The 56550-nt window shown below is 58.6% G+C and carries 41 protein-coding genes (1 of these 41 running past the window's edge); 24 read left to right on the top strand and 17 right to left on the bottom strand.

The genetic code is table 11. From position 1 onward, the window contains the following. The 10 genes from A0251_RS17505 to A0251_RS10665 all read left to right on the top strand — a co-directional run. Nucleotides 1-585, top strand: a 585-nt coding sequence (locus A0251_RS17505; RefSeq protein ID WP_197461904.1) for a hypothetical protein, incomplete at its 5' end; no start/stop codon positions are given. 10 nt (nt 586-595) lie between these two features. After that, the gene (locus tag A0251_RS10705) at nt 596-1390 is read left to right on the top strand and encodes a molecular chaperone (RefSeq protein ID WP_062816828.1); all 795 of its coding nucleotides are present in this window, start codon (nt 596-598) and stop codon (nt 1388-1390) included. A gap of 131 nt (nt 1391-1521) precedes the next feature. After that, nucleotides 1522-3786 carry a fimbria/pilus outer membrane usher protein gene (locus A0251_RS10700; protein ID WP_062816827.1) on the top strand — a complete coding sequence of 755 codons (2265 nt, stop codon included), beginning with the start codon at nt 1522-1524 and terminating at the stop codon, nt 3784-3786. 14 nt (nt 3787-3800) lie between these two features. Continuing rightward, nucleotides 3801-4274 carry a spore coat U domain-containing protein gene (locus tag A0251_RS10695; RefSeq protein ID WP_062816826.1) on the top strand — a complete coding sequence of 158 codons (474 nt, stop codon included), beginning with the start codon at nt 3801-3803 and terminating at the stop codon, nt 4272-4274. 45 nt (nt 4275-4319) lie between these two features. Then, complete coding sequence (locus A0251_RS10690) at nt 4320-5426, top strand: OmpA family protein (RefSeq protein ID WP_062816825.1); 1107 nt, start codon at nt 4320-4322, stop codon at nt 5424-5426. A 91-nt stretch (nt 5427-5517) separates the two neighbouring features. Next, a complete protein-coding gene (locus A0251_RS10685; protein ID WP_062816824.1) occupies nt 5518-6309 on the top strand; it encodes an endo alpha-1,4 polygalactosaminidase in 792 nt (263 codons plus the stop codon). Between the two features lie 101 nt (nt 6310-6410). Beyond that, nucleotides 6411-8363, top strand: a complete 1953-nt coding sequence (locus A0251_RS10680) for a monovalent cation:proton antiporter family protein (protein ID WP_062816823.1) — start codon at nt 6411-6413, stop codon at nt 8361-8363. Between the two features lie 396 nt (nt 8364-8759). Beyond that, a complete protein-coding gene (locus tag A0251_RS10675; RefSeq protein WP_062816822.1) occupies nt 8760-10352 on the top strand; it encodes an AarF/ABC1/UbiB kinase family protein in 1593 nt (530 codons plus the stop codon). Nucleotides 10353-10622: 270 nt separating this feature from the next. Next, on the top strand, nt 10623-13127 hold the full coding sequence (locus A0251_RS10670; RefSeq protein WP_062816821.1) for a membrane dipeptidase: 2505 nt from the start codon (nt 10623-10625) through the stop codon (nt 13125-13127). 32 nt (nt 13128-13159) lie between these two features. Beyond that, nucleotides 13160-16195 carry a parallel beta-helix domain-containing protein gene (locus A0251_RS10665; RefSeq protein ID WP_082810842.1) on the top strand — a complete coding sequence of 1012 codons (3036 nt, stop codon included), beginning with the start codon at nt 13160-13162 and terminating at the stop codon, nt 16193-16195. Between the two features lie 228 nt (nt 16196-16423). Here the strand turns inward: A0251_RS10665 and A0251_RS10660 are convergent, their stop codons facing one another. Continuing rightward, entirely contained in the window at nt 16424-17038 is a 615-nt protein-coding gene (locus A0251_RS10660) for a lysophospholipid acyltransferase family protein (RefSeq protein ID WP_231874212.1), read from the bottom strand. A 99-nt stretch (nt 17039-17137) separates the two neighbouring features. Between A0251_RS10660 and A0251_RS10655 the strand changes: the two genes are divergently transcribed. From A0251_RS10655 to A0251_RS10610, 10 genes are all read left to right on the top strand, one after another. Next, nucleotides 17138-17635, top strand: coding sequence for a M48 family metallopeptidase (locus tag A0251_RS10655; RefSeq protein WP_062816820.1), 498 nt, complete (start codon nt 17138-17140; stop codon nt 17633-17635). 313 nt (nt 17636-17948) lie between these two features. Beyond that, complete coding sequence (acnA, locus tag A0251_RS10650; RefSeq protein WP_062816819.1) at nt 17949-20693, top strand: aconitate hydratase AcnA; 2745 nt, start codon at nt 17949-17951, stop codon at nt 20691-20693. Between the two features lie 464 nt (nt 20694-21157). Beyond that, nucleotides 21158-21436, top strand: coding sequence for a hypothetical protein (locus A0251_RS10645; protein ID WP_062816818.1), 279 nt, complete (start codon nt 21158-21160; stop codon nt 21434-21436). Further along, nucleotides 21433-22029, top strand: a complete 597-nt coding sequence (locus tag A0251_RS10640; protein WP_062816817.1) for a GNAT family N-acetyltransferase — start codon at nt 21433-21435, stop codon at nt 22027-22029. The genes A0251_RS10645 and A0251_RS10640 overlap by 4 nt, the downstream gene beginning before the upstream one ends. Before the next feature lie 335 nt (nt 22030-22364). Further along, nucleotides 22365-23360: an AraC family transcriptional regulator gene (locus tag A0251_RS10635; RefSeq protein ID WP_062816816.1), complete on the top strand. Its 996-nt coding sequence runs from the start codon at nt 22365-22367 to the stop codon at nt 23358-23360. A 600-nt stretch (nt 23361-23960) separates the two neighbouring features. Continuing rightward, the gene (locus tag A0251_RS10630; RefSeq protein WP_062816815.1) at nt 23961-24842 is read left to right on the top strand and encodes a fatty acid desaturase; all 882 of its coding nucleotides are present in this window, start codon (nt 23961-23963) and stop codon (nt 24840-24842) included. A 12-nt stretch (nt 24843-24854) separates the two neighbouring features. Next, nucleotides 24855-25661: an SDR family oxidoreductase gene (locus A0251_RS10625; RefSeq protein ID WP_062816814.1), complete on the top strand. Its 807-nt coding sequence runs from the start codon at nt 24855-24857 to the stop codon at nt 25659-25661. An 86-nt stretch (nt 25662-25747) separates the two neighbouring features. After that, nucleotides 25748-26557, top strand: a complete 810-nt coding sequence (locus A0251_RS10620) for an SDR family oxidoreductase (RefSeq protein ID WP_062816813.1) — start codon at nt 25748-25750, stop codon at nt 26555-26557. Nucleotides 26558-26679: 122 nt separating this feature from the next. After that, complete coding sequence (locus A0251_RS10615; RefSeq protein WP_082810848.1) at nt 26680-27258, top strand: DUF4334 domain-containing protein; 579 nt, start codon at nt 26680-26682, stop codon at nt 27256-27258. Between the two features lie 274 nt (nt 27259-27532). Then, nucleotides 27533-28297, top strand: a complete 765-nt coding sequence (locus A0251_RS10610) for an NYN domain-containing protein (protein WP_062816812.1) — start codon at nt 27533-27535, stop codon at nt 28295-28297. 120 nt (nt 28298-28417) lie between these two features. Here the strand turns inward: A0251_RS10610 and A0251_RS10605 are convergent, their stop codons facing one another. From A0251_RS10605 to A0251_RS10565, 9 genes are all read right to left on the bottom strand, one after another. Continuing rightward, the gene (locus A0251_RS10605) at nt 28418-29707 is read right to left on the bottom strand and encodes a TRAP transporter large permease (protein ID WP_062816811.1); all 1290 of its coding nucleotides are present in this window, start codon (nt 29705-29707) and stop codon (nt 28418-28420) included. Continuing rightward, the gene (locus tag A0251_RS10600; protein WP_231865993.1) at nt 29704-30150 is read right to left on the bottom strand and encodes a TRAP transporter small permease; all 447 of its coding nucleotides are present in this window, start codon (nt 30148-30150) and stop codon (nt 29704-29706) included. The genes A0251_RS10605 and A0251_RS10600 overlap by 4 nt, the downstream gene beginning before the upstream one ends. A 59-nt stretch (nt 30151-30209) precedes the next feature. Beyond that, complete coding sequence (dctP, locus tag A0251_RS10595) at nt 30210-31199, bottom strand: TRAP transporter substrate-binding protein DctP (protein WP_062816809.1); 990 nt, start codon at nt 31197-31199, stop codon at nt 30210-30212. Nucleotides 31200-31207: 8 nt separating this feature from the next. Continuing rightward, complete coding sequence (locus A0251_RS10590; RefSeq protein WP_062816808.1) at nt 31208-32059, bottom strand: TRAP transporter TatT component family protein; 852 nt, start codon at nt 32057-32059, stop codon at nt 31208-31210. A 72-nt stretch (nt 32060-32131) separates the two neighbouring features. Then, nucleotides 32132-32953 (bottom strand): rhomboid family intramembrane serine protease, encoded by an 822-nt coding sequence (locus A0251_RS10585; RefSeq protein WP_062816807.1) that lies wholly within the window; start codon nt 32951-32953, stop codon nt 32132-32134. Further along, a complete protein-coding gene (locus A0251_RS10580; protein WP_062816806.1) occupies nt 32944-33987 on the bottom strand; it encodes an aminopeptidase in 1044 nt (347 codons plus the stop codon). The genes A0251_RS10585 and A0251_RS10580 overlap by 10 nt, the downstream gene beginning before the upstream one ends. A 9-nt stretch (nt 33988-33996) precedes the next feature. Next, the gene (gene yeiP, locus A0251_RS10575) at nt 33997-34563 is read right to left on the bottom strand and encodes an elongation factor P-like protein YeiP (RefSeq protein ID WP_062816805.1); all 567 of its coding nucleotides are present in this window, start codon (nt 34561-34563) and stop codon (nt 33997-33999) included. Nucleotides 34564-34772: 209 nt separating this feature from the next. Next, on the bottom strand, nt 34773-35558 hold the full coding sequence (locus A0251_RS10570) for a 1-acyl-sn-glycerol-3-phosphate acyltransferase (protein ID WP_062816804.1): 786 nt from the start codon (nt 35556-35558) through the stop codon (nt 34773-34775). A 168-nt stretch (nt 35559-35726) separates the two neighbouring features. Next, complete coding sequence (locus A0251_RS10565; RefSeq protein ID WP_062816803.1) at nt 35727-36581, bottom strand: GNAT family N-acetyltransferase; 855 nt, start codon at nt 36579-36581, stop codon at nt 35727-35729. 197 nt (nt 36582-36778) lie between these two features. Between A0251_RS10565 and A0251_RS10560 the strand changes: the two genes are divergently transcribed. Then, the gene (locus A0251_RS10560; protein ID WP_062816802.1) at nt 36779-37030 is read left to right on the top strand and encodes a CDGSH iron-sulfur domain-containing protein; all 252 of its coding nucleotides are present in this window, start codon (nt 36779-36781) and stop codon (nt 37028-37030) included. A 150-nt stretch (nt 37031-37180) separates the two neighbouring features. Here the strand turns inward: A0251_RS10560 and ppc are convergent, their stop codons facing one another. Then, the gene (gene ppc, locus A0251_RS10555; protein ID WP_062816801.1) at nt 37181-39847 is read right to left on the bottom strand and encodes a phosphoenolpyruvate carboxylase; all 2667 of its coding nucleotides are present in this window, start codon (nt 39845-39847) and stop codon (nt 37181-37183) included. Between the two features lie 177 nt (nt 39848-40024). Between ppc and A0251_RS10550 the strand changes: the two genes are divergently transcribed. Together A0251_RS10550 and A0251_RS10545 are read left to right on the top strand one after the other, a co-directional pair. Next, complete coding sequence (locus tag A0251_RS10550; protein WP_062816800.1) at nt 40025-40966, top strand: hypothetical protein; 942 nt, start codon at nt 40025-40027, stop codon at nt 40964-40966. Nucleotides 40967-41067: 101 nt separating this feature from the next. Further along, the gene (locus A0251_RS10545) at nt 41068-42774 is read left to right on the top strand and encodes a serine protease (protein WP_062816799.1); all 1707 of its coding nucleotides are present in this window, start codon (nt 41068-41070) and stop codon (nt 42772-42774) included. Nucleotides 42775-42860: 86 nt separating this feature from the next. Here A0251_RS10545 and A0251_RS10540 read toward each other — a convergent pair whose 3' ends face one another. Then, entirely contained in the window at nt 42861-43865 is a 1005-nt protein-coding gene (locus tag A0251_RS10540; protein ID WP_197461903.1) for an LLM class flavin-dependent oxidoreductase, read from the bottom strand. Between the two features lie 420 nt (nt 43866-44285). Between A0251_RS10540 and A0251_RS10535 the strand changes: the two genes are divergently transcribed. Beyond that, the gene (locus A0251_RS10535; RefSeq protein WP_156478275.1) at nt 44286-45698 is read left to right on the top strand and encodes a hypothetical protein; all 1413 of its coding nucleotides are present in this window, start codon (nt 44286-44288) and stop codon (nt 45696-45698) included. A 518-nt stretch (nt 45699-46216) separates the two neighbouring features. Here A0251_RS10535 and A0251_RS17635 read toward each other — a convergent pair. From A0251_RS17635 to A0251_RS10510, 5 genes are all read right to left on the bottom strand, one after another. Next, nucleotides 46217-46546, bottom strand: coding sequence for a hypothetical protein (locus A0251_RS17635; RefSeq protein WP_231874211.1), 330 nt, complete (start codon nt 46544-46546; stop codon nt 46217-46219). A gap of 380 nt (nt 46547-46926) precedes the next feature. Further along, nucleotides 46927-48210: a hemagglutinin repeat-containing protein gene (locus tag A0251_RS10525; protein WP_062816796.1), complete on the bottom strand. Its 1284-nt coding sequence runs from the start codon at nt 48208-48210 to the stop codon at nt 46927-46929. A gap of 135 nt (nt 48211-48345) precedes the next feature. Then, on the bottom strand, nt 48346-48696 hold the full coding sequence (locus tag A0251_RS10520; RefSeq protein ID WP_062816795.1) for a DUF3630 family protein: 351 nt from the start codon (nt 48694-48696) through the stop codon (nt 48346-48348). After that, nucleotides 48696-55580: a DUF637 domain-containing protein gene (locus A0251_RS10515; RefSeq protein WP_062816794.1), complete on the bottom strand. Its 6885-nt coding sequence runs from the start codon at nt 55578-55580 to the stop codon at nt 48696-48698. The genes A0251_RS10520 and A0251_RS10515 overlap by 1 nt, the downstream gene beginning before the upstream one ends. Before the next feature lie 40 nt (nt 55581-55620). Then, nucleotides 55621-56550, bottom strand: partial view of a ShlB/FhaC/HecB family hemolysin secretion/activation protein gene (locus tag A0251_RS10510; RefSeq protein ID WP_062816793.1) — the 3' portion only. The gene runs 750 nt beyond the window's last position; the window shows 930 of its 1680 coding nt (coding positions 751-1680); its start codon lies beyond the right edge, outside the window — the gene reads right to left on this strand; the stop codon is at nt 55621-55623.

The following is a 56550-nucleotide window of genomic DNA, read 5'->3' as shown; positions in this document are numbered from 1 at the left end:
ATCGGTACTGACTTCGGTGTAGTGTCCGCGCCCATTCCCTCCGGCGGGGTGAACAACGTGATCACTGCAAATACCGCCACCGGTAACGCCATCACCGGTAATGATGCCCACCCGGATGCCGGGGCAGATGGCGGCGCTGGCAATGACGACACCCTGACACTGAATACCCCCATCGGCCCATTGAACACCGCGCTGGCCGCCATTCTGGACCCCCTGACAGCACAGGCTCTCACCGTGCCCGGTGTCTACGTGGCCTGCACGACAATCCCGGCCAGCGTTACCCTGGAAGGTCCCAGGGTGACCGGTGGCTCGGTCAACTTCACCACCACCACCACGGCGGGCGCCCAGGGTCCGATCGTGACCAGCGTCATGGATGGTGTGGGCGGTGGAGCGGTATCCACCACCAACCAGGTCAACTACGAGCTGAGCTTCACGGAAACCGTGGTCAGTCAGGATGTGCTGGGCCTGGTGAGCCTGTTCACCGGTGTCTACACCTCCATCGGCAGTATCCCCGGTGACCAGACTGGCAACACTGTCGTGGCCGGTAACTATACGGACGTCCTGACTGCCACAGTGGAATTCTGAGGAGTCAGCAATGCCCGCAGACAGAGCCAGGTCTCACCTGGAGTTTTGCCCGCGCCTGTTTGTTTTTCTCCTGTCACTACTGCTGGCTTGTCCCGTACAAGCCGGCAGCTTCCGCATTACTCCCCTGCGGGTGCAGTTCGACGATAACAACCAGACCACGCAACTGAGTATTGAGAACAACAGCCTGCGGACCGTGACCCTGCAGACCTCTGTTATGCAGTGGCAACAGGAAGGGAATCAGGACAATCTTGCCCCCAGCAATGACATCTTCGTCTCACCACCGATTCTGATGCTGCCTCCCGGCGGTCGTCAGGTGATCCGCCTGCGCCACATGCAAGACATGCCTGGCCGCGAGAAGGCCTACCGGCTTTATCTGCAGGATACCGCCGCCCGGGCGAAGCAGGCTGGTGGTGCCAATATGGCGGTCCGCATTGGCCTGCCGGTGTTCGTCTCCCCCAATGGCATAAAACCAGAACCTCGCATTAATACCCACTATGACAACGGCACCTGGTCCGTGCGCGTCAATAATGCGGGTAGTGCGAATTTCCGGGTCATCGGCCTGGATGCCTTCCAGGGCAAGGCCGACCGTGAAGACCTGAAAAAAGAGGATTTGCTGGCACAGTCCACCCAGCCCATCGAAGGCTTTCCCTACGTGTTTGCCGACCAGACCCGGGAGTGGCAAATCAATGCTCCGGCCAACGCCCAGCTCCGCTTGCGCACCGATATTTACGGATACCGGCAACAGGGGTTTGATGAAAGAGGGACCGTATGGCTGGGAGAGCCAGAAAACAAAAAAGGCCTCTAAAAGCAACGGGCCCTGCTCTACTTTTTTGCTTCAGCGTCGCGGGGTTCCAGACGGCATTTGCCGACTCCCCTGATCTGCAGACGGATTGCGAGAATCCGCAGCAGACAACGGCTGTCAATGGTGACTCGTCCATGCGATTGCTGAAATGGATGGTCAATGGCCGCGATCTGGGAGAGCATTTTGTTCTGCGTGATCACTGCGGGGCCGTGCTTGCGCCGATCGACGACCTCCGCAAGACAAGACTTTGTGGCCTGGAATCGGCACCGGTAATCACCATTAACCAGCGAGACTACCGACGCCTGGATCAGCAAACCGGTATCGAGCTGCATATTGATGACAGCAATCAGACACTGACCTTGAGCGTCGCCGCCGATAACTTTTGCCCGACGCGCATTGATATGTCGGCGCAAACCCCGCGTGCCCGGCTGGGAGAACCCCAGGCCGGCGGTTTTGTGAATTACAATTTCACTGCCAGCCAGACGGAAAATACCGATACTGCCTATAACGGTTTTCTCGGCCTCGGCGTGTTCGGCGACTGGGGGGTACTGCAAAGCCAGCATTCCGGTTATGTCGTCGGCAATGACACCGTCACTCAACGCATCGCCACCTACTGGAAATTCGACAGCCCGGAAGAGACCACCACTTTTCGCATCGGTGATGCCTTTGCCGGCCGCACGCCCTGGCGCACCGGTACTGCCGTTGCCGGTTTCCAGATCACCCGCAATTACGCCACCCGTCCCGAACTGGTCACGGGCCCGGTGGTGGATTTTCAGGCCATAGTCGATACCCAGGCACAACTCCTGCTCGCACAGCGCGGGCTGGATCAGCCGGAAGTGATTGGCAATGCCTATTTCGGCAGTGGTTACCAGGTACCGCCGGGACCCGTGGATGTGATCAACCAGCCCCTGTTTAGCAATACCATCCAGAGCCTGACCGTACGGGAAGCGGATGGCACCATCAGCACGCTGGAGATTCCCTCCTACTTCACTGTGGGCCAACTGCGACAGGGCTTTGATGATTTCGAGATCTCAGCAGGTCTGCAACGCGAGGGGTACAGCAATGACTATGACCAATTGGTGTCCACTTTCAGTTACCGTCGGGGCATGAACCGCTGGCTGACTCTGGGGGTCGGCGCGGCCGCCGCTTCCGAGCAACACGTCAATGGCGGCATCTTTGCACAAACCACCATCCCCAATGTAGGCGCCTTGCAGACCCATCTTGCCACCTCCCGGGACCTGCCCGGCGCGGACCAACCCTGGGCAGCTGCCGCCACGCTCAGCAATCAGTACCGTGGCTACAGCTATGCCCTCTCCTATGAACAGCAACAAAATGGCTTTACCCCGTCGCTGGACACCACGCCCGAGGATACCGACGGTTTTCAGCAATGGGTCGGCAGTATCGCCGGTCAGCCGTGGCAGGGCGTGGGGCTGCGTTTTGGCTTCCAGTATCAAGACCCGGACAATGCCCCGCTACGCACGGCGTTGACCACCGGCGTCTACTTCCACATCCGGCGGCAGCTGCGTATTCGCCTTTCCCATACTGAACAACTGAAGCCCAACCGTGATGGCCTGACCCTTGCCTCGTTTGAAATGCCGCTCTCCAGCAGACCGAGAACCCGTGGTAGCCTGGAAGCCAGCAAGGCCCGGGACGAAGAGGCGGTGGTGGATGCCCGGCTGAGGGTGCTGGGCAAGGCGGGCTATCCCAGTGTGCAGGTAAGACACCGGTTACAGGGCGGTGACCTGACCGCGGTTTCCGCATCCGTGGAACGGCCCGCCTATGGCGCCTTTGCCTCTGCCGTGGACGCGGCCGGCATTCGCAGTTATCGGGCCGGGGTCGCCGGCGGTGTGGTTATGACAGAGGATTTCATTAAGCCCACCCGTTTTGCCAATGGCGGCTTCGCGCTGATTGATCTTGGTCCCGACCTTGCCGGTGTTCGCGTCAACGCGATTCCCACCGACAAGAAAGGCCGCTCCATGCTGGTCGGTCTGCCCCCTTTCCAGGAGAGCGAGCTGCATATCAACCCCCGTGATCTCCCCTACAACACCACACTGGGCAACGAAAAAGTCTACGCCGCGCCGAAAGATCTATCTCTGGTTCGGGTCACTCCGGATTTTCTGATCTATCGCGATGCCCTGATACCGGTGGTGATGGTGAACCCCAATGGTGTCAGCGAACCGCTATCTGCAGCCGCCACAGTGACAAACGCCAATGCCCCGGATGCGCCTCCTTACCCTGTCGGGTTTGATGGCATCGTCTATGTGAAAACCACGGAAGAAGCCGTCACGCTGTCTGTGAGCGACAGCGGAGGACGTCAATGCGAGATCACCGTGGCGATTCCCCCGACGGGTGAGCGCACCCCGACGCTTTCCCCGGTACACTGCGTGATGGCGCCATGACGAGGAGTTTCCGCATGTTCAGATTACGTCTCCTGCTCGTACTTATCGCCAGTGGTCTACCCTTGCCGCTCTTTGCCGCCTCTTGCAGCTTCATTACTCCCGATGGCAGTACCCTGGTCAACTTCAACACCGTGATGTCCTTGCAGACCAACCCTGCTGATGGACAAGGACAAATCTCGTTCAATTGCTCACCGGACCTGCTATCCCCGGTGACTTACCAAATCAAGGTCGACGAAGGGAATTCCGGTACGTTTACGCCACGCCAGCTCATGCATAGCTCTGGCGCCACCCTCAACTACAATTTATACACCGACTTTCAACGAACCCAGGTTCTGGGGGATGGGACAGTGGGCACCACCACCTTCTCGGGCAGTTGTCTGTTACTTTGCACCCGGCTGCTAACAGTGTATGGAAGAATTCCCACCAACCAGTGGGGGCCGGCAGGACAATACAGCGACACGGTGACCGTCACCCTCGAGTTCAACTAACCACGGCATATCATCGGCATGCTTAGAAATGGCAGTAGCCCCACAATGAAAACCTTTTCCTGCTGCTGGCATCTCGCCTTGGTCTCCCTGATAGCGCCAGCCACCCTGCCGGCGGATATGGGCAACCACGAACAATGGCCTCTCTCCTATTGGTACGTGGGAGGCGAAGTGGGCTATTACATGATCGAGCAGGATGACGAAAGAACCGGCCAACTGCCGGATTTCTGGCGCCCAAGCTTTCAGGTCGGGCGCCGTTTCAACCGCTACCTCTCCAGCCAGTTGCAATTCGGCCAGGCCGACAGGACCCTGCGCGACAGTGAACAGGACGTGGAGCATAGCCAGCTAAGTCTCCAGGCCCGCCTGCATGGCAACGGTATCAACCTGTTCTCCACCCACCCCTACCTGGGGCTGGGCTATGCACGTCACGAACTGACCACCGATTCGCAGGACTCGACCGAGGAGAACATGGTCCTGGTGGAAATCGGCGTACAACGCTTGTTGGGTCAACACCTGATGCTCGATGTGGGATATCGGCATCTGGTCGACACCGGCGACAACTTCACCGACCGACACCCCTATATTGCCCTCAATTACCGTTTGGGCCAGCGCTACCCGGAGCCCCCGGCCCCGGCTCCCAAACCCACACCGCCACCGGCGCCCGAACCCTGGCAGGACAGTGACGGCGATGGCGTAGAAGACCGCAAGGACAAGTGTCCGGATACCCCCCGTGGCGCCAAAGTGGATGCGGAAGGATGCCCCATCATGCTGACCGAATCGGTCAACATCACCCTGGATATCGAGTTCGCCTTCAACAGCACCGAAGTCCCGGCGCGCTACCTGGCCGACATCGGAAAAATCGCCACGGTGATGGTGGAGTACCCGGAAAGCCAGCTTATGCTGGAGGGGCATACGGACAGCATAGGGCGAGCCACCTACAACCAGGCCCTCTCACAGGCTCGAGCCAGCGCGGTCAAGCGCGTGCTGATTGATCGTTTCCGGATTGATGCGTCACGCATCGATAGCATCGGTCTGGGCGAGAGCCAACCGGTTGCCGACAACGCCACCGAGGCAGGCCGTGCCCGAAACCGCCGCGTGGAGGCCATCATCGAGGCCTCCCGCCAGGTCATGGAGCAAAAACAAAGTGCCGACTAGTCGCGTATTTTCTTACAAACCGACGGCATAACGTAACATTCGCCAATCCGGAAAACCGTTAGCATCTGGGCAAATCATTCCGGTAACCGCTATGGACCTTTCCCTGAGTCTGCTATCCGCCCTGCTGCTGCCGTTACCCACCGATGGCGGGAATCTGGCGGCCGAGCGTTATCAGCCCCCTGTGGACGTGCAGTGGCATATCCAGTTACAGGGTGAGGTCAACATCGGTTATGACGTGGATCTCTATGTGGTGGACCTTTTCGATACCGAAGAGAGTGTCATTGATGACCTGCAAGCCGCAGGCAAAAAGGTGATCTGCTATTTTTCCGCCGGCACCTACGAAAACTGGCGCCCGGACCGCTACCGTTTTCTGCCCACCGACAAGGGCCGGCGCCTGGGTAATTGGCCGGGGGAACGCTGGCTGGATATCCGCTCCCTCAATGTGCGCAAGCGCATGGCAGACCGGATTGAACTGGCGGCAGAGAAAGGCTGCGACGGGGTGGACCCGGACAATGTGGATGGCTATACCAATCAAACCGGCTTTCCGCTCAACAGCCGACAACAGCTTTCCTATAACCGCTTCCTGTTCCGTACTGCCCATAAATATGGCATGGCTGTTTCCCTGAAAAACGACCTGCAACAGGTCAACGAGCTGGTGGACTATGCGGACTTCGCTGTGAATGAGTCCTGCCATGAATGGCGCGAATGTCATCTGCTGCAACCCTTTATTGATGCCGGCAAACCGGTGCTGCACATCGACTACCGGTTCAGTCAGGATGCGGCAGGCCGTGGATACCACTGCGAGCACATGAATACACTGGGTTTCCAGTCCCTGACCCTTCCCCTGGCGTTGGACGACAGCTACCGATTCAGCTGCTTCTGAAGCCTTTCCGGCTTCCCTTGATGTCTATCAAGATCCGGCTCTGACCCGCCAGGATCCTGCTGCTACACTGGTAGCCTGGACATTGGGGAATCCATTTTTTTATGCACGACGCTCTGACACTGATTGTGGCCCTGCTCGGTACTGCGGTTGCCGCCGTGGTGCTGTTTCGTCGACTGGGGATGCCCCCCATTCTCGCCTATCTGCTCTGTGGCCTGGCCGCCGGCCCGTTCGGGTTTGGCTGGGTCAATAATACCGACGGCATTCAGCATCTGGCCGAATTCGGCATCGTGTTCTTGCTGTTTACCCTGGGCCTGGAATTTTCCATACCCCGGCTGATGACCCTGCGCCGGATTGTGTTTGGTGCCGGTCCGCTGCAGGTGCTGCTCACCGGTCTTGCCGTCTTTGCCATCATGCAGCTGCTGGGTTTCTCCTACACCCTGTCGCTGATTACGGCCTGCGCCCTGTCGCTCTCCTCCACTGCCATTGTTATCCGCGATCTGATTTCCCGGGGCTCGGTCAATACCGGCTACGGCCGAACCTCCACCGGCATTTTGCTGTTCCAGGATCTGGCCGCGGTGATCATGCTGGTGATGCTGCCGATCCTGACCCAGGAAAATGCCGGCCCGGTATGGTCCCTGGCATCTCTGACACTGGCCAAGTCCCTGCTGCTGTTTGCCGGTATCTATGTGATCGGCCGCTGGGTGCTGCCGCGCATGCTGGAGGAAACCGGTCGGGCCCGCTCTGATGAAGTCTTCGTCATGACCGCCCTGCTGCTGGCATTGCTGGCCGCGTGGGTGACTCACTGGCTGGGGCTGTCCATGGCTCTGGGGGCGTTTCTGGCCGGCATGATGCTGGGCGAGAGCCACTTCCGTCACCAGATCGAAGCCGATCTTCGCCCTTTCCGGGATCTGCTGCTGGGGCTGTTCTTTATCAGTGTCGGCATGCTGGTGGACCCGAACCTGTTTGCCGATCAGTGGCACTGGATCATTATTGCCGCCGCCGCCTTGATGCTGTTCAAGGGTCTGTTGATATTCGCACTGCTGCGCCTGCTGAAAGAACGCAGCGATACCGCAATGCGAAGCGGCCTGATTCTCTCCCAGGCAGGGGAGTTCGGTTTTGTGCTGGTTGCATTGGGGGTCTCCCATCAGCTCCTTACCCCGGACAAGGCGGGGTTGCTGGTCTCCATCGTGGTCCTGACCATGGTGTGCACGCCTGCCTTGCTGAATAACAGTGGTCGCCTGACCCGCCGTCTGCTGCAACGCTGGCAAAAAATCCCGGAGGACATCCCGATCTCCGATGAGACCCGTAACCATGTCATCCTCTGCGGCTATGGCCGGGTGGGCCAGAACCTGATGCGCTACCTGAACCGCTTCCACATGAAGGCCGTGGCAGTGGACCGGGATCTGGTACGACTACAGGAAGCCAGTGCCGCCGGCGAACACATCCTGTTTGGTGATTCCAGCCGCAAGGAAATCCTGGTGAATGCGGGCATTCAGCATGCTCGTCTTCTGGTGGTTACCTTTGACGATCCGCGGCTGGCAGAGCGTATCCTGCACACCGCACGAGAGCTCAACCCCAATATCCGCGTGCTGGTGCGCACCCGGGACGACACCCATCTGGATGCCCTGATCAGCGCCGGCGCGGAGGAAGTGGTACCGGAAGTGCTGGAAGCCTCCCTGATGCTGGTGGCCCACGCACTGATGATGCTGGATGTGCCCTTCGACCGTGTCATTGCCACCCTGCGCAAAACCCGGCGGGAGCGCTATCGTATGCTGCAGGGCTACTACCATGGTGACACCCTGCCCACCACCGACAGCGCCGGTAACCCCTACCGTCTGCTGCATGCGGTCACGCTGTCGGACAAGGCCCGCGGTATCGGCCGGAGCATCGCCGATTGCGCGCTGCGGGACGTGGAAATTCGGGCGGTAAAGCGCCAGGACAAGACGCTGGAACGTCCTGATGAGGAACTGGTTCTGGAACCGGGAGATACGGTGATTCTCTACGGGCCCCTGGAGGCAGTGGAAGCGGCGGAAAACCGGCTGCTGGGCGGGTAACCGCCCCCGACCTTTGTCACGCCGATAAGGGCCTGAGCACTCGCCCCGATCCCGGACAGGGGCGTTCATGCCAATCCCTGAAATCCCCCTACCGCCGGTCTCCGGCGGCGTATTAACGTCTTGATTCAATCAACCCATCGCAATATCGGTTATTCCTAGCAGTCCTCAGCCGTGCCCGGCAAGAGAACCCGCGGATAGCATCCCCCCGGCTTGCCCTGTTTCCCCTCAGCGTGCAAAAACCTTAATATGTGGACATGCGAGCCAATAAAAGCTGCCTGCAGCCCTCTAACAACAACACTCTCGGAACAATTGTGAACACTTGTTTATTTTCTCTTGAAGATTCGCCCCGGGACCGGTATTTTGTGAACACTCATTCACAAAGCGGAGGCGTGCGTCATGAAAAACACGTCATTAACACAACGTCCGACCACCCCGACAGAACCCAACTGGCAGCCGCTCAATGATTTTGCCGAACAGAAGCAAAATGACAGCGGCCTCAAGGCCTGGTTGGCGGTGGTGGAAGGCTGCATCCGGGCCATTGAGAAAACCGCCTGGCAGGGCCGGGAAATCGCCGATCAGACCGTCAAAACCTGGAAGGCGATGGGCCGGGGCGCCAACGCTGTGAACGAGGAAATGCAGATTCTTGCCGACGAGATGCGACGCTGGCCCGCCCGCCTCAAGCGCCTCAGCAAAACCGGCTGGATGCTCACCAAGGTCGTTGCCAGCTACCGCCTGTGGGGTACCCGTTCGGCCTTTCTTCCGAGCAACATGCGCGAGAGCGCACTGGAGAGCCTGCATCAGCGAAATGCCCGTCGTTTCCGTGACACCTCTCTGGAACAGGGCGGCGCTTTTCTGAAGATCGGTCAACTGCTCTCCAGCCGCCCAGACCTGTTGCCCCAGGCCTGGGTGGATGAGCTCGCCGTCCTGCAGGATCAGGCCAACCCGGTGCCCTTTGAGGGCATCGCCAGGGTGCTGGAACATGAATTCGGCCAGCCGCTGGGCAAACTCTTTGCCCATTTCGACCCGGACCCCCTGGCCGCTGCCAGTATCGGCCAGGTACACCGGGCACGCCTGCATGATGGTCGCGACGTGGCGGTCAAGGTACAGCGTCCGGGGCTGGATGAAGTCGTGGAACTGGACATGACCCTGCTCAAGATTTTCATGGGCGCGGTGAAATCTGCCCTGCCCCCCATGGACATCGACACCATCGTCAGTGAAATCCAGCGCACTGTCCGCGAAGAGCTGGACTATGAGCGCGAAGCCCAGGTGATGACACAGATCGGTGAGCAACTGGCCGGCATCCCCGGCATCACCACCCCGGCCCTGGTGGCGGAACACAGCAGCCGGCATGTGCTGACCACCGAATTCGTCCACGGTCGCAAACTCACCACCGTGCTGGATGAACTGCACCACACCGACCCGGAACGCCTGGGTGGGGTGCTGCACCGGCTGCTGGACGCCTGGTTTTCCCAGGTACTGCATGGCGGCCTTTTCCACGCCGACCCGCACCCGGGTAACATCATGCTCACCGACGACGATACCCTGGTGCTGCTGGATTTCGGCTGTGCCCAGCGCCTCAGCGACACCGCCCGGCGTGGATACTTCCGTGTTCTGCAGGCCTGCGTGGTGGACGACAAGCAAGTGATTGCCGACACCCTGGCCACCATGGGCTTTACCACCCGCAGCGGCAACCCGGATACCCTGCTGGCATTCGTGTCCGCCGTTCTGGACCAGGTGCGCAACGCCATCATCTACCCGGACCCGGACAAGGGCTGGCCCAGCCCTGAGGAAATGATGCAGCAGGTAAGCCATTTGCTGGGCCGACTGCAACAGGACCCGGTAGATACCCTCCCCGGCGACTTCATCATGCTGGCACGGGTGTTCGGCACCCTGGGCGGCTTCTTCCTGCACTATCAGCCCAAGCTGGACATCGCGGCTCTGGTGCTGGGCTACCTGACCCGCCCGCTGGATAATCAACAGGCGGCGTAAGCGGCCTTTTCCGTGTTCAGTTGAGCGGTCGTTTGCCATGCCCGGTTGGCTCGACCGCTCTCCCAACTCCCCCACTTCGTAGGGTGCACTGAGCCTAGACCGTCATCTCTCGGCCTCCACGACGCTCCTGTAACAAACCCCTCCCCCTTTTTGACAATAACGCTACAGCCTCCCTCAACCCTTTAGTTGTACAAACGTACCAATAAGAACGAACGTACTATAACAACAACGGGCGTCCCAACATGCGAGGACCGCCATAAGGGGTTAGCCATGCTACAACTGACCCGGGCTTCGGCCCTGACCACTTCTGCGTTGCCGTGCTCACTGCTGCTGGCCGCCAGCCTTCTGGCCGGCTGTGGCGGCGGGAGCTCCTCCTCCAGCACTGCCGCCGAGCAACCACGCCAACCCGGCACCGACAATCCGGCCCCCACACCGGAACCCGGCCCGGACCCGGAGCCTGCGCCTGAGCCGGAACCCCTCAATCGCTACCAATTTGCCAATGGCTGCTACACCCTGAACAGCGATGGCCGTTTCCTGCAGGCCAACACCGCCAACAGCGATTACGGCCTGACAACCGACCCCGCCCAGGCCACCGCCTTTACCCTCAAACCCACCGATCTGGGCCGCTATCTGCTGGTGTCGGATTACCAGCGCACCACTGGCAGCGCCGGACAGAAACAGCTGCTCGGTATCAGCGACCCGGCCGGCGAGTTACTGGATCAGGGCGGCAACTTCGTTGGTGAACTGAGCTATCTGGTAGCCGGCCTGGGCGACACCCTCAATCTGGTACTGGACCCGGTGGCCCCCCTGGGGGGCCTGCTGCGGGAATTGGGGGAAAGCCTGGAAGGCATCGGCAACAATCTGGGCGACACCACCCTGCGTCCATCTCTGGCCATGGTCTCCGATGCCAATGATCTGGCGGTATGGAATCTCTCTCCCAGTGAGGGCGACAGTTTCTCGCTGGCCTCCCAGGTCACCGGTCTGCTGCTGACCGCCGGCGATAATGGGTTGACCCTGACCTCCCCCAGCCTGGAAAACGCCGACACCCGTTTCGTGCTCAACGATGCCGAGGGTTGCAGCGGCTACCCGGAAGCCGAGCTGGGCGCCACCGTGGCCGACAGCGGACCGGCCATTTATCTGAAAGAGGTGGAGCGCTTCCGCGACACTCCCGGCATCGATAACGACGACGTGTTCGGCTACGTGGATGCCCACAGCCATATTTCCGCCTACGAATTCATCGGCGGCCGGGTCAACTACGGCGACCCCTTCCACAAATTCGGTGTCGATCACGCCCTCCGCGACTGTCAGGAAAACCATGGGCCCCAGGGCCTCACTGGCCTGGTGGAACAGGTCACCAGCAGCCCGGGCCCCCACGAGACCCGCGGCTGGCCGGATTTTCCCTTCTGGCCCCGCAACGACTCCCTGCAACACCACCAGAGTTACTACAAGTGGATCGAGCGGGCCCACCTGTCCGGCCTGAAAATTCTGGTCAACCACCTGGTGCATAACGAAATCCTCTGCCAGATCAATCCGCAGAAGCAGAACGATTGCGACACCGTGGCCGCCATCGAGCAGCAGGCGGAACTGATGCATCGCATGGAAGACTACATCGACGCCCAGCAGGGCGGCCCCGGCGAGGGCTGGTTCCGCATCGTGACCAGCGCCAGCGAAGCTCGCCAGGTGATCGGCGACGGCAAGATGGCCGTGATCCTCGGCGTGGAAGCGTCCAAAGCCCTCAACTGCGGGGAGTTCCTGGGCGTGGCCGAATGCAGCCGCGAGGAAATTGTGGAGCGGCTGGACCGCCTCTATGCCATGGATGTGCGCAGCCTGTTCCCGGTACACAAATTCGATAACGCCTTCGGCGGCCACCTGCCGGATCTGTCCGATGGCATCGGCATTGGTGCTGTCCTGTACGGCGGCAACCTGCTGGAAACCGGCCACCTGGTGGAATTCGAAGAATGTCCGGATCACAACCATGATCATGACCACGCAGTGAACGACAGCCCCCTCGCCGACCCGCTACAACCCTACGGCATCTTTGAGCAATTGCTGTTCCAGCTGGATTACCTGGGTGAACGCTTTCCGGCCAGCCCGGAAGAGGTGGCAGAGCTGGACCCACGTCGTGGCACCGACCATCTGTGTAATACCCGCGGCCTTACCGACCTGGGTTTCTTCCTGATCGAAGAACTGGCCAAGCGCGGCATGATGATCGAAACCGACCACATCAGCCGCAAGGCCGCCACCCAGATTCTCGACCTGACCGCGCCGCGCGGCTACCCGGTAATCAACAGCCATGGCAGCTGGGGCGGCACCGAAACCCTGCGTGACCGGGTCGCTGCCCAGGGGGGCATCAGCGCCTCCTTCGGCAGTGTTCGCGACGACTGGGTGGACCAGCTAACCCGCGACGGGAATCGCCCGCGCCCGGACAGCTACAAGGTAGGCCCCTTCGGCGGCGCCCCCTTTGCTTCTGACGTGAACGGTATCGCCGCCCTGGCCGGCAACCCGGGCACCCCGGATCAGGAAGACAGCCTGTACCCGTTCACCTCTGTGGATGGTCGCGTGGTGTTCGACAAGCAAGTCACCGGTGACCACGCCTTCAGCCTCTATGAGGGGCGCGGCGTCGCACACTACGGCCTCTACCCGGACCAGATCGCCGACATGGTCGCTCATAGCGACCGGCCGCCGGAACAGATCGACGATGCCATCAACCAGTTATTTACCTCGGCGGAAGCCTACCTGCGCATGTGGGAACGGCTTGAACAGGCGGCACGGTAACGCCGCCACATAACAAGACTTTGGGGAATACCATGAAAACGCTAACAGCCCGCTCTCTCTTTCTGCTGTTACTGGCCACCACCGTCATCTCTGGCTGCGGTGGCGGCAGCAGCGACCCGGTCAACACCCCCACCGCCAACACCGGTAATGACAACGGTGGCGATGGGGACAGTGACGCTGATAATGGCGATGACAACGACAATGATGACGGGGACACCGGCACGCCGCCCACCGGCGACGGTCGCACCTTCATCATTTCTCCCGGCGACAATGCCACCGAAGACATGGTCAATGCCATGATCCAGTTGCGCCCCGGCGATACCCTGCAGTTCGACTGCGGCTATTTCGATCTGGACCAGGGGCTCCTGATCCAGGCCACCGAAGATGTGCTGATCAAAGGCTGTGGTAAAGACGAGACCGTGTTGTCATTCAAGGACAGCGCCAACGTCACCGGCCTGGAAGCCTTGAACATTCGCGGCATTACCGTGGAAGACCTGACCATCCTGGATTCCCCCGGTGACGCCTTCAAACTCAAGGGCGTGAAATGGGGTACCCTGCGCAATGTGCGCGCCATGTGGTCTGGCGGCGGCGAGCCGGTCACCGCCGACAACTACGAAGACCGTCTGCATGTGGCATGCACCAAGCCGCCCTTCAACGAAGGGGACCCCGCCCCGGATTACGTGCCCAGCGCGGCCAGTGGCCGCTATGGCATCTACCCGGTGGAATCGGAAAACATTCTGGTGGAAGGCAGTGAATCCGTGGGCGCGTCCGATGCCGGCATCTACGTGGGGCAGACCAACACCGCCATCATTCGCGACAGCCGTGCTGTCTATAACGTGATGGGTTTTGAAATCGAGAATGTACAAGGCGGCGAATACGACAACAACGTGGCCGAGTGTAATACCGGCGGTTTCCTGATCTACGATCTGGAAAACATCACCCAGTACGGCGACACCTCGGTGATGCTCAACAATCTGGCCCGCAACAACAATACCTACAACTTCGCCCAGAGCGGGCTGGTGTCTGCAGTGCCGCGGGGCACCGGTTTTATCACGCTCGGCTATGACAATATCGAGGTGTTCAACAACACCTTTGAAGACCACAGCACCGCCGCCATCATTTACACCAGCTATGAGCTGATCGATGGCAAGGGCAAGACCGCAGACAAGAAACTGGACCCCTATACCGAAGGCCTCCACATCCACAACAACGTGATGAAAAACTCCGGGTACGATCTGCCACCGCCGGATCTGGAGAAAGTGGCCAACGGGGAAGTGGAAAGCGTGCTGCCCACCCTGATCGGCCTGAAGAACCTGCCCACCATCAACGATCCCACCCAGCTGCTGGGCAGCCTGGAGAATATTCTCAACCTGGGTAAAGGCGCCCACATTGTCTGGGACGGTCTGCGCGACGAGCTGGATGCGGACTGCCCCTATCCGGTGGACAGCAACGGGGATCCGGTGCCCATGGACAGCAACGGCAAACCCCTGCACACCAATGAGCACCCCAATCCGAGCTGTCATTACAACGCCTACAAGTTCGATGAGAACAATGAACGCATCCAGCCCACCTGGGGATCCTGTATCCGCGATAACGACTTTTCCGAGGACAGCGAACCCTATCTGAACTTCCACGGCACTGACGGCCTGGAACTGGTGCTCGCCCTGGCTGAGCAGGACCTGTCCATTCTCTCACCCGGCGGCCTGCTGGATGCACTGGAAGGGCTGCTCAACATGCCCTCGGACAGAAACTTGTCGGATCATGATTGCCAGGCCCGTTTCGGCAAACTGCTGCCGTCACTCCCACGGGTAGAGATTCCCCCCTTCGAGCCCAGCGGCGATTTTGATCCGGCCCCGCCGCAGGAAGTGGTAGACGAACTCTGTAACGCCGAGGTGGACAGCGGTGAAATCAATCGCGATGCCCTGGCGGTGAACTGCCCGCGACTGGAACAGTACAACCTGTTTGCCGACGCCACCGATCCACGCAGTCTGCCCAACGAAGGTGGTGTGCCCTATGTCCTGAACACCAAACTGTTCTCCGACTACGCCACCAAATACCGGGTCGCCTTCGTCCCCCCCGGTACCAAGGCGGTCTACCGGGACGGCCAGGACGGCAGTAACCCCAATGGCGGTATCCACTTCCCCACCGGCACCGTGCTGGCCAAGACCTTCGCATTCACCGATGAGGCCAACGGCGATGAAACCCTGGTGGAAACCCGCCTGTTGATCAAGCGGGTCAGTAGCAGCGGCAAACCCTTCTGGGAAGGCCTGCCCTACATCTGGGGCGAAGAGGATGGCCAACCGGTGGCCCGTCTGACCATGGGCGGGGGTAGTACCGCCGCCAGCTGGCATTATCGCGACAGCGACTCCGGTGCCCTGCTCACCGGCAGCACTGACAACTATTCCGTGCCCAACGCCAACCAGTGCATCACCTGTCATGGCAACGACGACCAGGCCGGCGGCAGCGCCCCCATTGGTCCCAAGCCACGCAACCTGAACCGTGCCTACAAGCCGGAATCCGCCTTCATGGGCAACACCGGCCAGGCGGGCTTCCCGCGCATCAACCAGCTTCAGTACTGGACCGATGTGGGCATCCTCAGCGGCACCCCGGAGTTGCAGATCAGCAACGGCGTCGCCACTAACATTGAGCGACTGCCGCACTGGAACGTGCCCGGCGACAGCGGCAAGACGGCCAACTCCGATGCGGATATTGAAAGTCGGGTCAAAGCCTATCTGGAAGTGAACTGCCAGCACTGTCACAACGACAAGGGCGCCGCCTCCAACACGGGCTACTACCTGGATCATTTCCGTGAAGTGGACGCCAGCTATGGCATCTGCAAGAAACCCACCGCCACCGGCGGCGGCTCCTGCGGTCGCCAGCATGTGGTGGTACCTGGCAGCGCAAACAGTTCCATCGTTTCCTGCCGCCTGGCCGCGGAAAACGACCCGCAACGGATGATGCCCCCCATCGCCCGCAGCGTGGCCCACGACGAAGCCACTGCCCTGCTGGATCAGTGGATCAATCAGGTAGTGGATAGCAGCTACACCAACGGCAGCGCCTGCAACTAGCGCTGCACCTTTCCCCCTCCCTCCTCCCCTTGTCTCCGGGAGGAGTGTTTGGCCCCTCCCCGCAAGGGGAGGGTTTTTATTTTTTAAACCTGCCAGGGCAGCATCACCACTGCCGCTGGAGCCTTGCTCGCAAGGCGAAGAATGTCAGAACTTCCCGGGTATTCGCCTTGCGAGCAAGGCTCCAACGGGAGAGAGTGACAGGGAAACCCGTCACCGGGTGCGCGGCGATTAACGCCGCTCGCGGAGGGCTTTCAGGGGTGCCGACAATTTATCCGGATGACGGGGGTGAATGGACGCATAGCACTCAAAAATTTCCGCCATATCCTTTTCCACATCCCCACAGGGTTCAATCACCCGGGCAAAGGTAATCTCTTTTTTCTGGTAGTCCGCTGTGGCCAACACGATAGGCACACCGGCCTGCTCGGCGATGCGGTAGAAGCCGGTTTTCCATTGTGTGGCTCCACCCCGGGTGCCTTCCGGCGCCACCACCATGACCAGCTTGTCACGACTGTTGAACTGCGCCACGGTCTGCTCCACGACCCCGCCGGCCTTGTGGCGGGCAATGGGCAACGCTCCCATCCAGCGCAGCATTGACCCAAACGGCCCCTTGAAGGCGCTATCCTTGATCATCACGTGAGCATCCAGCCCCAGCTGCATCATCGCCGCCAGGGTATAGATGCCATCCCAGTTTGACGTATGCGGCCCACCGATGATGACTGCCTTGGGCAATGCCGGCATCGGATTGGTCACCCGCCAGCCTGCCAGGCGCAAAAAGCCACCGGCCAGCCACCGGGAGAAGGCATTGCCGCGACGGGGATAATCAGAGTCCTGGGGTGACGACATGGGATTGTCCATTGCAAAGAGAGCGGCGATCATACCCACTCGGCAGAATAAGAGCATTGGCACTAACGCCCAACGTTTCCAGGAAGCGATAACCGGCCCATGAACCCCCTGCAGTACCTGACCGGCTACCCCACCCAGATCCAGCAGCAGGCCCAAACCCTGGTGGAGCGGGGGCAGCTGGGTGATTATCTGCAACAGCGCTACCCGGACAAGCATGATATTCAGGGCGACAAGGCCCTGTTCCAGTATGCCAACAGCCTCAAGCAACAATTTCTGCGCAAGGCGCCGCCGCTGGGCAAGGTCCATTACGACGCCAAGCTGAAAACACTCAGCCAGGCATTGGGTATGCACACCCGGCAAACCCGTGTTCACGGCAGCAAACTGCGCAGCCATAACAGCGTGCGCATTGCCAGCCAGTTCAAGGCAGCACCGGAAGCCTTTCTGCGGATGATCGTGGTCCACGAACTGGCCCACTTCAAGGAAACGGAGCATAACAAGGCGTTTTACCAGCTCTGCTCGCACATGGCACCGGACTACCACCAGCTTGAGCTGGACACCCGCCTCTGGCTGCTCTGGCAGGACACCGGCAACGGCTGACATCCCTGCCGGGATCAACGCCGGCAGGGGTTCCTTCCGCCCTCCTTACCCAGGCCCACCCGCTGCTCGCAACCTCAAAACCCCTTTATTCAACAAGCTGTTACATTCCAGACCCCGGATAGCGCCAAAGACCCTGGCCGGCAGTTTCATGTCCCCACCATAAGGGCGTAGTATGAAATGACTTAACGTCATAACGCAGGGTCATCAGTGCCTCGGTTTGTGGCATTGCGATATGGATCCTGCGCCAGTGTTCCCGCTGGTGGCCGCTCTATCCATCAGTGCGGGACTCCAACCAGAGCCCAGGAGGTGTGTAGTGACACGGATTGGCCAGGACACCCTTAACAGCAAGAAAACGCTGGAAGCCAACGGCAAGACCTATCATTACTTCGATATCAATACGGTCGCCGACAAGGGCTGGGGTGATCTCAGCAAGCTCCCTTTCTCCCTCAAAGTCCTTCTCGAAAACCTGCTCCGTTTTGAAGACGGCGACAGCGTCACCAGCGCCGACGTGGAAGCCGTGATGCGCTGGCTGGAGAACAAACGTTCCGACAAGGAAATCAACTACCGTCCGGCCCGGGTGCTGATGCAGGACTTTACCGGGGTCCCCGGCGTGGTCGATCTGGCCGCCATGCGCGACGCCATCCACAAGGCCGGCGGGGATCCTTCCCGCATCAATCCGCTGACACCGGTGGATCTGGTCATCGACCATTCGGTAATGGTGGACAAGTTTGGCAATCCGCAGGCCTTTGAAGACAACGTGGAGATTGAATACCAGCGTAACCGGGAGCGTTATCAGTTCCTGCGCTGGGGCCAGAAAGCCTTCAACAACTTCCGGGTGGTGCCACCGGGCACCGGCATCTGTCACCAGGTGAACCTGGAATACCTGGCCAAGGGGGTCTGGTCCTCCGAAAGCGATGACGGCAACACCTACGCCTACCCGGACACGCTGGTGGGCACCGACTCCCACACCACCATGATCAACGGCCTGGGCGTACTGGGCTGGGGTGTGGGTGGTATCGAGGCAGAGGCCGCCATGCTTGGCCAGCCCATTGCCATGCTGATTCCCGAGGTGATCGGCTTCAAGATCAGCGGTAAGCTGCGCGAAGGGATTACGGCCACGGATCTGGTGCTCACCGTCACCGAGATGCTGCGTCGCCGCGGCGTAGTGGGCAAGTTCGTGGAGTTCTTCGGCGACGGTCTGGCCGACCTGACCCTGGCCGACCGGGCCACCATCGCCAACATGGCACCGGAGTATGGTGCTACCTGCGGCTTCTTCCCCATTGATGAGCGCACCACCGAATACATGGAGCTGTCTGGCCGTGATGCGGACACCATTGCCCTGGTGGAAGCCTACTGCAAGGCCCAGGGCCTGTGGCGCTCCAGCGCCGATCCGGACCCGGAGTTCACCGATGTGCTGGAACTGGATCTGGGCGATGTGGTGCCCAGCCTGGCCGGCCCCAAACGGCCCCAGGACCGGGTACCGCTCACAGCGGTGAAACGCACCTTCATTGATGTGGTCACCGAGACCCTCAAGCTCAACGACGACGAAATCAGCACGCTGGAAGGAGAAGGCGGCCAGACTGCCGTGGGCAACCATGAACCCAGTGGCGGCCAGGTACCAGTGGTGATCGACGGCCAGAAGCACTTCATGAGCCACGGTGACGTGGTGATTGCGGCCATCACCTCCTGCACCAACACCTCCAACCCCAGCGTCATGCTGGCCGCCGGGCTGGTGGCAAAGAAAGCCGCCGAGAAAGGCATGAACCGCAAGCCCTGGGTGAAAACGTCGCTGGCCCCGGGCTCCAAGGTGGTGACCGATTACCTGGATGTGACCGGCCTGCAGAAACCCCTCAACGATATCGGTTTCGATCTGGTGGGTTACGGCTGCACCACCTGTATCGGCAACTCCGGCCCGTTGCCGGAGGCAATCGACAAGGCGATCAGTGATGGCGATCTGGTAGTGGCCTCGGTGCTCTCCGGCAACCGGAACTTCGAAGGCCGGGTCCACCAGAGCGTTCGCACCAACTGGCTGGCCTCCCCGCCGCTGGTGGTGGCCTACGCCCTGGCCGGCACGGTGAAGATCGATCTGGACAAGGACCCTATCGGCAAGGACAAGGACGGCCAGCCGGTGTACCTGAAAGATATCTGGCCCAGCTCCGAGGAAATCCAGAATGAGCTGGTGAAGATCAACAACAGCATGTTCCGTAGCCAGTACGCCAGCGTCTTTGAAGGCGACGAGGTCTGGCAGAGCCTGCCAATCCCGGACTCCGAAACCTACGACTGGGATAGCAGCTCCACCTACATTCAGAACCCGCCGTTCTTCGACGGGCTGACCAAGCAGGTGGACGATGTGCAGCCGGTGAAGGATGCCCGCATCCTGGCATTGCTGGGCGATTCCATCACCACCGACCACATCTCCCCCGCCGGGGCCATCAAGGCGGACTCTCCCGCCGGGCATTACCTGCAGGGGCATGACGTGGAACCCCTGGACTTCAACTCCTACGGCTCGCGCCGGGGCAACCACGAGGTGATGATGCGTGGCACCTTCGCCAATATCCGCATCCGCAACGAGATGACGCCGGATATCGAAGGCGGCTTTACCAAACACCTGCCCGGTGGCGAGGAGATCTCTATCTACGGCGCCGCCATGCGCTACCAGAAGGAAGGCGTCCCCACCGTCGTGGTGGCCGGCAAGGAATACGGCACCGGCTCCAGCCGCGACTGGGCCGCCAAGGGCACCAACCTGCTGGGCGTAAAAGCGGTGATCGCGGAAAGCTACGAGCGCATTCACCGCTCCAACCTGATCGGCATGGGCGTGTTGCCACTGCAATTCCCGGAAGGCACCGACCGCAAGACGTTGAACCTGGATGGCACGGAAGAGGTGGATATCCCGGACCTGGGCAATGACCTGAAGCCCAGCGACACCGTCACCGTGGTATTCCGCAAGGATGGCAAGGAACAGAAGGTGGACGCCCTCTCCCGCCTGGATACCGCCGCCGAAGTGGAGTACTACAAGAACGGCGGCATCCTGCACTATGTGCTGCGGCAAATGATGTAGGAGAAACCGCAAGCGACAAGCTGCAACGCAGGCTGAACGCGTTGCTTGCTCTCACCCAGGAGGCCGCGCCCGAACACCGGACGCGGCCTCCTGCATTTTTGGCCCCACCGTAGGGTGCACTGAGCCTCGGGCGAACTGCACCGATCTTCCCCCGCCCCGCAAGAGCACCGCTTGAGGTGCGAACCGAGCGTCGCGAGGCGACAAGGGGAGGAAGTCCGCCCTCCGTTCTTTCCGGAATGACCTGTCTAGGATTGAAATGCCTGATCGCCCTGCGGGCGATTTCCGCGCAAGCGCGGTTCGCCATGCAAGCATAGCTCCCACAGCGGCTTCGTAGAGAACACGGATTTCGTGGTAACTCCTTGGCCTCTCCCTATCCAGCCAGCGTAGCTCGTAGCTAGCCCTCCCCCTTCCCGCCCGCTTTTTGCTATGCTGACTCCCCTTCACGGCCAGTTTGGGGGAAGTCCGTGCGTTACCTGTTTGCTGCCATCGCGCTGATCCTGTCCAGCATCTTGTTTGCCGAACAGGACAGCAACGCCCGTCTGCTCACGGAAGAGGAGCGTGACGCTCGCCTGCGCGAACAGCAGGAGCTGTCAGAGCGGGCGGCAGAATTACAGGAGCGGCAGGCCACTGCGCAGCAACTTCTCCGTCAGCAAGACCAATACCTGGATGCCCTACAGCAGGAAATCCAGGCACTGAAAAAACAATCCGAAGAGGCAGATGACACTGCCCGGGCAGAGCAATGATGTTGCAATGGCTACGCCAGCTTTTTCACCGCACCCCCGTTCAACCGGAGGCCCCGGCCCACTCCGCCGCTCAGCCTGCGCCGGAACCCGCTCCCCGCGCGTCGGAGCCGTATCCCATCGCGGCCCTCATGCCCTTCCAGATACGCCCCCTGGACAGCAAGGACATGGCCGAGCTGCTGGGCGTATTCCGCGAAGCCATCCAGGTCAGTGCGGCAGCGGATTACGACCAGCAACAACGGGATGCCTGGAGCCAGGCCCAGAACTACGACAGCCTGATCTCGGTACTCAGCGAGGGCGACACCGTGGTGGCGGAATGGGATGACAAGCTGGTGGGGTTTGCCCACCGAATCCGCGATTACATCAACATGGTCTTCGTCCATCCGGAGGCCTCCCGAGTGGGCATCGCCACCCTGCTCTACCAGCACCTGGAAGACGGCGCCCGCATCGAAGGCATCACCGAGCTGACCACCCACGCCAGCCTCACCGCCCATGATTTCTTTGCCTACATGGGCTTTACCAGCGAAGGTCAGGAACAGGCGGAACGCGATGGCATCCCGCTGACTCGCCATGCCATGCGAAAGTCGCTGGTCTGAACCCCGCCTCAACTTTTCTTATTGATCGAAAAATCTGATCACACCCCTCAATACAGTCTTCTGTGTTTCATTCTGGCCTGTCGCTAATCTGTGATTGTTGGAAAGCGTCATGCCTTTCCAGACAGACATCCCTGCGTTGATTCTGTGATACCCGAACCCGTGAGGGTTCATGCTTCCCCCCCTTAGGCCGTCACCCCTGACGCCCGTTTTTTGTCCACTACGCTCAGCCTTGCCATGGACCGCGCGGTTGTGTCATTGCCTGCCGGAAATCCAGGTGCGACTATCTGAGTGTTCCCGATTCCCCGTGATCACCGCCGCACAGGACCTGCTCGACCATGACCCCGGACCTGGCATTGACCTACTGCCGCATGATCGCCCAGACCCTGGGCCTGGACGATACTGGCCTGACAGCGCTGGTGCGAGGAACCGGGATTGATGAGGAAACGCTACTACACAGCGACGGGTTTATTGACTGGGATGGAACCCGGCAATTGATTGCCAATGCCCATCAACTCACCGACCATCCGGATATTGCCCTGCAATCCGGCCTGCGCGCCCTGCCTGCCATGCATGGCCCCTTGGGCATGGCAGCCATGGCAAGCCCGACGCTGCGCGACGCCATGCGGCTGTTTGCACGCTTTAATAATACTCGCACCCGCATCTTCAACACGGTGATGGAAGAAACGCCGGAACGCATCACTTTACGTTTGGTATTTGCCTATCCACATGACAGCGCCATCCGTTTTCTTACCGAATCAGCGATGGCCTCTTCCTACGCCTGCTATGTAATGTTGCGCGGCCAGCCACTGAATGACGGTTGCGTGTATTTCAACTATCCCGCTCCGCCTTGGGCCGACGCCTATCCGCAGGTTTTTCGTGGAATGGATATTGTCTTCGATGCGCCTGACGCTGCACTCAGCTTGCCCGCCAGTTACGGCGATGAAGCTCTCCACAGTCACGACAGGGATCTGCTTTGGGTCGCCATCCGACAGTGCGAGGTTCGCCAGGAAACATTGCGCAAACAGGGAACGCTTAGCGACAGAGTGCTATCCCTGCTTCACCAGGAACCCGGCAAGGCGACTCTGGAAAGCATCGCCGATCAGTTACACATGAGCCCACGCACTCTGATCCGCAAACTCAAGCAGGAAAACACCCGCTTCCAGCAATTGCTGGATCAGACCCTCAGTCGCCGAGCCGCTCAGTTACTCAGCCTGCCCCACTATACCGTCGCTGCCGTTGCCGAAGATCTGGGTTACACCGATGTGGCCAGCTTCAGACGCGCTTTTCAACGCTGGTTCGGCACCAGCCCCAGCCGTTTCCGCCAGCAATAACCCCAAACGACAATGAGTCCTGCAAGGCGATATCAAAAGATCTAGGTCAGTAGCCCCCCTGTCATACACCGCTTAGCGAGACACTGTTTTGCCGACACCGCTCACTGTTGCAGCGTATGGCCAGAAGCGCTCAGCGTAGATTGTCACTTTCCATCCCCATCTTGTCGGTATCCGCGCTCTCCTGCGCCCAGCATTCCAGTGACACTGGTCACCCAGTAAACGAGGAAACATGGGAAATGTATCGCGGAGAACACCAGGGCTGACTGGCCGCGGGTTCTGAGGCCCTGAAGATCTCGCAAGCACTGGCAGGGTGAACCGTCGCCGGCATTCTGGGTTATCTGGGGTGCATCGCACAGATCCTGGCTCGAAAAGCATGCAAACCCTCTCACCGTGAACATTCAGGCAACGGTATTAACGGGCTCCCCGTCCTGAGGCCGTAAACCCTTCTCTGTCTGATGTTCCCCTTTCCGGGCGGCAGTAGCCGCCCGTTTTTTTATTCCGCGCATTGGCACTTTTTATCCCCCGATTGGCAATTTCCGCGCTTATGTTGCCATCCCGAAAAGTAAACACTCTGTATTGGACCTATTCAGGAGAGCGCCCATGACAAATACAACTGGCAGACAACAAGATGACCTCAAGACGCTGGCCCGGCTAAAGCTATCCCCCAGGATTGCCTGGCCCACCGTGGCTATCCTGGTGGCTTCCCATGCCGCCAACATTCTTGCCTGGACAATGGTACTTAGTGGCCAGTGGCCGGCCTGGGTCGGGCTGATCATTGTCAGCATCTCCGGCTATGCAATATTTACCCCGGCACATGAAGCGATTCACCGATGCGCCGCTCAAAAGCCGGAACACAACGACCTGATTCTCTCCATCGCCACGTTTTTAGCGGTACCGTTCGGCAAGGGCACACTGTTTCGCTTGATGCATATGCGTCACCACCGCTTTACCAATGACCCGGAAAAGGATCCGGATCACTGGATGGCCAGCAGTCTGTGGACCATGCCACTGTGGGGATTCTGGCCTTTCTTCTATCTGATCAACTACCTGCGCAAACCGGAGGTGTTACCCAATGTGGACCCCTCGGAAATCAAGCGCGAGTTGGCGGTGGCTGGTCTGGCACTCACTGCCCTCGTCCTGTGGCGCCCTTATGAAGCGCTGATGTTATGGCTACTGCCCACCTACATTGCGTTCTTTCTGATGTGTCTGGTGTTTATGGTGCTGCCCCACTATCCGCATACCGCTCGTCAGGACGACGATCCCAATGCCACCGCCCTGATGCGAATGGGCAAGGAATGGTTCCTGACACCGATCCTGATGTATCAGAACTACCACCTGATGCATCACCTCTACCCCACCATGCCGTTCTATCGCTACGGCAAGGCCTGGAAAGCCCGCGAGCAATACCATCGTGAGCACTCCAGCAACATGATTATCCGCCCGTTCCAGCTTGGCCCGGACGACAACACCGGCAACGCCTGACAGGAGAGTCCCATGACAAGAACTGTTCTGATTACCGGCGGCGCCGGCGGCATTGGCCGGGAATTCTGCAAGCTTTTCAACGCGGACGGCTACCGCATCATCGTTTTCAGCCTGCTGCAGGATGAGCTGGATGCATTGGGTCATGACCTGAAAGCACAGCGCAACGATGTGGACTACCGAGGGGTGCAAATGGACCTGTCTCAGCCCTGCGCCGCCGAAGAGATCATGCAGTGGCTGGACCAGGAAAAGATCGAGCTGGACGTACTGGTCAACAACGTGGGTTTCGGCATGATGGGCGAGCACGTGGAGCAGGACAGCAAGAAGCTGGAGCGCATGCTCACCCTGAACAACATCCTGCTCAGCAAGCTGTGCATGCTGGTGGGCGAGACAATGAAAGCCCGTGGCAGGGGCAAGATCATGAATATCGGCTCCCTGGCCGGCTTCTGCCCCATGCCCTTCTTCGCCGCCTATAGTGCCAGCAAGGCGTTCGTGATCAATTTCAGCGCCTCTCTGCACGAAGAGCTGAAACCCTACGGCGTGCAGGTCACCTGCTTCTGTCCCAGCACCACCAAAACCGCCTTCCTGGACACCGCCCAGAGCAAACACACCTCTTCCAGCGGCATCAGGGAGTTTGTGTCTGCCCAAATCGCTACCCCGGAAGACGTGGCCAGAGCCGGCTATGCGGCCCTCAAAAGGGGAAAACGCTACGCCCTGCCCGGCCTGTCCGTGACCTTGCAAAGCCTGTTTATCCGCATGATGCCCCTTGGCGCCATGGCCAATCTTGTTCACAAGAAATCGGTGAAGGCCGTTGACCGTTAACAGGCATTTTCAGGATCAGCAGGCCCTGTATACGGGGACGCGAATTTCCTTGCAAAGATGGTTTAAAAAATTGTCAGGAGGCTCTTATGAGTCAATGTTTTAGTGAAAATCTCCTGGCCGGCAAAGTGGCATTCGTTGCGGGCGGTACTCGAGGGATTAATTTGGGTATCGCAAAAGCGTTTGCGTGCGCTGGTGCCCGGGTTGCAGTGATTGGTCGAGATGCGGAAAGGGCGGCGGCTGCCCAGGCCGACATTGAGCAGGCTTCAGGCGAAAGTGCGCTGGGTATGTCCTGCGACGTGCGAGATTATGCAGCGGTTGAGACAGCCATAAAAACCACGGCAGAGGCCTTCGGCAAGATTGATATATTGGTATCCGGCGCGGCAGGTAACTTTTTCTCACCCATTGTGGGGTTATCTGCGAATGCGTTTAAAACCGTCGTCGATATCGACCTTATTGGTACATTTAACGTTTTCAGGGCCAGCTTCGACTATCTCACCAAACCCGGCGCCTCTCTGATAGCCATCACAGCAGGCCAGGCGGAACATGCCGTCCCCTTCCAGGCCCATGCTGCGGCGGCTAAAGCCGGGGTCAACATGCTGACGAAAACCCTTGCCGTCGAGTGGGGACCCGCTGGAGTGAGAGCGAATCTTATTGCGCCGGGGGGCATAGAAGGAACCGAAGGAGTGAAATACCTATCGAGCTCTCAAGATGGCCTTGACGAAGCGATCGGCCGGGTTCCTGCCAGACGACTTGGCACGGTAACGGAGATCGCCGATACGGCCGTTTTCCTCTGTAGTGAGGCCGCCAGTTACATTACCGGGCAGGTTATTTATGTGGATGGTGGTACGTTGACAGGAAATGGCGCTTACGATTGTTTGCGTCCATTAAAGCGCTAGGGAATCGCTGAATCCTCCGCGCCTTGCACGTTTTGAATGTTTATTCCGCTTATGCCGTGGAGTGGAATGGCAGTGATGACTTGAAACTGCGGTCCATCACTTTTCACCTTCAGGAGTTCATCATGAATGCGTCACAGGCAGATCAGAACGACATGAAAGTACGCAGTTTTGCGACAGCAACGCAAGTCGACCGGGTTCCCCCTGAAGATGCGCTGGCCATTTTTGATGCGCTGGAACCTGTTGAGACGAACTTCATGATCGGCGCCTGGAAAGGTGAAGGTTTCGAGACCGGCCATACCATGGATGGAATGCTGGAACGTTGCCATTGGCACGGCAAACGTTTTGAAAGCCTGGAACATGTGCATCCACTGGTATTTCGCAAGGTGTCCGGGACATTGACCTCGGTGAGGCCGTTACTGGTTATGCCAGGCATGGGCCTGCTGGAAAAGATGCCATTCCTCAAGTCGCGCGTTGTCGGCAAGTTGTTCCAGTGGACTCTGCCGCTGCTGTCCGGCCGCAAGTCCGCCGCTCGCCTGCGCATGACGACCTACCGGGGCAAACCCTCTGCCACCATGATTTACGATAACCTGCCCATTAATGATGTTTTCCGGAAGGTAGACGACAACACGGTACTCGGCATCATGGATCTGAAAGGCACCAAAGAACCCTTTTTCTTTGTACTGCGTCGCGACAACGCCTGAGATTTTCTGCTCATGCCATCTGGGGGATCGGGGATGTCTGCGGGAGGACTGCTCCGGGAGCGATGACTGTTGCTTAAGCGGTTCGCTTTGCGAGCAAAGCTCCAACGGGCAATGGCATAGCAGGGGGAGTCTTTATCGAACGTGAGCCCCGAAGTGAATCACCTTGCTTGCTCCCACAAGGGGGCAAGCATAGCGCCTACAGCGGTCCATCCGCGCCTGTCCCCTCCCCGCCGAATCCGTTATGTTGGGGCATCCCACGCAAAAGGAATGCATCATGGCAGGCAGCAACATGGGCACGGACTCTTCACCGGTCAGCAGCACCTCACTGGCAGTCCTTATCGACGCGGACAACACGCCACCGAAAATCGTCGACGGCCTGTTCGAGGAAATTGCCAAATTCGGCACGGCCAGTGTCAAGCGTATCTACGGCGACTGGACCAAGCCCAATCTGGGCGGCTGGAAAAACGTGCTGCTGAAGCACTCCGTACAGCCGATCCAGCAGTTCGCCTATACCCAGGGCAAAAACGCCACGGACTGCAGCATGATTATCGATGCCATGGATCTGCTGTATACGAAACAATTGTCCGGGTTCTGCCTGGTATCCAGTGACAGCGATTTCACCCGTCTGGCAGCTCGATTGCGCGAGGAAGGGCAGACCGTTTATGGCTTCGGGGAACGCAAAACTCCCGGGCCCTTTGTGGCCGCCTGTGACAAGTTCATCTATACCGAAGTATTGCGTTCGGACCACGCTCCGCAGGACACCGCCGGCAAAGCCGAGGAGCCGGCTCCCAGCGACCCGGTCAGCAAGGAACCGCCACCGCTGCAACTGATTGCCAACGTGATTGACGATATTTCCGACGAAGACGATTGGGCCAACCTGGGCACCGTGGGCCAGCACCTGAGCAAGCGCAAACCGGATTTCGACACCCGCCTGTTCGGCCACAAGAAACTCAGCGACATGATCCGCGCTTACCCCAAGTGGTTCCAGATACAGAAAGGACAAGGCAAGAGCATTCAGGTAAAGACGCTACGGAAGTGATGCCAGCCCCCTTCACGGAGACTCCCACGCTGGCTACACCTACCGTAGGGTGCACTCTTTGGTTAACGGAAAGCCGCTTCGCGCCTCAAGAGGCGCTCCTACAGCGGCTTCGTCGATAGGTTAGCGCACCAGCCAAAGACTGAGCTGCGGAATATAGGTAATCATCAACAAGGCAATGATCAACACCACCATGAAAGGCAACGTGGCCGCAAACAGCTCGGTGACTTTCTTCTTGAACCGGTAGCTGGCGATGAACAGATTCATGCCCACCGGCGGGGTGATGTAGCCGATCTGCATGTTGGCCACAAAGATAATCCCCAGGTGCACCGGATCGATGCCGTAGCGCAACGCCACCGGCAGGATCAGGGGCACCATGATCACCAGCGCCGCGAAGATATCCAGCAACGCCCCCAGCAACAGCAGCAGGATGTTGAGCAGGATCAGGAAGGTGATCTTGCTCTCCACGTGGGTCTGGATCAGGGTGAACAGCTTCTCCGGCACCCCGGCGTAAACCAGGTAATCGGTGAAGGCCAGGGCCACCGCCAGAATCAGCAGGATGCCGCCCACCATGATCATGGAATCACGCATGATGCCTGGCAGCCGGCGAAGGGAAATTTCCCGGTACAGGAACACTTCCGCCACCAGCACATACAGCGCCGTCACCGCCGCCGCCTCACTGATTACCAGAAAGCCGGAGAAGATCCCGCCCAGCACCACCAGCGGCAGCGGCAGCTCCCAGCGGGCCTCCCAGAGCGCATCCACCAGTTCACGGAAATCGAAACTCTGACGTGGAACCTCGGTGCCACGCGTCGCCCACACACAATAGCCGTACATCAGCACAACCATCAGCAGCGCCGGCACTAGGCCGGCCAGATACAAGTCGACGATTTCTACCGACGGCATATCCAGCTGCTGGGACATCTGCTGGGCAATAATGCCGTAGATCAGCAGCGGCACGGAGGGCACCAGCAGCAGGCCCAGGCTACCGGAAGACGTCACCAGGCCCAGGCTGAATTTTTCCGGGTAATTGCCTTTCACCAGTGCCGGCAACAACAACGCCCCCAGCGCCACGATGGTGACCCCGGACCCGCCGGTAAGGGCGGTAAAGAAGGCGCAGGCGATCAGCGACACAAAGGCCATGCCGCCCGGCATCCAGCCGAAGGCCGCCTGGCTCAGTCGCAGCATGCGGTCGGCGGTTTTCGATTCGCTGAGCAAAAAGCCGGCAAAGGTGAACAGCGGCAGCGCCATCAGCACCACCGAATTACTGAGCTGATAGATATCGATATGCAGCACCGACATTTCGATGCCCAAGGTATAAAAGCCCAGGGCTGCGGCACCGAGAATAATCGCAAACAGGGGAGCGCCCATCAGCGCCAGCAGTACCAGCAGGAGAATGGCAACGGGGATCATGGCACCGGCTCCTGCATCTTCGGCCGCTTACCCAGCAACCCCAGCGCAAACAGCACCACGTAGCGCACGGCCATCACCGAGAACCCCACCGGGATAATGCTCTGCAGTAGCCAGCTCGGCACATTCGCAAAGGCCGCGCCGGCGTAGTCGTATTCCTCGATCACAAACCCCACGCTGTACCAGGCCACCAGCACACAGATAAAGGCGGTGAACAGATCCACGAAGGTGGTCAGGAAGGGGTGATATTTCTCCGGCAGCAGCGACGAGGCCACATCGATGCGGATGTGCTCATCATTGCGGGAAGCGATCATGGCACCGAGCAAGCCGATCCACAGCACCGCGTTCTGCAGCAGTGGCTCGATCCACACCAGACTGGTACCAAAGAAATTCCGCAGCACGATCTGCGCCACCGCCAGCAGCACCATAAACAAAAGGACGGCCACGATCAGGCCGTCCTCGATTTGGTGAAGGGTACGGTGGAGCCTGTGTAGCAAGGCCGCCATCACTGCCCTTCGCGCTGTTGGGCCAGAATGCTGTTAAGCCGGTCCAGCATGTCCTGGGAAATCTCCCCTTCTTCCACCAGTTCAGCGGTGGCACGCTTGGCGTAGTCGCGCCATTCTGCCAGCTGCTCCGGGGACGGCTCGACCACTTCCAGGCCTTGCTGTTTGACGGCCTGGAAAGCGCTCAGGTTTTCCTGGCGGCTTTCCGCATCCAGCCTGGCGAAGGTGCTGTCCAGCACCTGGCGCACCACCTGCTGGTCCTCGGCGCTGAGACGCTTGAAGAACTTTTCGTGGATACCCAGGGTGCCGAAGGTGTACAGCAGCGGCATGTCGGTCAGATAGTTCACCCGGGAATACCACTGCAGGGTCAGGGCTGCCACCGGCGGTGCTGCGAAGGCATTGACCGCCCCGGTCTGCAGGGAGGTCAGCACCGAGCCAATATTCAGCATGATCGGCGACAGCTCGAAGGCCTTGGCCGCCTTGGCGGAGCCTTCATCGTTGGCCGGCAACCACAGTTTCTGGTCACGCAGGTCGGTGATGCTCTTTACCGGATTTTCCGACATCACGTAGGCAAAGCCGCCATCGATCAGGCCGAAGCTGACCCAGCCGCCCTCTTCCAGGCCCTGCTTGATCACCGGGTCCAGCTCGGCACGCACCGCGTCCACTTCGTCGTAGTTGTTGAAGGCCAGCGGCACGTTGAGAATCTGGCTGTCCTTGTAGGCGGAGGCAAAGGCGCCGCCCTGGGCCACCTGGCCGTGGAGCTGACCGATGCGAATCTTGCGCTGTACCGCGCGGTCATCGCCCATGACGCCACCGGGATACACTTTCAGCTTCACACGCCCGTCGGTCTTCTCGGCGATTTCCTTCCCCGCCTCTTTCAGGCCGGTGACGATGGTGGTGCCATCCGGGTACAGGGTGGAGATTTTCAGGGTGTTGGCGGCCGAAGCCCAGACCGGCAACAACGCGACCAGAATCGTGGCAAGACGCAGCATAAGTACTCCTAGAAATAATCGTCAGCGTCGGCGAGCAGGGCTTCGGCCTGCTCCTGCGCATAGGTATTCTGCAGGGTCAGACCATGCACCTGCGGATCAGCGGCGAGGACATCCTCGAGCAGGCTATCATGCAGCTCACGGTCAAACACCAAACGGGCATACTTTTCGGCATAAAGCACCGGGGCCAGCAGGTTCTGGCCCTCTGACAGGGTCATGGCCTGTTCAAAATGGGCCCTGGCCTGGTCCGGCTTGCCTCCCAGGGACGCGGGCAGGATGCTGCTCAGTACCCCCAGGTACATGTGCGCCTGGCCATACTGGTAGCCCTCATCCAGAGCCACTACACGCTCCATGATGGCTTCCACGCGGCCAAGCTCGGCCACCGCATTCCAGTCGCTGGTGTTTTGCTGAATATACCCGGCCCAGGCACTGCCCAGGGTGAACAGCATGGGCACATCGCCCTTGTCAGCGTCTTCCAGCAGTGCCTCGAACTCGGGCACGGACAGCGCACGCAGTTCGCAGTAATCATCATCATGGGCACAGGCGGAACGGAAGGCATAACCCAGCGCCTTGTCGCTGAGCTTGCGGGCCCGTTTCGGGTCTTCCACAAACAGGCCCGCATAGGCGCCATAAAGGTCTGCCCCGCTGGCCAGCATGGAAGCGCTGTCGGGCCAGTTTTCGATCAGGCCGTCTACCATCAACAGATAGGTGGGCAGGCCCTCGGCCACCAGCTCGAGATCATTGTTGTTCAATACCCCATAGGGCAGGTTGTCGTCGATGCTGGCCAGGGAACAGCCCTGCAAGGAAACGACCGCTGCAACTAGGAGAGAGGGAACCAACCCGGGTAGGACGCGCCACTGCATAGGTCGCCGATATCCTTTCATTATTGTGACTGATTGTTTTGGCTGTCTTTATAGCAGTACGACCGGGGTAACTCAAACGGCCCCGGCCCCCTGTGCCCGGCGCCAGAGACCGAAACCGGCCCCCAGCAGACAACCGCTGACCAGCCCCGCCAGATGCGCCGCATTGGCCACCACACTGGAGAGCCCCACAAAACAGATCACCATCCACGCCAGCATGAAGATGACAATTTCCCGGCGCAGGGGGTAACCGGATTGGGGATTCACCTTGCCGTAAATCCACAGATAGCCAAGCAGTCCGTACACCACCCCGGACAAACCACCGAACATGGGGCCGGTATGGAAAAACTGGGCCACATTGGCGGTGATGCCGGTGACCAGGGTAACCAGCACCAGCTGGCCACTGGACTGGAAGCGCTCGATCAGGCGCCCCAGGTCCGACCACCAGAGCAGATTGAACAGCAGATGCAGCAGGGAAAAGTGCAGCAGCATGGGGGTCACAAGCCGCCAGGGCTGGCTTTCCAGCCCCTCCAGCGCCGCCGGGAACAGCAGCGCCCGGTAGACACCATCGCCCATCAGGTACGGGGTCAGATACACCAACACGCTGACAATCAGCACGATGCGGGTGACCCAGCCCAGGCTGGCAAACCAGCCCCCGGACATGAGTGGTTGGGGCCGGCCGGTGAGGGGCTCCACCGGCTGGCGACCCTGCTGATGCCTGAGATCGGCAATCAGCTCTTCCAGCAAGGCCTTGGCAGGGTTGTACTGGGCCGGATCCTGCAGGTCGATAATCTGCTCACCGCCCTCTTCCCGGCGCACTACCGAAAAGCCGTTCCGCTTGAGGGTGTGCTCAAACAGCTCGGCCAGTTCCGGTTGCGGGGTGCGGATCAGTTCCATGTGAGTTCCTTGAGGGTCTCGGTACGTTGCAGGCTATCCAGCTCAGCCAGGGTTTCCACCTGCTGCCAGAAACAGTCCCAGTCCCGCCGGCATTGTTCCAGCAGGCGGGCAAAAGCCGGCACATAATCATTGTAGTCACTGACACCGTTTAGCTGGGCATTGTTCAACGGCCCGTCAAAGTACCCCTGATAACCGGCCAGGGCCGGCAGGCTCTGTTGCTCGCGGGCAAAGCGCTCCCGGGCCTGCTGCTGGATGCGGGCTTTCTCGAGGGCCATGACCGCCTCGTCCTGCTCGCTGGCATACAGCTGCTTGAGCGCCTCACGGGTATCGGTGACGATGGCCAGAAAAGCCTGGCGAACCTGCTCACGACGCTGCCAGAAATTGGCCGGCAACGGCGTACCGGTGGCGGCAAAGAAATCCACCGCGCCCTCACGACCCACCAGGGTGGCCAGGGATTCATTGAAACGGGTGTCGTTCTTGATATACAGGCGGCGGTGGGCCAGCTCGTGGATCAACAGTTCCGCCAGGGCCGGCTCAGAGCGTTGCAGCATGGGCGAGGTCAACGGATCGGCAAACCAGCCGAGGGTGGAATAGGCAATAGCACCGCCCACGTAGGTATCCAGCCCTTGTTCGCTGAGGCGTGCGGCCGCCTTTTCCGCCGCCGGGCGCTGGAAATACCCCCGGTAGCTGACACAGCCAATCAGCGGGTAACACCAGGTTTTGGGCGTCAGTGACCAGGCCGGTGCCGCCAGCACATTCCACACCACGGCGTCCTGCTCCAGGGCCACGTACTGGTGATAGACATCCTCGGCGGGCAGCGCCAAATTGTCCCCGGCAAAGCGTACCACCTGCTGGCTGAACAGCAGGGAATGGGCAATCTGTGGAGGGGTTTGGGGGTCCGCCAGCACCGCCTCCAGGGGTTCACGCTGGCCCATCAGCGACAAATGTCCTTTGGCGGCCTGGCTGTAATAGCCAAGCTGGCAACCGGCAAGCAGCGTCATAGCCGCCAGCGTGACACCCCGTAATACCCTCATGATCCGGGATCAGGCCCGGGACATGAATTTGCGCTCAGCGGTGTTCACCCGCACCTTTTCCCCTTCCACGATATATTCCGGCACCTGCACCACCAGCCCGGTATTCAGGGTGGCCGGCTTGGTGCGTGCGGAAGCAGAGGCCGCTTTCATGGCCGGGGCGGTCTCGGTGACTTCCAGCACCACCGACGCAGGCAGCTCCAGGCCGATCACCGCATCGTCCACCCGCAGCGCCAGCAGACCTTCGGTGTTTTCAGTAATAAAGGCCAACTCGTCGGCAATGTCCTCGGCCTTGAGCAGGTACTGTGAGAAATCCTCGTTATCCATGAAGATGTAATCATCCCCATCCACATAGGAAAACTGCACCGGCCGGCGCAGGAGTTCCACGGTGGTTACCTCATCATCCCCCTTGTAGCGTTCTTCAAACTTGGGTCCACCGCCCACCGCACTGGCTTTCACCCGATACAAGGTCGCCGCCCCCCGGGCCGAGGGCGACTGCACCTCGATCTGGCGAATAGCGTAAAGGGTACCATTGGCTTCGATAACGTCGGATTTCTTCAGATCGCTGGCGCGGGTCATGGCAGGGCAATGTCCTTGTGAATAAAAAGACATGGTATCCGAGCTTAAAGGTGTGGCGCCAGATAACAGGGATGAGGAATACAGTTGACAGTGGACAGTTGATAGTTGACAGCCAAAAGAAGGAAAACTCTTCTCTGTTTGGAACCGCACCCAAATGCTAAGCGCGGCCTCAAGCATTGAAAACAAGGACAAAAATCAACCGCGAGCTGTCAACTGTCCACTATCAACTGCTCTGCCACTTTCCCCCACGCCGCCTCACAAATCCCCTTCCGGTCCGTGCCCTGAGCCGATACCGGTTCGCAGAAATGCAGGCGCACGCGGATGCGGTTGCGTAGCAGCATGGCCCACAGGTGATGGTGGAATTCGTCGTCGCCGATGAAGGCCATGGCGGCGTCCGGGGCGCCGCTGTCGTCCAGGTAGCGCACCGCCAGGGGTTGTACCGGCACATCGGCCATCAACGGCGCATCGAACAGCTGCGGAAAGAAACGGCGCAGGCCGGTGCCATCGGTGGTGGTGCCTTCCGGGAATACCAGCACGGTGTGGCCCAGCTTCAGGCGGTCGGCGATTTCCCGGGCCTTGCGGCTGGACTCACCGCTGCCCCGTTTGATGAACAGGGTGCCCATGGCACGGGCCAGGGTGCCAATCAACGGCCAGTCCCCCACTTCCGCCTTGGACAGGAAATACAGGTGACGCTGGCTGGCGATCAACGGGATATCCAGCCAGGACACATGGTTGCTGACCAGAAATACCGGAGCATCGACCGGGCTTCCGGTGACGGTGAGCTCCACGCCGAGGATACCCAGAAAACGACGGCACCAGCGCTGTTTGGCCGCCAGCACCACGGGGCGGTAAGGCGACCAGAAAGCCCCCAGCAGAAAGGCCAACACAAAGCCCCACAGCAGATAAAGCACGATGCGGGCAACCCGGAACATCCTGCGCAGTTGCGGCCAGAGGCCGCTGCCCTCATAAGGACTGACGCTGACGCTATCGTTCATTGCTTTCCAGAGTCATAAGCGTTTGCCTCCCAGATCAGACGCCCCAAAACCGTTGGACCTTTGCTCGCAAAGCGAAGGTTTCAGTAAGCACCAAGTGCTTCCCCCTCATTCGCCATGCAAGCATGGCTCCAACGGCCTGGACCGGACGCTATTTCTATACGATGCCCCTCAAACCGCTTGGGCGGGCTGCAAGAAATGCTGCACATAACGGGCGGGCAGATCATCCACCGCCATCAACACGAAGAAATCCAGGCAATTGAAATCCGGGTCCCAGCAGGGCTCGCCGCAGACCCGGGCCCCCATGCGCAGGTAGGCCTTGAGCAACGGCGGCATTTTCACGTTGTCGTCGTCGGCACTGCCCGGCAGCCGCTCCAGGCGCAGGTGCGGCTGGACCCGCAGCGTGGCATCACTCAGGTGGCGCTGACTGATGCGCCGCTGAATGGCGGCAACATTGTAGCCCTCGCTCAGGGCAATGCTGGCGCAGCCCAGCAGGTAACGCACATCGTTTTCGAGCATGTACTGGGCCAGCCGGGCCCACAGCACGGTAATTACCGCGCCACCACGATGGGCGGGATGAATACATGTGCGGCCAATCTCTGCTACCCGGCCATCCAGATGACGCAGCATGGACAAATCAAACTCGCCGCTGGAATAGAAACCGCCGGTGCGGTGCAGGCGCTCACCGGGCAGCACCCGGGTGTAACCCACGATCTCACCGCTGTGGTTGTCGCGTACCACCAGATGCAGACAGTGTTTATCAAAGCGATCCCGGTCCAGTCCGAAAGGCGCGCTGAAGCTGGCACCATATTCCTGGGAGAAAATACGGTAGCGCAAACGCTGGACCTTGATGATTTCCCGTCGGGAGCGGGTGAAGTAGGCACTGAAGCGCCCGGCATTTTCCGCATCCGCCGCCATGTCCCGGGGGAAACGGAGAATATCGGCAGTGGCCGTAAACGGCTTGGTCAGGGCCCCTCTTAAGTGGGGGCTCAGTGCTTTGATCTTTCCTGCGGCTTGCGCAAGCATAGTGTACTCCACTGGCAGTTTCGGGCAGTTTCGCCAGTGGACGTGGCACAGTAGTGACGTTTGAGTGACAGTTGTGCGACAAGGTTAAAAGCAATTAATAGTTAATAATGAATAGTTAATAGCTGCGCGGGAGTGGCACTGTGGTTGCTGAAACGCATGAGGCCGCGCGCAAAGGCGGGAAGTGAAAAGGAGACCCTATGGACAAGCCAGTCATTGCTTCCCGGTTTCCCTATCCGTTGCCGGTGAAGAAAGGGGAAAAGGTATTCTGGTGTGCCTGCGGCCGCAGCGACAACCAGCCTTACTGTGATGGCAGCCACAAAGGCACCGGCATCACCCCGGTGGCCTACACCGCCCCACGGGACAAGATCGTGTTTTTCTGCGGCTGCAAGCACAGCGCCAAGGAACCGGTTTGCGATGGCAGCCATTCGAAGATAGTTAATAGTGAATAATTAATAGTTAATAATTACGCGTTATCGCTTTGGATATATCTGTAACGCATGAGGCCGCGCCTTTGGGTTGGGCGCGGCCTCAACGCATTCATCCCCTCCATCGTCCAATCGCGCAACTATTAACTATTCATTATTAATTATTCACTGCATTTATCCCGTGTTGCGAAGCCCTGCTGCAATACCGGCGATGGTTACCATCAACGCACTTTCCAGGACTTTATCGCCGTCTTGCTGACGCAGGCGGGCCATCAGTTCTGCCTGGAGAAGATGCAGAGGGTCCGTGTAAGGGTCGCGGACGCGGATGGACCAGCGCATCACCGGGTTGTTGTCCAGCAGGTCTTCACGGCCGGTCAGCGCAGACAAGGCGTTCACCGTGCCGGCGAGCCGCTCGCGTAACACCTCGCCCAGGCGGGCAAGATCAACGTCCTCCCCGGCCAGGCGCTGCTCGTACCAGGCCGCCACGCGCAGATCGGCCTTGGCCAGTACCATTTCCAGCATGTCCACCACACCCTGGAAGAACGGCCATTGCGCCACCATTTCCTGCACGGTGCGATTCTGCTCCGGGTCTGCCTGAGCCGCCTCCAGCGCTGCCCCGGTGCCCAGCCAGGCGGGCAGCATCAAGCGGATCTGCGTCCAGGCAAAGACCCAGGGGATGGCTCGCAGGGAGCTGATGCCGGCATCCTTTTTTCGCCGTGCCGGGCGACTGCCCAGGGCCAGTCGGGACAGTTCGGTCTCCGGGGTAACCGTGCGCAGATAACGCACCAGCTCCGGCTCCTCCTGGACCACGCTGCGGTAGCCGGCCACAGAGACGTCGGTAAGCGTCTGCATCTGTTCCCGCCATTGCGGTTTCGCCGCCCGGGGGGGCAACAGGGTGGCTTCCAGGGTGGCGGCCACATATTGCGCCAGGTTGAACACGGCCACCGCCGGGCGACCGTATTTGAAGCGGATCACTTCCCCCTGTTCGGTGACGCGAATGCGCCCGGCCACGGAGCCCGGCGGCTGGGACAGCAACGCCATGCGGGTGGGCGAGCCTCCCCGGGAGATGGAACCACCCCGGCCATGGAACAGGGTCAATGGAATCTGGTGCTCGGCAAACAGGGCGGTGAGCTTTTCCTGGGAGCGGTACTGGGCCCAGGCGGCACCGAGAAAGCCCGCATCCTTGGCGGAGTCGGAATAGCCGATCATCACTTCCTGGCCCCCGGCCACTCGCTGGCGATAGAACGGCACCGCCAACAGGGCCGACATGGTGTCCTCGGCGTTGTCCAGGTCATCCAGAGTCTCAAACAGCGGCACCACACGCATGGGTTCGCTGACCCCGGCGATCTTCTGCAGCAGCATCACCGCCAGCACATCCGAGGGGGCCCGGGCCATGGAGATCACATAGGCACCCAGCCCTTCGCTGCCCTGCTCGGCAATCACCCGACAGGTGGCCAGCACTTCCGCCACCTCGTCGCTGCATTCCTCACTGCGGTAAAAACCGTCATCAATCAACGGGCGACGGGCCTGCAGTTCCTCTACCAGGAAGGCCTGCTTGCGCTCCTCCGGCCAGTCGGCGTAGCTGCCCAGCTGCAGATAGCGGGTCACCGCATCCACCGCATCACGATGACGGGTGGATTCCTGGCGAATATCCAGACAGAGCAAGGTAATGCCGAAGCAGTTGAGCCGGCGCAGGGTGTTTTTCAGGTCGCCATCGGCGATATCGCCCAGCCCGACTGCACGCAGGGAGCGGTCGATCAGTTGCAGGGGAGCCAACAGCTCCTCGCGGCGCTGGAACCCCTCGCCTTCCGGTACCGGCAGGTTTTCCACCCGCGCTTCCATCTGCCGGCGGGTCAACTTCAACCGCTGGCGGACCTGACGTAGAATCACCCGATAGGGCTCGTGGCTGTGACCGGTTTCGGCCAGCAACTCGTCGCTGGCCGTTTCCATCGACAGGTCCGCCAGCAGGTTCTCCACATCACGCAGATACAGGTCCGCAGCCATCCAGCGGGCCAGCAGCAACACTTCCCGGGTCACCGGCGCGGTCACGTTGGGGTTGCCGTCCCGGTCCCCGCCCATCCACGAGGCCAGTCTCACCGGCGCCCAGTCCGCGGGTGGCTGGGGCAGCCCTTGCTCGGCCAGCTCCCGCTCCAGTTGCCGAACCATTTCCGGTACCGCCTGCCACAGGGACTGCTCAATGGTGGCGAAGCCCCACTTGGCCTCGTCCACCGGGGTGGGCCGTTCGCGGCGGATTTCATCGGTGCTCCAGGCGGCCAGGATCAGGCGGTAGAGCTTTTCCCTGCGAAAGGCCAGTTCATCGTCGGTCAGGTCCGGGCGGTCCAGTTCGCCCAGCAGATCCGCCATCTGGTCGTATTTGCGGATCAGGGTACGGCGGGTTACTTCCGTGGGGTGGGCTGTGAGTACCAGCTCCACTGACAGGTCCCGCAGGGTGCCTTCGATCACATCACCGGGAATCTGCTCCTCCTGCAGGCGCTGCAGCACATCGCGAATCCCCTGATCACCACCCGGATCCCCGGGGTAACGCTGATGCTGACGGTGCAGACGCTCGCGGTGGTGTTGCTCGGCAATGTTGCTCAGGTTGAGAAACTGGCTAAAGGCACGCGCCACTTCCAGCAGGGTGGCATCATCCAGGGGCGACAACAGATCGCGCAGGGACGACAGCGCCGCCCCCTGTTCTCCGCGGGTGGTTACCGAGGCCTGACGGATGGTTTCGATGGTCTGGTACAGATCCTCTCCGGCCTGCTGGCGCAGGCACTGGCCCAGCAAATCCCCCAGCAAACGCACATCATCTCTCAGCGGCGTGTTGACACTGTTATCCACGGTGACTCCTTCATGACTGCAGGACGGTATGGCCTTCTTTATGCCTGAGCCCATTGGCCTTGGCCATGACATCGGCAAAAAAACGCATTTTTAACAACATTCCCGTGCCGGACATCTTTATTCCGGAGAGGCCCTGACGCAACATAGGCTCCATAAATAACCGGGGATCGATGAATCATGACGACTTCCAGCCGTATCACCTCGGATCAGGGTGTGGTGATCATGCAGTACCTGGCCCGGGCCCTGTTTGCCGCCCTGGCCGTGATTTATTTCCACCATGCGGACAACTTCTTTTTTACCCTGCCCAAGGCCACCCCCTGGCTGCTGTTTGCCGCCTATGTGGGCCTGCAGTTGTTACTGGTGTTCTGGCGACCGGCCAATGGCGATGCGTTCGCTTCCGGCCTGGATCTGCTGACCCTGGGTATCGTACTGCTGCTGGACCCGGGCAATCCGCCGCCCACCATGGCGCTGCTGTTTATCGCCGTGCTCAGCAACGGCCTGCTGCATGGCATCAAACGTTTTCTGATCATGCTGGCCGGTGCGGAAATCGTGCTGGCCTTCGTGTTGCCAATCCGGCTCAGTTATGTGACCACGCCAACAGCCTCGGCAAGCCTGTTCCTGGTCATCGCCCTGAGTGCCTGCATGCTCTATTTCGGGCTGATGATCTGGCGCAACCAGGCCCTGGCACGGGCGGCCCTGGAAGCCACCTGGCGGGATCCGGACACGGATTTCATCAGCCGCGAGGCACTGGTCAGCACCGCCGGCTGGCTGGTGCCACTGCACGACCGGATTTCCTCGCCCCTGACCCTGGCGCTGGTCCGACACGACGAGCTGCCCCAGCTGGCCAACCGGGTGGCTCATCGCATCCGCCGCAGTGACGTGGCGGCACGCTACGATGAACAGCATCTCGCCCTGCTGCTGCCCTGCACGGCCACCGCCGCCGCCGAGCAGCTGCTTAACGATCTGCGCGACCGCCACCCTGGGCTGCGCGCCGCCATCATGACTTTGAGCGATGGCGATGCGGCCCTGGAGCAGGCCCTGGCTCACCTGCAGAGCTCCATGGCCCGCACCCGGGACGACAACGACCACTGGCTGGCCCACGCCCCGCCCATGCATTGAGCGCCTACCGCCATGGAGTGAACGCGGGTCAGATACACAAGGCTCACACTGCCTTGCCGCGAAAGGCGATAAACTAGTCAAAAACGTGCAAGGCAGCCGTCATGTTCCGTCGTATCGCTCTGCTGGCGGGGTTGGTCACTCTTCCCTTTTCCAGCCTCCTCGCTGACACCGCCACCCCCCGTATTGTGGGTGGCGAACCGGCACCTGACCGCTGGCCGTGGATGGCCCAGGTGGCCGTGGATGATCCCAGTGTGAGCGGCTATCTGCTCTGCGGCGCCAGCCACCTGAGCCCGGAATGGCTGGTGACTGCCGCCCATTGCATGGAATACCTGAACGGCGCTCCCGCGGAAGAGAGTCGTACCTTCGTGTTTATCGGCGACACCGACCGCAACGACCTAGATCGCAATAACATTCCGCAAAACGGCATCCCTGTCAGACGGATCCTCATTCACCGCCAATACCAGAACCTGAACCGCGACCTGGCCCTGCTGCGTATCGATACCCGCAACAACACCCGCTGGCCCAGCATTATCAGCGAGGAACGTTTTGAGGCGCTGGAACAGCAAAGCACTGCTGAGCTGGATGAGTCTGTGACAGCTCTCGGATGGGGGGACACCGGGAATGGCAGCCTCAGCAATGTGTTGCAAGAGGTGCAACTGGACTACATCCCCCAGCAACGATGCCGTGCGCTCTCGAGCCTGACCATCACCGACTTTGCCGTGTGTGCCGCCGAGCTGAATCCTCAGGACGGTGTCCAGCAGGATTCCTGCTTCGGTGACAGCGGCGGCCCCCTGTTTCTGGGCCGTGATCCTCAACCCTGGCTGGTGGGCCTGACCAGTTTCGGCCTGCGCAACTGCGCCACCGGTGCGCCGTCCGGTTACACCCATTTGTCCGCGGAGACCCGGGAGCTGGAAGTATTGACCGCTCTGGAAGGGATTCCGCTGGTGGATCTACTCCCCGAATGGACAACACCACCACCGCAGTACTATTACCAACCCCCCGGCGGCAGCCAGACCCTCACCCTGGCCCTGAAGAATGGCAGCCAGGAAAACCCTGCCACTGACCCGGCACTGGCCTTCAGCCTCAGCGGTAACACGGTGGCCAGTGGCGACTGGTCCGGGTGCGGCGGCTTGCTCTCTGGCAACCGCTGTCGCCTCGCAGACAACCTGTCCGCCGAGGGCAGCCTTACCCGGGATCTGGTCATTGACGGTAACGGCGGCGCCGATCAGGTGGTCACGGTGGGCATCACCGCCAGCGCCATCGAGGATGATTACCGGCGTCGCAATAATCGCATTGAGCAACGGGTGGTGTTCTCCGACAAGCCGGACCTGGCCCTCTCGGCAGTCCAGCAGAGTGGCAGTGCCAATGAGACCCGGGTCGTCGTCACGCTCACTAACCGCTCCACGATCAATCTTGCTGGCAATGGTGAGGTCCGCTTTGCCCTGCCAAGGAACACCACCTTGAGCAACGCCGACGCACTGGGTTGTTCACTGTCCAACCCGGTACGCTGTCCGGCAGGCAATGTCCCCGCCTCGTCCAGCCGAACACTCAACCTGATTTTTGCTTCGGATACCGGTGACAGTCAGAGCATCACCTTGAGCGGTTTCTCTGCTGACGGGGATGTCCCCTATGATAGCGACTCCAGTGTCACCCTGACCCTGCGTTACCCTTCAGCGGCCCCGGCCCCAGGCGGTGGCAGTGGCGGCTTTGGCGGTGGTGGTGGCGGAGGTGCACCAGGCCTTCTCACTGTGCTCGCCGGGCTGCTGCTTGCGTTGCGCGGCCTTCCTGCAAAAAAACAACAGCGCTAGCCCCTCCCTATTCCGTTGGAGCCTTGTTCACAAGGCGAAGGCCATTCGCTTTGCGAGCAAAGCTCCAACGGAGTCTGACGCTGTCGCTACTGCTCACGACGAAACTGCGGCAGCGACGCCAGAATATCCAGGGCATGACGACGCTTCTCCGGGTCGAACAGATCCACGGTTACCATCAGTTCATCCACTTCCACGGTATCCAGCAATTGATCCAGCTGCCCCTGAATCGCGCTGGCAGTCCCCAGCAACTGCAGGGCCAGAAAGCCTCTGACCCCGTCTTCTTCCTGCGGATTCCATAGGCCCTGCATGCTCTCCACTGGCGGACGCATCCACAGGGGCTGCCCCCGGAAAAGGGACAGAATGCGCTGATAGCTGGTGGTGGCCAGAAAACGGGCCTCCTCATCGGTTTCCGCCGCCACCGCCGGTACCGCCAGCATGGCGTAGGGCTTGTCCAGCTGCGCCGACGGCTGAAACTGCTCCCGGTAGAGACCCAACGCCTCGCGGTACAATCGCGGCGCAAAATGCCCGGCAAAGGCATAGGGCAACCCCCGCTGGGCCGCCAGCTGGGCACTATAGAGGCTGGACCCCAGCAACCAGATCGGCACCTCGGTGCCGGCACCGGGAATGGCGTTGACCGACCGGGAACGATCCAGCGGCCCCAAAAGCCGCTGCAATTCGGCCACGTCATGGGGGAACTGCTCGGCACCCAGACCCTCACGGCGCAGGGCGCGGCTGGTCATCGGGTCGGTGCCCGGGGCCCGCCCCAACCCCAGATCAATCCGGCCGGGATGCAGGATTTCCAGGGTCCCGAACTGTTCGGCGATAACCAGAGGCGGGTGGTTAGGCAACATCACTCCACCGGAGCCCACCCGGATGGTCTCCGTGGCATTGGCGATATGACCGATCAGCACCGCGGTGGCCGCACTGCTGATGCCCTCCATGTTGTGATGCTCGGCCAGCCAGAAGCGCTTGAAGCCCAGAGCTTGCGCATGGCGGGCATAGGCCACGCTGTTAGCCAGGGTCTGCCCAATGGTGTCGCCCTCACGGACGGAGGCCAGTTCCAGCAGGGAAAACGGCAGGGATGCGGCCACAGAGTGCTCCTTGATGGCAGCCGATTAGGTTGAACCGGCATTCACGTTAACATGCATAGCACCGCCCACAAATGGGGTTAAGGAAGCACTTGGTTTGTCAGCCAAGGCCCGCCATATATTGTCCACTTTACTTACCCCCCCTAACACGCTAAAGCCATGAATATCACTTTCCACAATAATTCGCTCTCAACGGACGCTTTGAAGGCTATCGAAATCGCACGACTTTACCCAACACCTTTGTATAGTGATCTCATAACAGATGAGCCAATCAAGAAACTTGATAAGAACCAAGTTCACAAAAACGATTTTTCGCATTGCATGTAAGCCTTCTCCTACAGAAATAAACCAACATCGAAACTATAATCGCCTCCCATAAAATTTCTCATACCCCATTTTTATTTTCTAATACGGGAACTAGATATGCCCCAGCATCGACTTTTCTGTAAAATATTATCTGTATTAATTACTACTTTCACTGTAGCCCCATCTACTGCTTTTTCTGCACTAGAAGCCCTTGGGCCGGAACATTTAGTTAACACCACATCCTCAGGGTATGAAGCAACGCCCCATATTGTTTCTAATCAAAACAATCATCGTCTTATCGTTTGGTCATCAGAAGATCGCATAGAAAATAATGGCCCTGCCATTCTTGGGCAGTTTTACAACGAGCACCTAGAAGCCGTTGGGCCAGAAACCACCTTGGTGCCATCAACAGCCAACATCGCCAGAATACCCAGAGCTGATGACTATCCACATTTCGCAGTAACCATGTGGAAAGACGGATCTTTTGCTCTCGCTTGGTCAGAGGTCTCAAACCCTGATGATGAGACAGATGACGACTACGATCTAGCCATTCAGTTTTTCAACCAAGATGGCACACCGTCTGCTCCTGCACTAAGCGTTGCTAACACAACCGACAAAGAGGCGCTTCCAGCATTGTCCAGCAATGCCAACAGCCTTGTTATCGCCTGGCAAACATTCCCAAACAGAATAACAAAAGAAAAACAGAACAATGCTATAAAGTTCAAACGTTATAATAAAAATGGTTCCCCAATTGGCGAAACAGTAACTAACTATAGCTTAGACAACTCAAGCAACATGGGAAGAAAACCCGCCGTTTCACTCGACAATGACGGCAATGCACTGATTGCTTGGGCCAGCTGGGATAACTCCATAATCTCGCAAGAAGACCCAAATCCCAAACCCGAATACTCCATTCGCGGTGCACTTTTCGCACAAAACAATTCCCAAATAGGGAATTCATTATTGCTTGGTGAATTCGAAGACTATCCCAGCAATATATTTTTGACAGATTTTGACGAAAGCTCATTCCTTTCTTTTTGGGACACAGGAAAAGAAAGAAGCGAGTCACCCCAAGGTCGCATTATTGAAAAGAATGGCGCACTAGGAAAAATCCACATCAACAACACACCCAGTAGCGACATAGTTTCCGGCATAACTTCAGACAACAAAGGCAACGCCTTCATTGCCTGGAGCAGAAACAATAACGATGGCCTAGGAAAATCTCTTTACATTCAAAAATTAACCGCCAATGGCGTAATGGAACCCCCTACGCAAGCAACCAGCTTCACCAACACAGAGGAAAACCATGTATCCCTGCATATGGACGGAAATGGCATACTGATGGCCGCATGGGAAAGCTGGATTGAAAACGATGAAGGCGCCCCGGACATTTACGCCAGAAGCTTCGAGTTAAAGGAAGGCAGCAAACCAGAAAAGAAAGAAGACACTGGAAGTAGCAGCGGGGGCAGCCTAACCCATCTCATTTTGTTGATGCTCTTGTCTACAGGCTTAGTGCGGAAATATCACTAGATGTTAAGCCCCATCAAAATTGATGGGGCTATTCTATTTTATTGTATTAACAAAAACCCAAGAGCTATAGGGGCAATAATTGATTGGATCTTATATTTGCAGACCAGTCTCTCTCCAAAAAAAAACCGAGCAACCGGGGTTTTCGCTCACTGACATCGCAAGCATTGTCTTAAAGAAAATTAGGGGACACCCATAAATTCAAACAAGAAAAACCACACCCTACCACCCCGCCGGGCTTTGCCCTGCCACCCATTTCCTGCCCGTTTCCTGGGCATACTCACGAAGCCTGGCCAAGGCGCCTACCGCCACAGTGTGACGCTGTTTTCTGCGTCTCATATGCGAAAGCCAGACTTTCTCGTCTATCCCCAGGCGGTCCAGTATTCTCATGGCTTGCCCAGATATTGATCCTCGCTTATCATCTCTCACTGCCCTTCCCGTACAGTCCACAAGCTCCAGATAGTCCATCAGCCGGGACGGACAAAGCGTGTGATCATCGTCAGCATCGACGGTCTCTGCGTCTACCATCGGAAGAAGAACTGGTTGCTTAGCGCACTGACTCCCTGCCAGCTTTCTGGCACGTTGCTGGACTGAGGAGTAATCGGATCTCTCTGGTGTTCTCGCCATACCGGCCCGGACAGGGTTGAGATCCACATACGCCATGCATTGCAGCAGTCCTCTTCGTTGGCTCGCCTGCCGAGATACTCATTTAGGCATTTCATAAACCAACCCAGGTCATGAAGCCGCTCACGCCATTGACCAATGATGTCCAGCGCCTTGAGGGATTCACCCTCCTCAGTCTGTCCTTTGGTCCAGCGCTTCACGATAAGAGGGCCACTGAATAGTTGCATTCAGAGCTCGGCAACCTCTTGTTCTGTCCAACTCATGGCCTTTTTTTGATTGATGCGGAGAACCAGATGGTAGTGATTGGACATCACAGAATAGGCACAGAGATCGATAGCAAAGACCTCCGCCAGGATTGCCCGACGGCCGATCGTCCACTGACTGAGATTTTCGTAATCCTGGCCGGAATAGTGATCCTTCCCACAAAGAAGGCCCGCCGTACGCAGTGACAGATACAGTGGTAATAGGGTGTAGAGTCCAGAGATACCTGAGTATAGCGGGCGCGAGTCATGGTTAGCCTCCTTGCATATCCATGGCCCGACAATACTGAGCAAACAATCAGTAAAACATCAGCTATCTACTTCGCTCAGTGTAAAAAAATCTCCAATTAATGCGTGTCCCTTATTTTTTTTACCTTATTTTTTATCCCCGCCGTCAACACCGTCACCACAATCGCCACCACCAATGCCGCAGCAGCGCCCATGCTCTGGCTCTCGTAGTCCCAGCTGTCGTGGATTTCCTTGACCTGTTGCCAGTTCACATCACCGCGGGCTTCCGCTTCTTTCAGCCAGGCCAGGTCCGGGTTGTTGGCCACCATGCCGTCGATCATGCCGCTCACCGACGCCTGGTCGATCTGTTTCACATCGATGGTGAGCCCTTCGGCGGCCTCAATGGCCAGGTTGCCCTGGGCCACAATGGCCGTTTGCAGCAGGGTTTCGTCGGTAAAGCCCTCGCCTTCCATCTTCTGCCAGGCCAAATCTCCCTGGCTTTTTTCATGGGTTTCCCGCACCAGATCCTTCACCGCTTCAAAGGTGATGTGCCCGCCGCTTTCGATTGTGATGTCGCCGTCACTGCGGATTTGTGCCGCCTGATAGTGCTGGTCGCCTTCGCTATCGATGACCAGGTTGCCACCTGCGTTCAGCTCGGTGGTGAGGTTGGTGATTTTCTGGACTTCATCCTTGCGGTGACTTTTGGCGCCGTAGTCGCCGTCCTTGTCGGTTTCCGCGAAGTGGTAATCGCTGTTTTGCGCGGCCAGCAGCGCAATGTCATTGCCGGCTTTCAGATGCATGTCGCCACCGCTTTCCAACTTGGCAGCGATGGCAATCAGGTTGTTGCCCGCGTCCAGGCTCAGGTTCCCCCCGGCATTCAGGGCGCTTTGTTGTTGGCGCACGGTGTGGTTGGTGCGGGTACGTTCTTCATCGCTGCTTTTGGCGTGGTAGTGATCGTAATCTTCATTCGCCGCCGCCTGGATGAGGATATCCCCTTGTAGCGCGGTCAGACCGATGTCGCCGCCGGCATTGAGGGTGGATGCGGTAATGCCGATGCTATTGCCCACCGTGGCCAGCACATTCAGGGTGGCTTCGATCTCGCTGCCAAGTTGACGCACTTGCCGGTACTGGTAGGCACCGCCGTTGGCCTGGCCCTTGAAGCCGCTACCCGTGGTCAGGCTGCCAATCTCGATGTTGCCGCCGGCCTGCATGCCCACGGTCTCACCGCTGATACGGCTGCCAGTGATCTGGATATGTTCACCGGCATTCATGACCACGTCGCCGGTGGAGTCGATCACCCCGGCATCGCGATGGTCGATACGCCAGTGGTTGCCGTTGTGCCATTGCTCTTCCACTCGCTCCGGCCAGGCCTCGTGGATGATGTCACCCTGGCTTTGCAGCACTACCCCATTGCCTCGCAGGGTGCCGCTCTGGTTCTTGATATCACCAACACGAAAGTTGTGCGTGTCCCCGATTATTGCTTTTCGTCATCCTTTGACGCACGGGGCAAGATCTGACCCTCGCTACTACGGGGCAACCTATTCATCACCCTGATTATCGCCGGACGGCGGAAGGGACACCGCTTCTAACATTTTTTTTATTCTGCTTAATTCGCCATCGCTTCTATCATTGTCCGATTCAAGAAACACGCCTAGCGGGTAGTCGTCATACACGAGACGATACCTACAATCATTAATTACAACCTCCCATATACACATAATTATTGAATCGTTCCTTTCTTTGAGGATGCCACCAACAGTGGACAAAAATAACTCGGCATAATCAGGAAACCCGTTAAAAGAGACCTGGCCCGATAATTCAAGACTTAAGTGTCCAGATGCCATTTTTACTATCTTGGGGTAACCTTTCTGAAACTGTAATCTTCCCATTAGAATAAGTCTCCTCCACCCGCCCTAGTGGCACCATCTGTAATTTCCTCCCAAGACTTACCCGATGCCCTCAATTGATCGATTGTGGGGCCTGATTCATTTTGGTATTTCTCTAAATTACGCTGCCTTATCTTTTCCAAAAAATCAGGTGGAGTAGCCTCTAAGATAGGCTTTTTTATCTCATTTCTACGACTCGAAGCATAGTGAGCTATTTCTTCTGGAGAGAGCCCAGCATTACGCATAGCATCAACTTCAATTTGCAGATCATAGACATCCTTAACGTATTTCTGCCTCAGCGGTGGCAAATAACCAAAATTTGCTTCAGCGTCAAACGAACCGTTATTGCCTTGATTATGTCTCCTCAGAGCGCCCCCTTGCCCTAGTGATGACCCATCAGGTACCTCCCCGCCAACATTATTCTTCTTAAGCGACAGTGGTACCCTGGCTAAGCCATAGCCCAGCATATCCGGAGCACCCGCCGCTCCCAAGCCAAACCCAAGCCCCATTTCCGTGGCGGTTTTGTTGAGGTTATATTCCACACCTTCATGTTGGCCTTGCATCAATTGCAAGCGGGTTTCTACGCCTGCATAGCTCAAGTCTTCGGCAATGTCTCCCCAACGATCTACCGCATCACCAGGATGCGCCAAGGCATAGGTAAGCTCACCGAAAGTCAACGCTCCCGCTTGCCCCATACCTTCCAGGAAACCATTGACACCATCTGAAGCTCCTTGCCTTCGAGCACTATCAATGGATTGCACGGTCTGCGCATCACTAAAGTCACGCTGTATGGCCGCATAGTTACTGACGTAACTCAATGACTCGCTATCTGCGAATAGCTCTTTCAAGCCAATACGCTGGTTTTGGAATTCCGCTTCCGTCACCTGAAACAAATCTGTTCGCCCGGCTTCCTGAAGCTCAGCCCCCAGGAACTCACGCGCCCGAACAGTATTGGCATCATCGCCAGCCAGAGCGTTCGCCCAACCTTCATCCATGGCGGCAGCACCGGAACGCATCAGCTCCTGACGGGCCTGGTCTTCCGTTAGCCCAAACTGGTCCGCGAATTTCGCCACTCGGTCATCGTCCATGGCGAAGGCGATTTCATCCGGGTGGAGTTGACGGTTGTAGGTGTCTGCCTGTTTGGCAATCCAGGCTCCCTGATTAACGTCCTTGTCTGCCGCCACAGCGGCTGCCAGACCAGTTAGTTGCGATGCGGCTGTGCGCCAGGCTTCATATTGGGTTTTCTCCTTAACCGGGTCGTAGGCATTTCCTACAGTCTCGGTCAGGAAGCCCGCCGCCAACTGATTAGCCCCAGCAGCAATGGCGCCGGTACTGAAGTCGCCATGGGTAACTTGTGTTACTGCACCGCCAGCCAGCGCATGCAAGCCCGTGCGGCCCAGCCCGCCTTCTTTCCAGAAGTGAACGCCCGAAACATTGCTGCCTTGAGCATCTGTTTTCATCCAGCCATCAGCCAAGTCACCGACTTTGTGAAACGCCACCGCCGACAACACATTATTACCCTGGCTTTCCAGGCTGGTTTTGAAGGCATCACTAAAGCTGGTGCCATAAATACTGCTGCTGACGCCCGCTTGAATGCCCGCCTGAGCGGTGTTGTGCAAAGTGAAGCCGGCAATGCCCTTGGCGTTGCCCAGATCAAAGCCCTTGGTGATGTTGTTGATGCTCTTTGTCTCGACCTTGCCGTAGTCCCACTTGCTGAACATGCCATCCAGACCATACATAAGGCCCGCCGTGACACCGGTAACCGCAAGCCCCTGATAAGTCTCAGAGTGATCAAGGCTATCCAGTGTGGCACCCAGATCACCCTGGTTGTTGATCAGGGCCGAGGCGCCGCTGGTGGCCGCACTGGTCGCCATTGCACCTGCTACGGTGGCTGTGGCGCCGGTGGTACTGGCACCAACGGTGCCTGCTATGGCGCCGCCAGCCCCCGCCGTCAGCACCGTCACCACAATCGCCACCACCAAGGCACTGGCCGCGCCCATGCTCTGGCTCTCGTAGTCCCAGCTATCGTGGATTTCCTTGACCTGTTGCCAGTTCACATCACCGCGGGCTTCCGCTTCTTTCAGCCAGGCCAGGTCCGGGTTGTTGGCCACCATGCCGTCGATCATGCCGCTCACCGACGCCTGGTCGATCTGTTTCACGTCGATGGTGAGCCCTTCGGCGGCCTCAATGGCCAGGTTGCCCTGGGCCACAATGGCCGTTTGCAGCAGGGTTTCGTCGGTAAAGCCCTCGCCTTCCATCTTCTGCCATGCCAAATCTCCCTGGCTTTTTTCATGGGTTTCCCGCACCAGATACTTCACCGCTTCAAAGGTGATGTGCCCGCCGCTTTCGAGGGTGATGTCGCCGTCACTGCGGATTTGTGCCGCCTGATAGTGCTGGTTACCTTCGCTGTCGATGACCAGGTTGCCACCTGCGTTCAGTTCGGTGGTGAGATTGGTGATTTTCTGGACTTCATCCTTGCGGTGACTTTTGGCGCCGTAGTCGCCGTCCTTGTCGGTTTCCGCGAAGTGGTAATCGCTGTTTTGTGCGGCCAGCAGGGCAATGTCATTGCCGGCTTTCAGATGCATGTCACCGCCGCTTTCCAGCTTGGCAGCGATGGCAATCAGGTTGTTGCCCGCGTCCAGGCTCAGGTTCCCCCCGGCATTCAGGGCGCTTTGTTGTTGGCGCACGGTGTGGTTGGTGCGGGTACGTTCTTCATCGCTGCTTTTGGCGTGGTAGTGATCGTAATCTTCATTCGCCGCCGCCTGGATGAGGATATCCCCTTGTAGCGCGGTCAGACCGATGTCGCCGCCGGCATTGAGGGTGGATGCGGTAATGCCGATGCTATTGCCCACCGTGGCCAGCACATTCAGGGTGGCTTCGATCTCGCTGCCAAGTTGACGCACTTGCCGGTACTGGTAGGCACCGCCGGCATGCCGACCATCAAACCCCTCGCTGACGTCCAGACTCTCTATCTGGATGTTTCCTGCGGCCTGCATGCCGACATTCTCGCCGGCGATCCGGCTACCTGTAACAACAATATGCTCGCCGGCATTCAGGGTGACATCGCCCGTGGCTTTGATTTGACCGGCATCGCCATATTCCGTACGCCAATAGTCGTCGCCATCCCGGGTTTCTTCAATATAGTCAGCGTCTACCTCATTGATAATGCTGCCCTGACTTTGCAGCGCCACATCACGACCCTGAATGCTAGCGCTCTGGTTCTTGATATCGCCCTGGCTATCAACCAGCATCAAGCCACCTGCCTGCATGTTGCCCTGGTTATTTACCACACCTTGATCACCCGCGATGACTGTCATTTCCTGGCGTGAAGCGATGACACCACTATTGCCCACACCATCGGCTTCAAGGTTGATAGTGTTACCCGATATCACCGCCCCTTCTTTCGTCAGATCCGCGCTGCCGGGCGCAAGATAAAGCACTGGCACAAGGACCTTGTAACCCGCCACATCCTGTTCTTCCATCCAGACGATGTCGTGCTGCAACGCATTGACCTGGTCGCTGTTTAGACTAACCCCCACAGACAGCTCGAGGGATTCCGCTGAAGCGATGGCATTTTCCATCAACCAGCTGAACTGATCCTGATCGCTCTCAAAATTAGGGTCGAGGAAACGGGTGCCTGTGGCCGCAATGACTGCATCGCGGATCAGCGAGGTTTCATAATAACTATCCCCAAGGCGTTTTGTAGTAACATTGGGCGTAAGGCCAAGTCGATTAATCAAGTAGGAGGAACCGAGAAAGCCGTCCAGGCTCGCAAACAACGGGTTGGTCTCAATCAGATACGGATGATTCGGGTCCAGGTTGAGAGTAAACAGACTATTGTGACGCTCAAGCAGCTCTAGCGTCCGGGAGGTAATGGTATTAATAACACGTGCAATATCACTTCCACCCCAATTAACGTAATCAGCCGGAGGCTCACCATCATTACCGGTTTCCCCTTCACCTGAACCTGTATCATCTTTTCTTACGTATTCGTCTTCATCAAAATCGAAACCGTCGTCATCACGGGTTCGTTCTGCATTTTCGATCTTATCTTCAAGGTTGCCAGTGACATTCCCGCCTGCGGCAATCACGCTATTGATTACCGTTGGATTTCCCTCTTCATCTAACAGATCGACGGTCTTTTCCCTATAGCCGTTATATTCCCAAGGACGCCAGCCCGGATCGGGGTTGTGCTTGTAGTTATGCCAGTGAGCCCAACCCCACCGAACATTAAAGTGGCGCTGCAACCTGAAACTTTCATTGGTCAAGCTGTCTCCTTCCAGATGCATATCCCCGACAGAAGACAGGGTGCTATAGCGGTTATCGATTCGATCTCCGTAAATCACCAGGTTGTTACCTGATGAAATGAGTGAAGGAGCATTATCCGAATTAGGATCGATAACATCATCGTAGCGATCATCACTAAACTGGTAATATCTGACAAAGTTGTTATCGCAGGACTCCCCGCCTGATCGCCAGTCTGATCGTTGGTCGCCACAGGCCGACTGCCAGACATTCAATGTACCGGCATGTTCAACCAACCGGGTTTTAACCTTGCCAAGCAGATTATTGTATTTATCGGTATCGATTTCTTTGATTATCTGTGCAACTCTGCTGATGATCCACATGGTTTCCGCTAATGGGTTCTTCGCGCCGCCCACATTAATAGCCGTCGATTCACTATTACCTGAATATTCGTAATAGCTGGGATGTCTACCGCCATCATAAAACTCTTTGTTTCCTACCAGTTTTCTTCTGATGGTTTCGATTTGAGCACTTGAAAGCCCGGCTCCTAGAGAGCGATTGAGGTAATTTGTATACTGGGTTAGCCAATAGTCTACCGAAGCATGGCGCTGGCTGGCCGAAGACGAGTACAACGGAATTGCATAGACATTCGGATCAAAAACAAATGCCCAGTCCTCTTTGCTCATTTCGGCATTATTCGCCATGAGCTTGATCACATCATTTAGGGGGTCATCATCTTGTAATGCTAGCCAATTGGCTTCGAGCAAGTCTTCTGCGGTGACGCTGTAATCCTTGGAAAGATTTATCTCGCGGCTATTATCTAGATGGCGGGTGAAAATCGTAATATCTCCATTCATGGAGACAATTTCACCCTGATCATTTCTTACTTGGTTATTTTTGGCTGCGTCAATCGCTTGGGCCCGTTCTCCTTCCGTCATGCCCTCCGTCATATCGGGGTAAGCCGCACCGATATAAATGCTACCCAGTGACTGAATGCTGGATGAATCATTGGTCAGTGCATCAGTCACCAGGAGCTCCATACTATTCCCAGAGCCAATCAAGGCGCCTCCCTGGTTAACCAATGTCTCAGACTGAATTCGCAGCGACTGCTCAGCTCCGAGCACACCATCGCCGTTGACCGCTTCAGTCCCCCTTTCATTGATAACGTCTTGCGCCGTAACATCCAGAAAGTTTTTCCCAACAATATTGCCGGCATTGGATAAAGAACCGGTGGCAGCGATCCCCATGCTATCCTGAGCCCTAACAACGCCACCGCTGTCATTGATGATATTACTGGCGCTTATTGAGAGAGACTGCTCAGCTGTCACCAGGCCACTGTTGCTGATATCACCCGATACACTCTCAATCACAACATTCTCGCCGGCGACTACCTCCCCTGCATTGACAATCGCCCCTTGAGTCTCAATCTGAGCAGATTTCCCTGCTCTTAGGGTTCCATTGTTTGCGAGCGAACCTGCGGTCAAGGCCATGGACTCATCCGCAAGGATGTCGCCCTGATTCTCTACCTGTTCATTAACCGTGAGTGATAACCCATTACCGGCAATTTCTCCCTCATTAACCAGGCTGTCGCCGTTTATTGAAAGGGTATCTGTGGCATAAAGCGCAGAACCTTCATTCACGCGGGTGTCGACCGACTCGACTGCAAGATTCCTGGCGCTGACCTGCTCTGACTGTATCGCGAGAGCCCCGCTGGTTACCGCCATCGTTTCACCTGCCACCGTACGGCCACCCAAGGTAAGCTGCCCTGTGCTAGCGAGTTGCATATTCTCAGTAGCACTGGCATCCGCAAAAACCACGCTACCATTGGCGGAAAGCACCAAGTCCCCATTCTGCGCCGCCACCGGCGCATCCAGTTTCATCCCGACGCCGTCTTCGTTGGCGATCAGCCGGATGCGGTTGGCGTACATGCCGCCCAGGGCCGAGGAGTCGATGGCGAACTGGGGTTTGTCGCCATCGCTGGTGGCGTTGCGGGTGGCCAGGGTCTGCCGGTCTACCTTTTGCTGGCCGGTGACGATGTTCAGACGGTCCGCATGCAGCTCACCCGCCAGGGTCACGGAGCGGGCGATAATGTCGAAACGTTCGGTGTTGGAGGCATTCAGACCCTCACCAAGAATGGACACGGCGCCGCCCTGCACATCAAAGCCGTGCAATTCCCCGTCTTCCATGATGGATTGCCCGGTGGTCAGGGTGGCGTGGTTCGTATTGATGAAGCCACAGCCGTTACAGCTGATGCCATTGGGGTTGGCCACCACTACATCGGCGCGGGCGCCGCCCACTTCGATGTAGCCCGCCAGGTTGGAGGGGTTCTGGCCGATGACTTCATTGAGGATCAGGCTGGCGGAGCCGTTTTTCAGGTTGGGGTTACCTTCGATGTAACCGCCCAGCTGGGTCTGGGTGAGCGTCTGGCTGTTGTTGAGGACCAGGCCTTTATCGCTGACGTTGAGGTCATTGTAGAAATTCTGCGAGACACCCTTGCCATTGGGATTCTGGATATTGACCACCGGCACCCCATTGGCTGCCTGATCCAGGGTGGGCCGCCCATTGGTGCCATGGGTGGGCGTGATGGGCTGGGCGGACAGCAGCATGGGCTGCCAGATCAGCAGTAGCGACAGGGTATGCACCAGCCCGCTTTTCCATCGCGGCATCGGGGAGGATGACGGCTCAGAATTCGGCATAAAGTGAGGCATGAACGGTGTACTCGCTGTCAGTCAGTTCCGTTGAATGTTGTTCCATGGGCCAGGACACTTCGGTGGTGAATCGCAATGAGCGATAACCCAGCCGGACGCCGGCCGTGGCGGAATCCAGCCGGGTATATCGGGGCTCATTGCTGTTACCGGGAATTACCCCCATGTCATAGGCCGCAAAGGGCGTCACCGATACCGGACTGGGGATCGGTGGAAAGAAATCGAACTGCACGCTGCCAGCCGCTGCACTGTTGCCGCTGACGGAAATATCCTGATAACCACGCACGACAGACCGGGATGCCAGGGAAAACCTCTCGGACGGAAACAGCGTCTCGTCGGTGTACTGGGCATTAACGCGCAATGCGAGAGTCCCATATAACGGTTTTATGAAGCGGTTGACTGTAAGAAATGTCTGATAGCGCGTGTGCGTAATGTCTGCAATCGACCGTCCGCCGGGCAGGTTGGTGGCCGGTCCCGCGCCATGCCCCTCTTCAATGGTCAACGTACCGGCCAGTTGGGTGCGCCCCAACAGGTGTTTGGCATTAAGGCGTCCGCCCAGGGTACGCAAATGATAGGAGCTGACTCGAATGACAGCGTCTTCCAGCAGATTCTCCGCATCCGTATAGGTACCCAGTAACGACAGGGATAACCGCGAGCGGCTGCTACGGTATAGCGTCCGGGTCAGCTCCAGCCGGGAGGTGTCCGTGGCACCGGATGAATCGAACGTCTGAAAGATCCCCTGGATTTCGTTTTCGTATTCCTGGCGGTTGTAACTCAAAGCCAGGTTCCAGTATCCCAGGCTGATGTCATAGCTCAGCCCGGCCCCCCAGGCACGGTCGGTGAATTCGGTATCCAGATCGCTGTTGAGTGACAGGGACACCCGGTCTGTGAGCCCGAAAGGGCTGCC

It is taken from the genome of Alcanivorax sp. NBRC 102024 (genome assembly GCF_001602235.1).
Lineage (GTDB): Bacteria > Pseudomonadota > Gammaproteobacteria > Pseudomonadales > Alcanivoracaceae > Alcanivorax.
Note: the sequence above shows the minus strand (reverse complement) of the source record. Positions and strands in the feature narration are given on the sequence as shown.

What these genes read in the sequence shown, in the direction of transcription:
- A0251_RS10620 (WP_062816813.1), top strand. Translation starts at nt 25,748, where the DNA reads ATGAGTCAATGTTTTAGTGAAAATCTCCTGGCCGGCAAAGTGGCATTC.
- A0251_RS10625 (WP_062816814.1), top strand. Translation starts at nt 24,855, where the DNA reads ATGACAAGAACTGTTCTGATTACCGGCGGCGCCGGCGGCATTGGCCGG.
- A0251_RS10685 (WP_062816824.1), top strand. Translation starts at nt 5,518, where the DNA reads ATGGACCTTTCCCTGAGTCTGCTATCCGCCCTGCTGCTGCCGTTACCC.
- dctP (WP_062816809.1), bottom strand. Translation starts at nt 31,199, where the DNA reads ATGCTGCGTCTTGCCACGATTCTGGTCGCGTTGTTGCCGGTCTGGGCT.
- A0251_RS10675 (WP_062816822.1), top strand. Translation starts at nt 8,760, where the DNA reads ATGAAAAACACGTCATTAACACAACGTCCGACCACCCCGACAGAACCC.
- A0251_RS10565 (WP_062816803.1), bottom strand. Translation starts at nt 36,581, where the DNA reads ATGCTTGCGCAAGCCGCAGGAAAGATCAAAGCACTGAGCCCCCACTTA.
- A0251_RS10635 (WP_062816816.1), top strand. Translation starts at nt 22,365, where the DNA reads ATGACCCCGGACCTGGCATTGACCTACTGCCGCATGATCGCCCAGACC.
- A0251_RS10580 (WP_062816806.1), bottom strand. Translation starts at nt 33,987, where the DNA reads ATGAGGGTATTACGGGGTGTCACGCTGGCGGCTATGACGCTGCTTGCC.
- A0251_RS17635 (WP_231874211.1), bottom strand. Translation starts at nt 46,546, where the DNA reads ATGCAACTATTCAGTGGCCCTCTTATCGTGAAGCGCTGGACCAAAGGA.
- A0251_RS10665 (WP_082810842.1), top strand. Translation starts at nt 13,160, where the DNA reads ATGAAAACGCTAACAGCCCGCTCTCTCTTTCTGCTGTTACTGGCCACC.
- A0251_RS10590 (WP_062816808.1), bottom strand. Translation starts at nt 32,059, where the DNA reads ATGCAGTGGCGCGTCCTACCCGGGTTGGTTCCCTCTCTCCTAGTTGCA.
- A0251_RS10690 (WP_062816825.1), top strand. Translation starts at nt 4,320, where the DNA reads ATGAAAACCTTTTCCTGCTGCTGGCATCTCGCCTTGGTCTCCCTGATA.
- A0251_RS10520 (WP_062816795.1), bottom strand. Translation starts at nt 48,696, where the DNA reads ATGGGAAGATTACAGTTTCAGAAAGGTTACCCCAAGATAGTAAAAATG.
- A0251_RS10615 (WP_082810848.1), top strand. Translation starts at nt 26,680, where the DNA reads ATGAATGCGTCACAGGCAGATCAGAACGACATGAAAGTACGCAGTTTT.
- A0251_RS10535 (WP_156478275.1), top strand. Translation starts at nt 44,286, where the DNA reads ATGCCCCAGCATCGACTTTTCTGTAAAATATTATCTGTATTAATTACT.
- A0251_RS10610 (WP_062816812.1), top strand. Translation starts at nt 27,533, where the DNA reads ATGGCAGGCAGCAACATGGGCACGGACTCTTCACCGGTCAGCAGCACC.
- A0251_RS10560 (WP_062816802.1), top strand. Translation starts at nt 36,779, where the DNA reads ATGGACAAGCCAGTCATTGCTTCCCGGTTTCCCTATCCGTTGCCGGTG.
- A0251_RS10700 (WP_062816827.1), top strand. Translation starts at nt 1,522, where the DNA reads ATGCGATTGCTGAAATGGATGGTCAATGGCCGCGATCTGGGAGAGCAT.
- A0251_RS10570 (WP_062816804.1), bottom strand. Translation starts at nt 35,558, where the DNA reads ATGAACGATAGCGTCAGCGTCAGTCCTTATGAGGGCAGCGGCCTCTGG.
- A0251_RS10630 (WP_062816815.1), top strand. Translation starts at nt 23,961, where the DNA reads ATGACAAATACAACTGGCAGACAACAAGATGACCTCAAGACGCTGGCC.
- A0251_RS10545 (WP_062816799.1), top strand. Translation starts at nt 41,068, where the DNA reads ATGTTCCGTCGTATCGCTCTGCTGGCGGGGTTGGTCACTCTTCCCTTT.
- A0251_RS10705 (WP_062816828.1), top strand. Translation starts at nt 596, where the DNA reads ATGCCCGCAGACAGAGCCAGGTCTCACCTGGAGTTTTGCCCGCGCCTG.
- A0251_RS10550 (WP_062816800.1), top strand. Translation starts at nt 40,025, where the DNA reads ATGACGACTTCCAGCCGTATCACCTCGGATCAGGGTGTGGTGATCATG.
- A0251_RS10680 (WP_062816823.1), top strand. Translation starts at nt 6,411, where the DNA reads ATGCACGACGCTCTGACACTGATTGTGGCCCTGCTCGGTACTGCGGTT.
- A0251_RS10585 (WP_062816807.1), bottom strand. Translation starts at nt 32,953, where the DNA reads ATGGAACTGATCCGCACCCCGCAACCGGAACTGGCCGAGCTGTTTGAG.
- A0251_RS10655 (WP_062816820.1), top strand. Translation starts at nt 17,138, where the DNA reads ATGAACCCCCTGCAGTACCTGACCGGCTACCCCACCCAGATCCAGCAG.
- A0251_RS10695 (WP_062816826.1), top strand. Translation starts at nt 3,801, where the DNA reads ATGTTCAGATTACGTCTCCTGCTCGTACTTATCGCCAGTGGTCTACCC.
- A0251_RS10640 (WP_062816817.1), top strand. Translation starts at nt 21,433, where the DNA reads ATGATGTTGCAATGGCTACGCCAGCTTTTTCACCGCACCCCCGTTCAA.
- A0251_RS10605 (WP_062816811.1), bottom strand. Translation starts at nt 29,707, where the DNA reads ATGATCCCCGTTGCCATTCTCCTGCTGGTACTGCTGGCGCTGATGGGC.
- yeiP (WP_062816805.1), bottom strand. Translation starts at nt 34,563, where the DNA reads ATGACCCGCGCCAGCGATCTGAAGAAATCCGACGTTATCGAAGCCAAT.
- A0251_RS10670 (WP_062816821.1), top strand. Translation starts at nt 10,623, where the DNA reads ATGCTACAACTGACCCGGGCTTCGGCCCTGACCACTTCTGCGTTGCCG.
- A0251_RS10660 (WP_231874212.1), bottom strand. Translation starts at nt 17,038, where the DNA reads ATGTCGTCACCCCAGGACTCTGATTATCCCCGTCGCGGCAATGCCTTC.